Below are 51,676 nucleotides of genomic sequence, written 5' to 3' on the forward strand. Positions count from 1 at the left end.
GTGCGAAGGTGGCGGAATTGGTAGACGCGCTAGCTTCAGGTGTTAGTGCCCCCCGGGTGTGAGGGTTCGAGTCCCTCTCTTCGCACCATGCTTCTATCAGACAGCATGTAAATCCAGACTGATAACCCGATGTGCGAAGGTGGCGGAATTGGTAGACGCGCTAGCTTCAGGTGTTAGTGCCCCCCGGGTGTGAGGGTTCGAGTCCCTCTCTTCGCACCATGCTTCTGGCATGTAAAACGCAGAAAATGCGCTCCAATCGCATTTAAAAACCAGCTGGAGAAAATCAGTGTGCGAAGGTGGCGGAATTGGTAGACGCGCTAGCTTCAGGTGTTAGTGTCCCACGGATGTGAGGGTTCGAGTCCCTCTCTTCGCACCATTCATTATGCAAAAGGCCCATCACGAAAGTGACGGGCCTTTTGTTTTTAACCCTTGTTATGACTATGCTTTTGACGACTCACCGCCCATCGTCATGCCAAGGAATGCATATGATACTGGATACCGACATTCACAACTTCTACGAACATCTGGTGCTCAAGGAGATTGAGAAGCAGGGGCTCAGCCAGACGCTGAGCGCCAACCAGATGGCCGATCTCTGCTGCCTGACCCTGAACCAGCTCCCCTCCCACTATATTCGCCACGACGTCGACATGATCTACTTCCTGACCGATGCCAAGCGCAACGAGATGGAGAAGAACGTCATCACCTCCCTCAAACAGGCGCTGGAAAAGGTGCAGAGCGCACCGGCCACCTCGTCATAACCAGGGCTGCTGCCAGACAAGGGCCGCCACTCCGGTCATGCCGGCCACCGGCAGCAGGATCAGCGCTGGCCTCAGCCTGGGTTCGAACATGACCCAGGCGGCCAGCAAGAAGCCCAGACTCCATACCCCGTACTCCCTCTCCTGACCCCAGATCAGGATGGCCAGCAGCCCGATCAGCAGCATGGCCCTCACTATCCATCTCATGACACACTCCCCTCCAACAGATGATAACAATTATCATTTGTATTTTAGGAGTATGCAATCGGACTTTCCTATCGGAGTCGAATGTCCCATCGGGGCAGACAGAGCACTCAAAAACGGGTTATGAGATCAACTAAATTGTAAGTTTTTCAATCAAAATTGCATTTTTGCCAAATCAGTTGGGATTTGTCCCCCCTGGTTTGTGGTAGATTGCGGCCTCTTTTTGGGTGGGCCCCTCGGGATACGTGTATCCACAGGACGAGAGGGACCGACCGTGGCGAGCAAGAGTTTAGGAAGTATCTATGCAAAACCAACACAACCACATCCGATTGCCGGGCATGTCGCAGGTGTGTGCCTGTCTGGCCATTTTCCTGGCCCTGGCCTTCTCCTTCACCAGCGTGCTCGACCTGCCAATCCAGTTGGCACTGTTCATCGCCTGGTTCGTCATCATGGGGCTCGGCATCAAGCTCGGCCATGATTACAAATCCCTCGAGCAGGCGGCCGTCGACGGTGTCGCCAAGGGGATGGGGGCCATCCTGATCCTGGTCTCCGTCGGTGCCCTGGTCGGCACCTGGATTGCCGGCGGCATCGTCCCCAGCATCATCTACTTCGGCCTCAAGGTGATTCACCCGTCCATCTTCCTGCTGGCGACCCTGATCATCTGCTCCCTCACCTCGCTGGCCACCGGCACCTCCTGGGGCTCGGCCGCCACCGCCGGCATCGCCATGATGGGCATAGGCCACAGCCTCGGCGTACCCGCGCCGCTGGTAGCCGGTGCCGTGCTCTCCGGTGTCTACTTCGGTGACAAGCTCTCTCCGCTCTCCGACTCCGTGGTGCTGGCCTCGACCATGTCCAACGTCGACGTGATGGAGCACATCAAGGGGATGCTGCCCATCAGCCTGTTCTCCTATGTCATCACCGCCGCCCTGTTCACCGTGGTCGGCATGCAGTACTCCGGCAACGTCAGCCTGGAGCAGGTCAACCTGGTGATGGAGGCGCTCGACAAGCAGTTCAACATCACCCCGCTGGCCATAGTGCCCGTGGTGCTGGTGCTGGGCCTGTTGGCCAACCGCAAGCCCGCCTTCCCGGTGATCAGCTTCGGCGCCCTGCTGGGCCTTGTCTGGGCCATCCTGTTCCAGGACATGGATCCGGTGAAGGCGATGCACTCCGCCTACAGCCCGTTCGCCATCACCTCCGGCGTCGACTTCATCGACAACATCCTGGGCCGTGGCGGCATGGAGTCCATGCTGGGCTCGGTGGCCGTCATCATCTTCGGTCTGGGCTTTGGCGGCCTGCTGGAGAAGGTCGGCATCCTGGAAGTGATTGCCAGCGCCTTCGAGAAGCGCATCAAGGGTGCCGGCAGCCTGACGACCCACACCATAGGCACCGCCTTCCTGGCCAACGTGTTCGGCTCGGCCATGTATGTGTCGCTGATCCTGACCCCCAAGATCATGGCCAAGAACTACGACCGGCTGGGGCTGGCACGCAAGAACCTCTCCCGCAACGCCGAGTTCGGCGGCACCCTCACCTGCGGCATGGTGCCCTGGAGCGACAACGGTATCTTCATGGCCGGGGTACTGGGAGTGGCCACCCTCGACTACCTGCCCTACATGTGGCTCAGCTTCACCTGCATCATTGTGACCATCACCCTCGCCTATCTGGGCAAGGCGGTGAACCGGATCCCGGTGATCGAGGCGGCCAGCTCCCGCTAACCGCCGGAAAAACCATGACAAAGGCGCCAGCACGGCGCCTTTTGTCTGGGCGCGATTCGAGGTTAAGCTGGCACTCACCTTGATCGCACGCGGCAGGAAGCCCAGATGAACTTCACCTTTCGCCAGATCCGCTATTTCGTGGCGGTGGCCGACAGCTTCTCGGTCAGCCGCGCCGCTGCCGAGCTGCACATCTCCCAGTCGGCAGTCACCAGCGCCATCCGCGAGCTGGAGAGCGAGCTCGGCGCCCCCCTGTTCGATCGCAACCCGCGCGGGGTCAGCCTAACCACTCAGGGCCACCAGTTTCTGCTCCATGCCCGTCGCATCCTCGGCGCCATGACCGAGGCGAGCCACTCCCTCAAGGCGGTGGCCCAGCAGGATCAGGGGCGGCTCACTATCGGCGTAACGACCCTGGTGGCTGGCTACTACCTGTCGGAGGCGCTCGGCCGCTTTCGCCGCGCCTTCCCGGCGGTGCAGATCGAGGTGAAGGAGGACGAGCAGCCCTATCTCGAGCACCAGATCGTCAACGGCGAGGTGGATGTGGGGATCCTGATGACCAACCGCACCATCCGCCAGGAGGCGTTCGATACCGAGCTGCTGACCCGCTCGCCGCTGCGGGTCTGGCTCGCCGCCAACCACCCGCTCTGCGCCGAGTCGACCCTCTCTCTCAAGGCGCTCGGCGAAGAGCCCATGATCTCGCTGACCGCCGACCAGCTGGACCAGATCATCGGTGGCGGCCTGCGCCGCTACGGCATAGCGCCGCGCATCGTGCTGCGGACCGCCTCGGTAGAAGCGGTGCGCAGCCTGGTGGCCAGCCAGCTCGGGCTCGCCCTGCTGCCGGACTTTGCCTACCGCCCCTGGTCGCTGGAGCAGGAGCGGGTCGAGGCCCGCGCCATCAAGGAGCCCATTCCCGCCATCGACATCGGCCTGGTGTGGCGACGTGGTTCACGGCTGGAGTGGACCGCCCGCGAGTTCATTGACATAGTGCGGGATCAGAGCCGGCTGCGGACTCGGCAGACACTCCCTCGCTAGCCCTATCTTGCCGGGCGACCACTAAAATTCAGATTCATCTGCACTCGATATCTATTTAGCAGATACCTCTGGCGTTAAAAATTGAAATTCTCATTGCTCAGCGCTTCTCCTACGCTCATGACTGGTTAACAGGATGTTAATTGTCAGCGTGGCATAACCACTGTGCCCGCCCCAGCAAGGAGAGCAAGATGAAACTGACCCCCCTCACCCTGGCCCTGATCCCCGCCCTGCTGGCAGGCCAGACCCAGGCTGCCCCCACCACCCTCGGCAAGGGTGAAGGCCAGCTCAACATCGTGGCCTGGGCCGGCTACGTGGAGCGCGGCGAGACCGACAAGAACTACGACTGGGTCACCGGCTTCGAGAAAGAGACCGGCTGCAAGGTCAACGTCAAGACGGCCGCCACCTCGGACGAGATGGTGGCACTGATGAACGAGGGGGGCTTCGATCTGGTGACCGCCTCCGGTGACGCCAGCCTGCGCCTCATCGCCGGTGGCAAGGTCCAGCCGCTCAACCTGGCGCTCATCCCGAGCTACGGCAAGATAGACCCCCGCCTGCAGAATGCCCCCTGGCACACGGTGGATGGCAAGCACTACGGCGTGCCCTACCAGTGGGGCGGCAACATCTTGATGTACAACACCAAGGTGTTCCCCAAGGCGCCTGACTCCTGGAGCGTGGTGTTCGAGGAGCAGACCCTGCCGGACGGCAAGTCCAACAAGGGACGGGTGCAGGCGTTCGACGGCCCCATCCACATCGCCGATGCGGCCCTCTATCTGATGAGCCACCAGCCGGCGCTCGGCATCAAGGATCCTTACGAGCTCAACGAAGATCAGTACAAGGCTGCCCTCGACCTGCTGCGCCAGCAGCGTCAGCTGGTGGGGCGCTACTGGCACGACGCCTTCGTCCAGATCGACGACTTCAAGAACGAGGGAGTGGTGGCCTCCGGTTCCTGGCCGTTCCAGGCCAATACCCTGATCGCCGACAAGCAACCCATCGCCACCACAGTGCCCAAGGAAGGGGTCACCGGCTGGGCCGACACCAGCATGGTGCACAGCGACGCCAAGAACCTCACTTGTGCCTATAAGTGGCTGGAGCACTCCCTCAACAACAAGCTGCAGGGGGATCTCGCCTCCTGGTTCGGCTCCGTGCCCGTGGTGCCGGCCGCCTGCGAGGGCAACGCCCTGCTGGGCCCGGAGGGATGCAAGACCAATGGCATCGACAACTTCGATCGGGTGCGCTTCTGGCGAACTCCCGTCTCCCAGTGCAAGAGCCAGGGAACCTGCGTGCCGTATTACCGCTGGGTCTCGGACTATATCGCCATTCTGGGTGGTCGCTGAAGTTGCCTGAGTAAATGTCGATATGGGGCCGGACAGGAGTCCGGCCCGCTTCCCACACAGACAAGGACGTCCCATGAACGCCGTACAATTTGACCGGGTCAGCCGCCACTATGGCGAGGTGAAGGCGGTCGACGACATCTCCTTCCAGATCCCGGCCGGCGAGTTTTTCACCCTGCTGGGGCCGAGCGGTTCCGGCAAGACCACCTGCCTGCGGATGATCGCGGGCTTCGAATACCCGAGCGAGGGGAAGATCCGGCTGTTCGGCGAGCCCTGCTCCACCGTCCCCCCCTACGATCGCAACCTCAATACCGTGTTTCAGGACTACGCCCTGTTTCCCAACATGGATGTGCGCGACAACATCGGCTACGGCCTGATGCTCAAGGGCGTCGCCAAGGCGGAGCGTTACCTCAAGGTGGACGAAATGCTGGAGCTGGTGCGCCTGCCCGGCGTCGGCAACCGCAAGCCCGGCCAGCTCTCCGGCGGCCAGCGCCAGCGCATCGCCATCGCCCGGGCGCTGATCAACCAGCCGCGCATCCTCTTGCTGGATGAGCCGCTGGGGGCGCTCGACCTCAAGCTGCGCGAGCAGATGCAGCTCGAGCTCAAAGCCTTGCAGCGCCAGCTCGGCATCACCTTTATCTTCGTCACCCACGATCAGCAGGAGGCGCTCTCCATGAGCGACCGCATCTGCATCTTCAATCAGGGCAAGATCGAGCAGATCGCCGCGCCTGATACCATCTACGACGCCCCCGCCACCCCCTTCGTCGCCCGCTTCGTCGGCACCGTCAACCTGTTCGAGGGAGAGCAGGCCCGCCGCCTGTGTGGCGATGAGCGCCAGATGATGGTGCGCCCGGAGCGGATCCGGCTCGCCGAGGCCGGCACGCCGGGGTGGTCCGGGGAGGTGCGCGAGGTGGAGTATCTCGGCCCCTTCGTGCGCTACCGGGTCGATCTCGGCGAACAGCTCGAGCTCATCGTCAACCACCCCAACGAGGGCCAGGTCCGTCTGCCCCGTGGCACCCGGGTCAGCCTCAGCTGGCCGGAGCAGGCGATCCATCGCTTGCACACCGCCCACCAGGGAGCTCAACCATGAGCGCCCCCCACAGTGCGAGCCTTGCCATGAGCCACGCTACCGACTCCGTTCGCGTCAGGCCGCTGCGGCGCCTCTCCACCCTGCTCTACGGTCGCTCCGGCCTGCTGCTGGCCATCCTGCTGGGGCCGCCCCTGCTCTGGCTCGGCATCATCTACGTCGGCTCCCTGCTGATGCTGCTCTCCAACGCCTTCTTCGGGCTGGATGAGTTCAGCGGCCAGATCCGCCACGAGCTGGGGCTGCAGAACTTCGTCGCCCTGCTGCGAGCAGAAAACCTGGACGTGATCCTGCGCACCGTCGGCATGTCGCTGCTGGTGACCCTGGCCTGCGCCCTGCTCGGTTTCCCCGTCGCCTACTACATGGCGCGCTACACCAGCGGCAAGACCCGGGCCCTGTTCTACGTCGGCATCATGCTGCCGCTCTGGTCCAGCTATCTGGTGCGGGTCTACGCCTGGAAGCTGATCCTGGCCAAGGAGGGGGTCATCAGCTGGCTGGCCGACACCCTGGGGCTGGATTGGCTGCTGGACGCCATTCTCTCCCTGCCGGTGATCGGCGGGCCGTCGCTCTCCTTCTCCCGCATCGGCACCTTCATCGTGTTCGTCTACGTCTGGCTGCCCTTCATGATCCTGCCCATCCAGGCGGCGGTGGAGCGGATCCCGCGCTCCTTGCTTGAGGCGAGCGGCGATCTCGGCGCCACCCCGGCCCAGACCTTTCGAACCCTGATCCTGCCGCTGGCCCTGCCCGGCGTGGTGGCGGGCTCCATCTTCACCTTCTCCCTGACGCTCGGGGACTACATCATCCCCGGCATCATAGGCAACTCCACCATGTACATCGGTCAGGTGGTCTACATGCAGCAGGGCACGGCGGGCAACCTGCCCTTCGCCGCCGCCTTCTCGCTGGTGCCGATCCTTATCATCGCCATCTACCTGACCATCGCGAAACGCTTGGGGGCCTTCGATGCGCTCTAATCAACCCATGAAACGGGACCATGGCAGCCAGCCCTCCGGCCTGCTCAAGTACGCGGCCATCGGCGGCTTGCTGTTCCTGCACTTTCCGATCCTGTTCATCTTCCTCTACGCCTTCACCAGCGAGAGCAAGAGCTACCAGTTCCCGCCCCCCGGGCTCACCCTCAAGTGGTTCGAGGTGACCCTCAACCGCCCCGACGTGTGGCGCGCCATCCAGCTGTCGCTGGAGGTGGCCGGGCTCGCTACCCTGGTGGCCATGGTGCTCGGCACCCTAGCGGCGGGGGCCATCGCCCGCAGCCGTTTCTTCGGCCAGGAGGTGGTGTCACTCTTGCTGGTGCTGCCCATCGCCCTGCCCGGCATCGTCACCGGCATCGCGCTGCGCTCCGCCTATGGGGTGATGGAGATCCCCTTCAGCTTCTGGACCATCGTCATCGGTCACGCCACCTTCTGCGTGGTGGTGGTTTACAACAATGCCCTGGCGCGCTTTCGCCGTACCAACCAGAGCCTCATCGAGGCGTCGATGGATCTCGGCGCCGACGGCTTCCAGACTTTGCGCTACGTGATCCTGCCCAACCTCGCCACCGCGCTGCTGGCGGGAGGCATGCTGGCATTTGCGCTCAGCTTTGACGAGGTGATCGTCACCACCTTCACCGCCGGCCAGCAGACCACGCTGCCGATCTGGATGTATCAGGAGCTGATCCGGCCACGGGACAGGCCGGTCACCAACGTGGTGGCACTCATCATAGTGGCCTTCACCACCATTCCCATTCTGCTTGCCTACTACCTCACCCGCGACGGCCAGGACGTCGCCGGCAGTGGCAAATAACGACTCAACGCGTGCGCAAGGATGCAACCATGAAACTCTCTACCCAACTCTTGATCGACGGTCAGTTCGTCACCGGTGACGGCCCGGCCGAGCCCATCCTCAACCCGGCTACCGGGGAGCTTCTCGCCTCGGTGCCCGAAGCCTCGTTCGAGCAGGTGAACCGGGCGGTGAACGGCGCCCAACGCGCCTTCGCCCAGTGGAGCCGCACCACGCCAGCCCAGCGCAGTACCCTGCTGCTGCGCCTGGCCGATGCCATCGAACGCCACGCCGAGGAGTTTGCGGCGCTGGAATCCCTCAACTGCGGCAAGCCCTATCTGGCGGTGCTCAATGACGAGCTGCCGGCGGTGGTGGACTGCTTCCGCTTCTTCGCCGGGGCAGCCCGCTGCCTGCAGGGGCCGCTGGCGGGGGAGTATATCGAGGGGCACACCAGCATGATCCGCCGCGACCCCATCGGCGTCGTGGGCAGTATTGCCCCCTGGAACTATCCGCTGATGATGGCGGCCTGGAAGATGGCCCCGGTGCTCGCCGCCGGCAATACGGTGGTGCTCAAACCCTCCGAGCAGACCCCTCTCACCGCCCTGCGCCTAGCGGAGCTCGCCAGCGAGCTCTTCCCCCGTGGCGTCATCAACATCGTCTGCGGCCGGGGCGAGAGCGTCGGGGCGCCGCTGGTGGAACACCCGCTGGTGCGCATGGTGTCGCTGACCGGTGACATCGCCACCGGCCAGAAGATCCTGCAGAGCGCCGCCCGTACCATGAAACGCACCCACCTGGAGCTGGGGGGCAAGGCGCCGGTCATCATCTTCGATGATGCGGACCTGGAGGCCGTGGTGGCGGGCATCCGCACCTTCGGCTTCTACAACGCCGGCCAGGATTGCACCGCCGCCTGCCGCATCTATGCCCAGGGCAAGATCTACGACAAGTTTGTCGCCGCCATGACGGATGCGGTGGCCTCCATCAAGGTCGGTGGTCCGCGCGAGGAGGGGGTGGAGATGGGGCCGCTCATCTCGGACCGGCAGCGCAACCGGGTGGCGAGCTTCGTGGAGCGAGCCCAGAGCAGCGGCCACGTGGAGGTGACGGCGGGTGGCAAGATCCATCCCGGCAACGGCTTCTTCTTCGAGCCGACCCTGATCGCCCATGCCCGTCAGGAGGATGAAATTGTGCGCCGGGAGGTATTCGGCCCCGTGGTGTCGGTGACTCGCTTCAACGACGCCGAGCAGGTGGTGCAGTGGGCCAACGACTCGGACTACGGCCTCGCCAGCTCGGTCTGGACCCGGGATCTGGGCCTTGCCAGCAAGGTGGCCAGCCACCTGCAGTACGGCTGCACCTGGATCAACACCCACTTCATGCTCACCTCCGAGATGCCCCACGGCGGCATGAAGATGTCCGGCTACGGCAAGGATCTCTCCCTCTACGCCCTGGAGGACTACACGGTGCCGCGGCATATCATGGTGAAGTTGTAGAGGCGTATCAGGAGGCGCTCGACCGAGCGCCTGGCCTGTGGCAAGCATGAGCCCTCCCTGGCCGGGAGGGCTCATTCGTCTTGGAAATACACCGGGTAAGGAAGATGCGGCAGTAATGGGGGCACGCTATTGACTCCCCTGACCCTCGCCGAGGCGAGGTGTGCGACCAACCACCGAGACGCCCCCCGGTTGGGGATTGTCCCTTCCCTTATCCCAGGCCCCATAATGGCCGCTCATTGGAGGAGGCCTGCATGTTTATCCTTGAGACCGAACGCCTGAGGCTGCGCGATATGCGCCTCGACGACGAGGCGGCCTTCGTGGCCACCACCCAAGACGAACACTATCAGCGCTGCTATAGCGAGGAGGATGGTCTCTTCATCATGGTGACAAGGCGTCCGCAACTCGGGCTGCGAGCCGCTCGTCCCATACCCCGTACGGTCAGGGCGATAAGCTGGCCTGACCCCCACAGTGATGACCCACACAGGAAGATGATATGTTGAGCAACCGACACCCTGGCCTTCACGCGTTGAGGTCATCAGCGAGCCGACCCGTGCGCTGGCTGCTGTGGTCCAGCCTTGTGATGCTCTGCTGCCTCGCCGGCGAGGCCCAGAGCAAGACGCCGGCCAATCTCGGCACCCCGCAAGACTACGCCCTTATCTACAACGGCCCAATCTCCGATCCGGACAGCAACGAGGCGATCGCCGCCGTGGTCAAGCAGGCCGGGCTCCCCGTGGTCTATCTCGACAACCTGGACGATCTCCCGGCCAAGTTGGCGGGCGCCCGTCTGTTTATCATCGGTGGCACCGAAGATGACGTAGAGCCCCTGGTTCATCGGTTCACCCCGGCCATCGCCGGGGCGCTCAAACGCTACCTGCGCCAGGGCGGGCGCTATCTGGGGATCTGCGGCGGTGCCTTTGTCGCCTCGCTGGGCTGGGCCGACGAGGGCAACCATGTGAAGGCGCTCGGCCTGGTGCCTGCCGAGTCAGACGACTATGACGGGGACTTCTCCCCCAAGATCTATGACATTCGCTGGCTCGGGGAGGTGCGCCGCATGTACTACCAGGCCGGCCCTACCTTCGCCCTGCAGCCAGGCACCGAACCGGTGCGTGAACTTGCCTACTTCGACGATGGCCGGATCGCCGCATTGATGAGCGCCTACGGCAGGGGCAAGGTGGCCGTCTCAGGGCCCCATCCGGAAGCCCCCGCCAGCTGGAAAGCCAACGCGCAGGATGGCGATACCATGGAGTCCAATATCCACCTGGCCGTGCAACTAGTGCAGGAACTCCTCTCCGATCGCCCCGTCCTGACACCTCGCTAGCGCCGGCATCAGTTCGCCAGATCCCAGGGACACACCTTGGCCAGCCCCTCCTTGCCACTGCTGGCCAGCGCCTGCTGCACCATCCGCTTGTAGCGATTCTTGATGTGCGCAGGCAGGGCCGGCACCAGCAGGCGTTCGTCAAATTCAGGCAGGGCCTGCGGCGGCAACACGGCCTGCTCCTCCGAGGTCAGCGGGGGGCGGGCCGATCCATTGCTGCCGGAAACCGTCGGTGTGCCCATCAACATGCGGCTCTGCAGGGGTTCGCTCAACAGGAAGTCGATCAGCAGGTAGGCCGCCTTGAGCCTGGCCGGATCATCCCCGACATCCCGCGCAATCGAGAGGGCATCAAGGGCATAGATGGCCCCCTCCCTTACCATGGCGATGCGCCACTGCTGACCGTTTTGCCGATTGCACTCCACCAGCTCCAGCCCCCAGGTGGTGGCCAGGCGCTGATGGCGCAGATCCTCGCACCGATTGGCCTGATTGAACCAGAAGCCCCGGCTCGCCTTGAGCCGCCGGGTCAGTTGCCCTTCAACCTCGTTCTGCAACGGGCTATCGGCCAGCATTTCACCGCTGGCAAAGAGGGCGGGTGACTTGCCAAGGGAGAGCAGCACGGAGAAGAGCAAGGGCTCAAACTGATCGCAGAAAACCGCAAATTGCCCCTGCCGCGTCGGCTCGGCCAACGCCTGCCAGCTGGTGGGCGGGGTGTTTTCCTGCTTGCTGTCGTAAGCCAGACTGAACATGGCATAGGAGAAGGGCACGGAATAGTTGCGCTCCCCCAACTTGTCATACTCGGTATTCTTGAGGGCCGGCCTCACCTCCTGGTAATGGCGCAAGCGGCCAAAGTCGATGGGCAACAGCAGCTTGAAGAGGGGTTGATGATGCGCCTTGTAGAAGTAGCTGGTCGGCATCACCACGTCGGCACTGCGGGTACGCAGAGCACGATAGACGCTGTCAAAGTCGGTGAGCAGCGGCTCGATCCGGGTCACCGTCACCTCCACCCCCTCGCGCTTGGCATACTCGGCAAATTGCTGTTCATATCCGGCGGGCAGATACCCCCACTCCAGCAGCCTGAGCTGCACCGGAGCAGCCAGGGCCGACCCCATACAACAGCAGGCCAACAAGACGAGACTACGCATCATCACCACTCCCACAACAGGTTCTTCAGGGAGTATAGGCTTCTGTGGAACGGGGAAACGGCAGGCGGCAGGCTGCTGTCAGCGGATGGATGTCGCCAAGCAGCCCCGCGCAATGCATTGAACCGGCAGAGGGTACGCAACCAACGGTATGGTCGGGCAGGGAAATCAAAGGCGGTCTATCGGAAGAGAGGATCTGTCGCGCTTCGCGGCGCGAGAGTGCGGCGCAAGAGTGCGCTGCGAGCTGGCCGCGCCGAGGATCTGCCGTATGGCGATCAACGGCCGGCTTGCACCTTTGAGCTCGGTAGCCAGAGCTGGAGCATATTCTTGCCAACGACGACAGGGAGGCCTCGGCCTCCCTGTCTTGTCTCGCGTGGGTATCCGGTTGCCCGGGGATCCCTTAGCGCTGACGCCCGCTGCCGATACCGAACGGAATGCGGTAGTCGCTGCTCTGCTCACCCAGGCTCACGGTCAGGTTGCCCTGAGTGCGGCTCGGGATCTGCACCTGCTGGCTGCCCATCAGGTTGGCGTGCACGGAGGCAACCACATCACCAGACTCGTCACGCACTTCCAGCATGGGGTTGGCCTTGCCTTCGACGGCAGCGGTGGCGTGCCAGTTCACAAACAGCACACCCGGGGCGGCGTTGAAGTCAGCCGGAACGGAAGCCTGGGCAAAACCTGCGGTCATCAGGCCTGCAACGGCCAGCATCTTGATTACGTTTTTCATGTTCATTCACTCTCTTGGTTTCTATGTCATTGCCTGGGCCGACGGCCCCGAATCAATGCATCCATGCAAGAGGTTATTCAAATAGTGTGTAGTTCTTTCACCAACATCAGACCTCCTATTTGAAGGTCTCACAGCCTTGAACGACCAGTTATTTGGCCGCTTGGCGTTCCTGCCTAAGCGTTGAGTGAATATTAAACATCCAGGCTCGCCATTGTTAGCGAGATAAACTGGCCTAGATGTTCAAAAAATCTGAAGTGGCTGTACATCCCGGGTTCAGCCAATGACGGACAAGAAAAAGGGCAGGATAACCTGCCCTTGATGTTGGAAAGTGCGCGCTGGCCGGTACCACTAGCCACCAGCCAGCTCTGCTGCCGTCATGGGCCGCAGCACCTTGCAGGGGTTGCCGGCCGCCACCACGCCCGCCGGCACATCCTTGGTCACCACGGAGCCCGCGCCAATGACGCTGTTGTCCCCTATGGTGACGCCGGGGCAGATGACGACGCTGCCACCGATCCAGACGTTGTGGCCGATCCGCACCGGCTTGCCGAACTCCACCCCCTTGATGCGCGGCGCCACCGCCACCGGGTGAGCGGCCGTGTAGATCTGCACACCGGGCGCCAGCAGCACGTTGTCGCCGATGTGCACCTCGCACACGTCGAGGATGGTGCAGCCCACGTTGGCGTAGAAGTTCTCGCCCACGAAGATGTTGGCCCCGTAGTCGCAAAAGAAGGGCGGGTTGATGGCGCACTCCTTGCCACGGCCGCCCAGCAGTTCATGGAGCAGGGCATCGCGCGCCGGTTTCTCCTGCCAGCTGGTGTTGAAGGTGTGATAGAGCCTGCGGCAGCGCTCGCGCGCTGCTTTGAGCTCGGGGTCGCCCGCATCATAGGGCTCCCCCGCCACCATCTTCTGCCACTCGGGGCCGCGCACCGCTGCCTTCATCATCACCTCGCTCATCGCCTACTCCACCAGCCAGATCAGGGATTCATAAGGGCGCAGCATACAGGATTGCGGCCGGGCCGGGCTATCCGGGTAGTTGCCAAGCAGCAGGCGCCCCTTGCCGGTGGCCAGCTCCTCCGGCAGTGCGAAGGTGGCCGGCTCGCCGTAGAAGTTGCTCACCACCAGCAGGGTCTGACCGTCGGCGCGGCGGGCATAGGCCCAGATCTGCGAATGCCCCGCCAGCAGCTCCTGATAATCCCCGTGAGTGAAGATGGGATGACTCTTGCGCAGGCGGATCAAATCCCGGTAGTGCCAGAACACCGAGTCGGTGTCGGCCAGCGCCGCCTCGGCATTGATCTCGGGATAGTTGGCGGCGGGCTTGAGCCAGGGGGTGCCGGCCGTGAAACCGGCGTTGGCCGCAGCGCTCCACTGCATGGGCGTGCGGGAGTTGTCGCGGGACTTGGCGCCGAGAATGGCCAGGATCTCGGCCTCACCCATCCCCTCGGCATGCTTGATGGCGAAGATGTTGCGGCTCTCCACGTCCTGATAGTCATCGAGGCGCTGATAGCCGGGGTTGGTCATGCCAATCTCCTCCCCCTGATAGATGTAGGGGGTGCCCTGCAAGCCGTGCAGTGTGCTGGCCAGCATCTTGGCCGCTACCACCCTATGTTCGCCCTCGTCACCGAAGCGGGAGACGATGCGCGGCTGGTCGTGGTTGCACCAGAACAGGGCCGACCACCCCTTGCCGTGCATGCCGCTCTGCCAGTGGTTGAAGATGCGCTTGAGTTCGAGGAAGTCGAACGGCGCCTTGGTCCACTTGTCGCCATTGGGGTAGTCCACCTTGAGGTGGTGGAAGTTGAACACCATGGAGAGCTCTGAGCCATCCAGCGCGCCATAGCGCTGGCAGTGCTCCAGGCTGGTGGAGGACATCTCCCCCACCGTCATGGCGCCCACCGGGGCGAACACGTCGCGGCTCACGTCCTGCAAAAATTCGTGGATGCGCGGCCCGTCGGTGTAGAAGCGGCGGCCATCGCCACTGTCGTCGTTCGGGAAGCGCTGATCCTTGGAGATGAGGTTGATGACGTCGAGGCGGAAACCGTCCACTCCCTTCTTCGCCCAGAAGTGGATGATGCTTTTGACCTCGGCGCGCACGGCCGGGTTCTCCCAGTTGAGATCCGCCTGTTCGCGGGCAAAAAGATGCAGGTAGTACTGGCCGGTGGCCTTATCCAGCTCCCAGGCGCTGCCGCCAAACTTGGATTGCCAGTTGTTGGGCACGCCACCCTCCACCGGGTCTTTCCAGATGTAGTAGTCGCGGTAGGGGCTGTTTTTGTCCTCCAGCGCCGACTTGAACCAGGCGTGCTCGGTGGAGGTGTGGTTGACGACGATGTCCATCACGATGCGAATGTCGCGCGCGTGGGCGGCGGCCAAGAGCGCCTCGAAATCGGCCATGGTGCCGTAGGCGGGATCAATATTCAGGTAGTCGGCGATGTCATAGCCGTTGTCCACCTGCGGCGAGACGTACACCGGAGTCAGCCAGAGGGCGTCGACGCCGAGGGTCTTGAGATAGTCGAGGCGGGCCATGATCCCCTTGAGATCGCCAGTGCCGCGCGCGCCACTGTCCTGAAAGCTCTTGGGGTAGATCTGGTAAATCACGGCGCTTTGCCACCAGGGTGTTTGGCTCATGGGTCTTGCTCTTGTCTCGAATGAAAAAGGGAGAGGGCGACCCCTGCGGGTCGCCCTGATGCGTGGAGTCAGGCGCTGGCCTGAGCCAGCTTGCCGGCCGCCTGCTGGCGCTGGTAAACCAGCAGAGTCAGCACGATAGGCACGACGATGGCCACCAGCATGGCGACGGCATAGACGGCCCAGTATTGCGGCTGGATGGAGAGGATGCCCGGCAGGCCCCCTACCCCGATGCCGTTGGCCATCACTCCGGCGAAGCCGCAGATGAGGGCCGCAAGGCTGGAACCCACCATGGCGCACAGCATGGGGAACTTGTACTTGAGGTTGATGCCGTACATGGCCGGCTCGGTCACCCCCAGATAGGCGGAGATGGCGGCAGGTACCGAGATCTCCCGCTCGTTCTCCTTGCGGCTGATCAGGATGATGCCAACCACCGCAGACGCCTGGGCGATATTGGAGAGGGCGATCAGCGGCCAAATCGGGGTGCCGCCCATGCTCTGCATCAGCTGCAGATCCACCGCGTTGGTGGTGTGGTGGATACCGGTGATGACCAGGGGCGCGTAGAGGAAGCCGAACAGGGCGGCACCGATGGGAGCAAACGAACCTGTCATGGCAGCCTTGGCGGCAAAGCCGACGCCGTCACCCAGCCAGCGCCCGAACGGGCCGATAAAGGCGTGGGCCACGATCACTGCCAGCAGCAGGGAGATGAAGGGAACTATGACCAGGTAGAGGTAGGCCGGGATGATCCGCTTGAGATTGGTCTCCACCCAGGCAAGGAAGACACCCGCCAGCAGGGCCGGGATGACCTGCGCCTGATAACCCACCTTCTGGATCACGAACAGACCAAAGTCCCACACCTCGGGGGTCTGCTGGCCGATGCCGTAGGCATTCATCAGCTGGGGCGACACCAGCGTGATACCGAGCACGATACCCAGGATCTCGGAGCCGCCCATCTTCTTCACCGCCGACCAGCAGACGCCCACCGGCAGGAAGTGGAAGATGGCCTCACCCAGCAGCCAGAGGAAGGCGTGCACCTGAGCCCAGAACTGGCTGATCTCGGTGAGGGTGTGGGTGCCATCGTCGAACATCTTGATGTCGCCGATGACGTTGCGAAAGCCCAGGATCAGACCGCCGGTGATGATGGCCGGCAGCAGGGGCACGAAGATCTCCGCCAGGTGGGAGATGCCCCGCTCCAGCGGATTCATGTTCTGGCGCGCCGCCTGCTTGGCGGCCTCCTTGCTGCCGCCGCTGACGCCGATCTCTTCGGTCAGCGCCTTGTACCACTGCTCCACCTCGTTGCCGATGACCACCTGGAACTGGCCGCCCTGGGTGAAGCTTCCCTTCACCGCCGGTATGGTTTCGATGGCCTTGCTGTCGGCTTTGGCCGGATCGTTGAGGACGAAGCGCAACCGGGTCAGGCAGTGGCTGACGGTTGCGATGTTCTCCTTGCCACCGATCTTGTCGATGAGCGTGGCCAGATGTTGTGCGTTGATCTTGGACATGAGCCTTCCCTCTGTGACTCCATTGATATTGGTCTGCGTCGCCCTTTTGGGCCAGTCTGTGGGCCCGAGCGTTTTTGGTATCGTTCCCATTTAGCATGCCGCCAATTGGTCCCGATCAAAATGGGAACGTTCCCAATTCGTGGCAGAGGTCACAAAAAGCGCATTTTTTGTGCGGTGCTAGGTGATGGCGTTCACAAAGAGTGGCAGGGAGCTATGGTCGCCAGCGGGCGCTGATCCTGCTCGATCTGGCCGAGCAGCTGGCGCGCGGCCTGCTCCCCCGCCCCCTTGTAGCCGAGATCCAGGCTGAGGGCGTTGGGGAAGAGAAAGGTGAGCATGGGGTTGTTGCCAAGGCCGGTCACCAGCACCTCGCTGCGCCCCTGCTCCTGCAGGTACTTGGCGGCACCTATGGCCAGGGTGTCGCTGGCGCAGACCAGGGCGCCAGTGGTCGGGGTGAGCAACTCAGCCGCCAGCCGGTAGCCGCTCTGCAAGCTGAGATCGCCGAGGGCGCTGCGCGCCGTCAGCCCCTGTTCGGCGCAGTAGCCGAGGTAGGCATCGAGTCGGCGCTGGCCGGTGGTGAGGTCGGCGGTGTCCACCCCCAGGTAGGCGATGTCGCGGATGCCGCTGTTAGCGAGCTGGTCCAGCATGGTGCGCACCGCACCGGCATCGTCGAAACAGACCGAGGAGAAACCGGGATGGTCGCGGGCCACCAACACCAGCTTCTCCCTGAGCGGCGCCATGGCGGCATAGTCCAGATCGTTGAAGGCGAACAGAATGATGCCATCCACCCCGCGCCGCTCCAGCACCGCCAGATGCTCCTGCACCTTGGCGGGGGAGAACTTGCTCTCCATCAGCACGGCGTCGTAACCGCGCCGGTAGAGGGTCTCCAGCATGCCGCGCACCGCCTGGTTTTCCGAGCTGGAGTCTAGCCGCGAGACGATGATCCCCACCACCTGCTGGCTCTGGCTGCGCATGGCCCGCGCCGACTTGCTCGGCACGAAGCCGTGCTCGGCGATGATCTGCTCCACTCGCTCGCGGGTCGCCTGCTTCACCTTGGGATCCTGGTTGAGCACCCGGGAGACGGTCGACTTGCCGACACCACTGAGTCGGGCGATATCGAGGATGGTCAGTTTTTTGTCCATGAAGTGGCTCACAGGGGCTCGGCGGTGGAATTGCCCACATTGTTGTGATTAACCCCTGTGAATACAAGCCCATGGCGTTAGAATGCCCTTTTGGCGCCGGCGCATGCCGTGCCACCCGCCATCGCACAGGACGCGCATCATGGATCTGTTGGCCAGTCTGCACTTCTCCCTCTCCATCACGGGCCCCATCTGCGTGGTGCTGCTGCTCGGCATCTGGCTCAAGCAGCTGGGCCTGCTGCCGGACAGCTTCGTCGAGTCCGCTTCCCGCCTGGTGTTCCAGGTCACCCTGCCGGCCCTGCTGTTCCTCAGCATGGTGCGCACCGATTTCTCCACCATGCCGAGCCCCTGGCTCATCGTCTACGGCCTGCTCGGCACCCTCACCGGCTTTCTGGTGCTGGAGCTGCTGGCAGCCCGCTTCATCCCGGAGCGGCGCCAGCGCGGCATCTTCGTGCAAGGGAGCTTTCGCGGCAACATGGGGATCATGGGGCTGGCCTATGTGCAGAATGCCTACGGCGCCGAGGGGATCGGCGCCGCCGCCCTGCTGGTGGGCTCGGTCACCGTGCTCTACAACGTGCTTGCGGTGATCACCCTGACCCGCAGCCTGGGGGGCAGCAAGGGGATCAAGCCGATCCTCAGGGGGATCGCCAAAAACCCGTTGATCATCGCCATCCTGGCGGCCCTGCCGTTCGGCCTGCTCGGCATCGAGCTGCCCCAGCTGGTGATCACCACGGGCAACTACTTCGCCAACATGACCCTGCCGCTGGCGCTGCTCTGCACCGGCGCCAGCCTCAACCTCAAGGCCCTGCGCGGCGGCGCCCTGCTGACCGGCTGGGCCACCGCCAACCGGCTGCTGTGCATCCCGGTGCTGCTGGTGATGGGCGCCTGGGCGCTGGGTTTCAGCCCGCAGGCCCTCGGCATCCTGTTTCTCATCAGCTCCACCCCCACCGCCGCCGCCAGCTATGTGATGACCCGCGCCATGGGGGGCGACAGCGCCCTGGCGGCCAACATCATCGCCACCACCACCCTTGGCTCGCTCGTCACCACCAGCCTGGGGGCCACCCTGATGAACTACCTGGGGCTGATGGGCTAGCCAGCAGCAAACCTGCTGGCCCTCACCCCTTCATCACCCCCTTGACCTTGCCGCGGGCGGCAGCTTTACGCTGACTCTCAATCAACAGAGGAGATATCCCATGACCATCGAACTCACCGTCTCCGGCATGTCCTGCGGTGGCTGCGCCGCCAGCCTGCAAAAGGCCCTGCTGGCCCAGCCTGCCGTCAGCAGCGCCAGCGTCGACTTTGCCAGCAGCAAGGCCATCATCGAGAGCGAACTGAGCAAGGCCGAGCTGATCGCCCTGATCGAAACCAAAGGCTTCTCGGCGAGTTAAATTATCTCTATATAGGTATAAAACAGGTTAAAGTTCTGTACCCAGCTGTTTTTTGGTGAGAGTCATCACAAACCCCTGCAACAGAAAGCGCAAACTTGCTGCAATTTTTATCACCCAGAAGGAATTGCAGCATGACTCTCCCGATCCGCAAGACCCTGCTCGCCGCCGTCCTCGGCCTGACCCTCTCCCCGATGGCCATGGCCCTGCCCAACGTCCATATCCTGGCCACCGGCGGCACCATTGCCGGGGCGGGGCAGTCCGCTACCCAGTCCAACTACGAGGCCGGCAAGGTGGCCATCGAGACGCTGATCGCCGCCGTGCCAGAGATGAAGAACGTGGCCGACGTGCAGGGTGAGCAGGTGGTGAAGATCGGCTCCCAGGACATGAACGACGAGGTGTGGCTCAAGCTCGCCAAGCGGGTCAACGAGCTGCTGGCCAGGGATGACGTGGATGGCATCGTCATCACCCACGGCACCGACACCATGGAAGAGACCGCCTATTTCCTCAATCTGACCGTCAAGAGCGACAAGCCGGTGGTGCTGGTCGGCGCCATGCGCCCCTCCACCGCCATGAGCGCCGACGGCCCGATGAACCTCTACAACGCCGTGGTCACCGCCTCCGACCCCGCCTCCAAGGGGCGTGGCGTCATGGTGGCGATGAACGACACCGTGCTCGATGCCCGCGACGTCACCAAGACCAACACCACCGGGGTACAGACCTTCGCCTCCCCTAACTTCGGCCCGCTCGGCTACATCCACAACGGCAAGATCGACTATCAGCGCAGCCCGGCCCGTCTGCACACCAGCAAGACCCCGTTTGACGTGAGCAAGCTCGACAAGCTGCCCCAGGTCGGCATCGTCTACAGCTACGCCAACGCTTCTGATCTGCCGGCCAAGGCCCTGGTGGATGCCAAGTTCGATGGCATCGTCAGCGCCGGGGTGGGCAACGGCAACCTCTACCACACCCTGTTCGACACCCTGGCCAAGGCGAGCAAGGACGGCATCCGGGTAGTGCGCTCGGCACGCGTGCCGACCGGCTCCACCACCCTGGATGCCGAGATCGATGACGCCAAGTACGGCTTCGTCGCCGCCGAGACCCTCAACCCGCAGAAGGCGCGGGTGCTGCTGATGCTTGCCCTGACCCAGAGCAAGGATCCGGCCCAGATCCAGCGCTGGTTCCAGCAGTTCTGATCTCCCTGCCGGCCTCGGCCGGCAGAGGGAATGAATAAAAAAGGGCGGGATACCATCCCGCCCTTGTTCGTGGCACATCAGCCCATGACCAGCCAGCCGCAGAAGCCAAGATAGATCAGCCCCACCCAGGCGAGCCTGCCCGCCGTCATCCGCTCCCGACTGAACCCCCACCACAACAGCACGACCGCCAGCAGCGTCACCAGCGAGGAGACCATCATGGTGCTGTCCAGCAGCCAAGGGGTGAACAGCAGGCAGAACGCCTTGGGAATGGTGCCCTGGATCATCATGGCCCCCGAGATGTTGGCCAGCGCCAGCCGGTGCTTGCCCTGTCGCACCCAGATCAGCACGTTCATCAGCTCGGGCATCTCGGTCGCCACCGGGCTCAGCAACAGGGCCGCCAGCACCGGCGAGAGACCGAACAGCTCGCCCATGCTCTCCAGCTGGTGAACGAACAGCTGGGCCGCCAGCGCCACCACCACCAGCGCCACCAGGGTTTGCAGCAGCACCTTGCCTAGCGCCGGGATCTCGGCGCCCGGATCCAGCTTGAGGGGCTCTGGCAGCTCGACCTCGTGGCTGTCGGTCTGTTTCAGCTCGCGCCGCACATAGACCAGATACACCAGCACGAACAGCGGAGCCAGCCAGGTTTTACCGGTGAAGGCCACCATGCCGAGGGCCACCGCCACCAGGAAGATGCCGACGAACCAGGCCTGATCACGGCCTATCTCACGCTGCACCTCGCCATCGATGGCCCTGTGCTCCCGGCTCATGCACAACAGCAGGGTCACGCCGACGGCGGCATAACCTATGGTGGCCAACACCAGCGGGCCGCCGAGGGCGGCACCTATGCCTATCTGCTGCTGAGCGGGGGCATCCCCCATCAGCAAGGCGGTCAGGGTGACGATGCATTCGGGCAGGGCCGTGCCGAGGGCCGCCAGCAGGGAGCCAGTTGCGCTCTGGGATAACTTGAAGTGGTGGCCGGTCCATTCGATGCCATTGACGAAATATTCGCAGGCCAGATAGATGGTGACGGCAGAGAGCAGAAATAACAGCAGGGTGATCAGCATGATGAGTAACCGCCAGGCGAGCAGAACAACCAATGGACCCGATATGGCTCGCCCGGCTGGCTTGCATATCGAGGCCAAAGGTCTTGCAGAGCGATGGATGCCATCGCCGCCCATGCCATGGATCTGAGGATCCAAGAATGTTGACATGAGCCCTGCCCGGATCACGGGCGGGTTGCTACTCCCCTATGACAGTGCGGGCTTTTTACCAAGTTGACCGCCACCCCACAAGGCAAACTAATGATCATTGACTCAACAAGTTGTAAGGGAATGTAACCGTCCACCCATCGGCTTTTCCATCCGGATCCACTCCAATGCCGGTGAGTTCCTCGCCTTGGCACACCGTTTGCTATGAGATGACTACTGTCCACACTGATTTGGGAAGGGTGAACGATGAAACGGTGGATCCAACATTTCTATCAACTGAACCGCCTCAACTGGCTGATGGTCTGGCTGCTGCTCTGCTGCAGCATCATTCTGCTGTTTCCGGCCGGTTTGATGCAGGGGGCCGTCAGCCAGTGGGCCGCCACACACGCCGCCTGGCTCGGGGTCGGCATGCTGATCGCCATCTCCTACTTCTGCAGTCAGGGCTTCCTGATCGCCTGGGAGTGGGCCTGTGACGAATGGCAGTCGCGCCGTCAGCAGGATCAGCTGGCCCAGATGATCTCCTTCCTCGACTTCAACGAGAAGGCGGTGCTGCGCGAGTTCGTGCTGCAACGCAAAAGCGTCATAAACTTGCCGATCACCGAGCCCGCCGTCAAAAACCTGATGGATGCCGGTGTGCTCACCTACGCCTATGGCAAGCCGGCCCGGGAGAAAGAGGACGAGAACCAGATCCGCGCCCTGATGATCGCCCTGCCCGCCCGCCCGCTGCTCACCTACAAGGTGCTGGGGCTGTCGCGCGGCAAGATGAGTGACGAGCAGGTGGAGCAGATCATGAACGCCAGACCCAAGTTCGCGCAGAAAAGCTTCCAGCGCTGATCGTCGTTCCCGCCAATAAAAAGAGCCGGCCCCATGGCCGGCTCTGTCGTTTCTGCCCCGTTACTGGGTTCTCGCCTTGAGATAGCCGGCGTAGTCCGGGATCTGCACGCTGAATGCCTGGCGCATGTGGGGGCTGTCCATGATGAAATCGGCGGTCGCCTCGTTGGTGGCGACCGGGATGTTCCAGACTGCCGCGAGGCGCAGCAAGGCCTTCACGTCCGGATCGTGGGGCACCGCATTGAGGGGATCCCAGAAGAAGATCAGCACGTCGATCTTACCCTCGGCTATCAGGGCGCCAAGCTGCTGGTCGCCCCCCATGGGGCCGGAGAAGAGACAGGTGATGGGCAGCTGTGCCTGCTTGCCGAGCATGGTACCTGTGGTGCCGGTGGCGTAGAGGTGGTGGAGCTTGAGCTCCTCCTTGCGCCGCATCACCCAGTTCAGCAGGGGGGTCTTCATGTTGTCGTGAGCCACCAGCGCCACTCGCTTGTGGGGCGCCATCTCACGGGCGATCTGTTCCATGGACATCATCCGTAGCAGTGTTGTTTGAATAGAGCCGTATCCTAATCGAAAGCGGCGCCCGTTGCCTTGCCGGGCGCCGTAACTGTGATCACTTCGACTGTTCAATCCACTGCTTGTTCTTCTGCTCCAGCACCGAGATGGGCAACATGCCGTATTCCAGCACATGGTGGTGGAACGCCTTGAGATCAAAGCCTCCGCCCAGTGCCTGCTCGGCCGACTCCCGCATCCGGATCAGCGCCAGCTGGCCCGCCTTGTAGGAGGTCGCCTGGCCGGTGTAGGCCATGTAGCGGGGCACCTCGGAGCTGATGTCCCCGTCCCCCAGTGCCGAGTTCTCCTTCATGTAGCTGACGGCCTGGTCGTGGTTCCAGCCATACCAGTGGATGCCGGTATCCACCACCAGCCGCATAGCCCTCAGCATCTCCTCGTTGAGGCGACCGAAGTACTGCAGCTGGTTGTTGAAGGCGGACGATCCCTCGACCTTCACGTCCCCCACCGCCGGATCGTAGAGACCGCGCCCCTGATAGAGCCCCATGTCGTGATCCGCCAGGTATTCGGTGTAGAGCGCCCAGCCCTCCGCATAGGCGGTGTAGGAGGCGTTCGCCACGTACTGCGGGAAGTCGGGATCCTTGGCGGCCAGCTCCTGGGCGATGGTGATCTGGAAGTGGTGGCCTGGCGCCGCCTCGTGGGCCAGCAGGGTGCTGATGTTCCAGCTCTGCAGGCCATAGGGGTAGTAGGTGTTGAGGAAGAAGCGCCCCTTGCGGCCGGTCTGCGGGTTGCCGTCCTGATACCAGGCCACCCCGCCGTATGGCGCGTCCTTATAGGAGACGGGCACCACCTCGTAATCCAGCTTGGGAATGGTGCGCTCGGCATCGAAGAAGTCCGGCAGCACCAGCGCCGCCTTGCTCTTGAAGGCGTTGTACTCCTGCAGTGCCCGCTCGTGCTCGGCCAGCGCCTGCTGCTGCGGCCCGCTCAAGGTCGCACCAGCGGCGTTGCCGGGGTTGAGGCCGGCCGACCAGACCGCCAGCGGGTTCTGATAGAAGAAGGCCGGTTCGTTCAGGTAGCGGAAGAAGGCGTAGATCTGGCCGCTCTGCTTGCTCTGGCTCACGTCGTCGCTGTCGCACTTGCCGACGGTATGGCACACCTTGACCATGGCGCCGAAGATCCGCGCCACCTCGCTCAACCCCAGCTCATGCACCTGCTCCGGCGTCATGTCGGTGGTGGTGTGCTTCTTCAGCAGCCAGCGATACCAGTCACGCCCGTTGGTCATGCCGCAGAAACCGTCGTCGCACTCGCCGCTGCCAAGGCGCACCGCATAGGCACCGCCGTGCCGGTAATCCAGATAGTCCCGCAGCGCCAGATAGTGGCCGTTGATGCTGTCCAGCACCCCCTTGTACTCGCTGCGCAGCGCCTCGTCCGCCTCTCCCGGCAGCTGCTGCCAGCCGAGGTAGGAACCGGCGATCGCCTCGCCCTCCAGCTTGCTGTCGAGCTGGGCCAGCAGCCGGTCCACCAGCTCGTCTGGCAGGGTGTTGCCCTGGGCGCTGCCCAGTTCGAACTGGTGCTTCACCTCGGCAAGGTAGCCGTCATAGGCCTTGAGCCAGCTGAGGTGCTCCTGATACCAGGCCAGTGGTGCGGTTGTGGCCCTCGCCTTGCTGGCCACAACCGGTGCCGCTGCCGGGCGATCGATGTCGCGCCGCCAAGCGGCATCCCCCGGCGCAACCCGATCGGCCGAACTCTGCTCGAAGTAGTCGAAGCCGGGCTCGACGGTGCGGGCAGCTTTGCCGCTGGCCGGTGCGGCCCCCACCTCATCGGCCAGGTCCACCACCCGGTTGCTGAAGTGGTGGATCGGGATCTGGGACTGGGGCAGATCGTAACCGGTCAGGTTGATCTGCAGATCCCAGCGGATCATGTCGTAGAACAACCGGTCCCGTTCGCTCAGCACGCTCGCGTCCAGGGCATCCAGCCGCTTGAGCAGGGCGCTGTCGAGGGTCTTGCGCTTGGCGATGCTGGCGGCATCGATGGCAAAACCGTAGGGGTCGAGCGCCTGGCTCTCGCGCAGGGCCTCGTCCATGGTCTGCATCAGGTAGGTCTTGGTGGCGGCGGGATCCGCCGGCGCGTTGGAGCTGTTGTCATTGCAGGCAGTAAGCGAGAGTGCGATGGCACAAGCCAGCGCCAGTTTGTTGGGCAAGAAGTGCATGGTGTAGTCCTTTAACCGTTGTTATTGTTTGCCCCCGAAAAGGGGTTCCAATAGTGCACCTCTCTCGCTCGCTTTTTTGCGACATGATTAACAAAAATAAGCTTACTTTTCATGATGATAAGGCCCATGAAAAGCTATGCAGACGGACATTAAAAAACCCGCCTGAGCGGGTTTTTTAATCGTTTTTTCATGCCATAACTATTCAGGACGAGCCGTGATGCAGCTGGGACTGCTGATAGTTCTCCAGCCCGATGCGATCGATGAGATCGAGCTGGGTCTCCAGCCAGTCCACGTGCTCCTCTTCATCTTCCAGAATATCCTGGAACAGGTCGCGGCTGATGTAGTCCTGCACCGACTCGGCATAGGCGATGGCCACCTTCAGATCCGGGATGGCATCCATCTCCAGCGACAGGTCACAGCGCAGCATCTCCTCCACCGTCTCGCCGATGCGCAGCTTGCCCAGATCCTGCAAGTTGGGCAGCCCTTCCAGAAACAGCACCCGCTTGACCAGCTCGTCGGCGTGTTTCATCTCATCGATGGACTCGTGATACTCCTTGTGCCCGAGCGCCTTGAGGCCCCAGTCATCATAGATGCGGGCATGCAGAAAATATTGGTTGATGGCTATCAGCTCATTGGCCAGCACCTTGTTGAGGTGGGCAATGATCTTGGGATCTCCTTTCATCGACAGTGCTCCTTGGTTCGTGCCTGAGGCTTAGATCCTTAGAGCTTAGTCCAGAAAGATGACAACAAGAGGTCCGGCGAACTTGCTCGCCAGCGGGAAGGAATTTAAAAAACAGGTCGGTTTTTACCGACATTGCGACCTTGTTCAGGCCACCTCGTAGTAGAGCGGCACCTGTTCCAGCTCGGCCTTGTCGAGTTCGGCGGCGATGATCTCCATGGTCATGCGCACGCATTTGCCGCACTGGGCGCCGACGTCGAGCGACTGCTTGAGCTGGCGAAACTCGGTCTTGCCTGCCTGTACCGCCTTGCGGATCTGGGAATCTGTGATGCCGCGGCACAAACAGACGTACATAGTGTTTACCTCATGCTGGATTGCCATGAAATCTAAATGAGAATGGTTCGTAGTGCAAATAACGATTGGTAATAAGATCCCCCGCTTGCCAGCCATCAACCCCTTGGTGACAATGCTCTGTCACTGAGGGAAACATCATGCTCAAGAAACTGTTCACTGCCCTGTTTGGCGGCCAGCCCGCTCCGGTCGCCGAAGTCACCCCCACCGAGTACGCCGGCTACCTCATCTATCCCGAGCCCATGGCCGAAGGGGGTCAGTATCGGCTGGCTGGCCGCATCACCAAGGAGCTGGACGGCGTGCTGCAGACCCACCGCTTCATCCGCTCCGATCTGTTTGCCAACCCCGCCGATGCGGAGCGCTTCATGGTGCAGAAGGCGCACACCTTCATCGGCCAGATGGGGGATCGCATGTTTGAGCCCCGCAAACCGGCCGACAGCACCGCCTCATGATGCCGGCGGCACTCGACGAGCTGCGCCAGGCGCTGGCCCGCGCCGGTGAACGGCGGCTGATCTGGCTGGAAGGTGACGAGGCCGATTGCATCTCCCGAGCCGAGGCGCTGCTAAGCGGCGTCAGCTACTGGCTGGGAGATGGCCCGAGCGAGCACCACCCGCAACCGGCGGCCAAGGCGCTGCAGCGACTCGGTCAGGAGTGCGACACGCTTGTGTTCAATGCGTTCAGCGGTTTTCACCCCGATGCGTTCGGGGCGCTGGCGGGCACCTTGCGGGCGGGAGGCCTGCTGCTGCTGCTGACCCCGCCGCGAGCACAATGGCCTGCCTGGCCGGATCCGGACCGGGTTCGGCTGGTGGCACAACCGGAAGACATGGTGTTGGCGGGCCACGGCTTTCTCGCCCGGCTGGTGCGGCAGCTTGCGGGCGACCCTGCCCTCGAGCTAGCCCCTCCTGCTACGACAACCCCGTGGCAGCCGGTTGGGCCGGCGCGGCCATTGAGCTGCGATCAGGCCCGCGCCCTGCCCGCCATCCACAAGGTGTTGCACGGTCACCGCCGCCGCCCGCTGGTGTTGAGCGCGGATCGGGGCCGCGGCAAGAGCAGCCTGCTGGGGCTGGCCGCCGCCGAGCTGCTGCGCCAGCAACCCGATCTGCAAATCGTGGTGACGGCCCCCTCCCAGGCCACGGTCACCACCCTGTTTGCCCGCGCAGCTCGTGTCCTTGAAGACGTACCACAACTGCTGGCAGGGCTCAGCTACTGTTCGCCGGATCGGCTGGTGCACGAGCCGTTGCAGCCCGACCTGCTGCTGGTGGACGAAGCCGCCGCCATTCCCACCCCGCTGCTGGAGGCCATGCTGGCCCGGCACGGTCGCATCGTCTTCGCCACCACGGAGCACGGCTACGAGGGCACCGGGCGCGGTTTTCACCTGCGCTTCAAGCGGGTACTTGATCGCGAGACACCCGGCTGGCAGGAGATCCACCTGGCCGAGCCGATCCGCTGGAGCAGCCGGGATCCGCTGGAGCCGCTGGTGTTCCGACTGCTCGGCCTCAACGCCGAGGTCGAGACGCCGCCAGCGCCCACCCAGCCTGGCTGGCGCCGGCTCGAGCAGGATGCACTGGCTGCCGACGAGGGGCTGCTCCATCGGGTGTTCGGCCTGCTGGTGCTGGCCCACTACCAGACCACGCCGAGCGATCTGCGCTACCTGCTGGAGAGCCCCGCCCTCGACATCCACCTGCTGGAGCAGGGTCCGCATCTGCTCGGGGTGGCGCTGGTGGCCCGGGAAGGAGAGATAGATCCTGAGCTGGCCGAGGCGATCTGGGCCGGGCGCCGGCGCCCGCGCGGCCATCTGCTGCCCCAGTCGCTGCTGGCGCACGCCGGCTTCAAGACCGCAGGTACGCGCAGCTACGCCCGGGTGATGCGCATCGCCATCCACCCGACTCTCCATCGCCACGGGCTGGGGTCGCTCCTGCTAACCCGCCTCGAACAACATTATCAGGCGACAGGGCTCGACTATCTGGGCTCCGCCTTCTCGGCCAGCGCCGATCTGCTGCCCTTCTGGCGCAAGGCCGGGCTCAGGGTACTGCGCATCGGCCTGCAGCGGGATGCCGCCAGCGGCAGCCACGCCGCCCTGCTGCTCAAGGCGCTGAAACCGGCCCGCGCCGCCGAGCTGGCCGACTGGCACCAGCGCTTCGTGCGTCAGCTGCCCACCCTGCTGGCGGGTGAGCTGAAAACCCTTGAATCCGAGCTGGTGTGGCAGTGCCTGCAGGATGCGGAGGCCAGCTCGAGCGGGCTCGATGAGTTTGATCAGGATGAGCTGGCCTGCTTTGCCCACCACCACAAGCCGTTCGAGCTGTGCCAACCCAGCCTGCAACGCTGGCTGGCGGGCAACCTGACACAACTGGCACAGCTTGACCCCGCCGAGCGGCAACTGCTGATCGCCACCATCTGGCAATATGCCGACTGGGGAACATTGGCGGCCAGGCTGCAACTGGCGGGCAAGCCGGCGGTCATCAAGGCGCTGCGCGGCCTGCTGGCCCGGCTGTTGCCGCCCGCTACCACTCGATAGGTTCGCCTCGCCAGTCGAGGTAGCTCAGTTCGCCATCCGGCGTCAGCCGCGCCATCAGCGTCACCAGATGCGCGGCAGCCTGCTGCGGGCTGTGCAGGCTGCCGGCGGCCAGGTTGCCGTGAAACGGCCGCGAGAGCGGGGTGTCCACCGTGCCCGGATGAAACGCCAGCAGCTTGACGCCGGGCGCCCGTCTGGCGAGCTCGATGGCGGCGCACTTGAGCAGCATGTTGAGGGCTGCCTTGGCGGCGCGATAGCCATACCAGCCCCCGGTGCGGTTGTCGCCAATGCTGCCGACCCGGGCACTGAGCACCGCCAGGGTACAGGGGCCAGACCCCAGCAGGGGTAGCAGCCGGCTGATCCAGCGCAGCGGCAGCAGGGCGTTGGTCTGGTAGAGCTGGGTCATGGCCTCGAGGTTGAGCGCCTCGAGCCGCTTCTCCGGCCGGATGCTTCCCTGCTGCAGCAGGCCGTTGCAGATCACCAGCCAGCGCGGCCTCGGCGCCAGCTCACCGATGCGGGCCACCGCCTCTGCCAGCTGTTCATCACTGTAATCGCAGCGCAGCCAGTGCAGCTTGCTGCTGTCGAGCCCCGCCGGTTGCGGCTGGCGGCTGATGGCGATAACGGAGGCAGCACCCGCCGCCAGCCAGTGCGCCACCAGGGCGCTCCCCAGCCCACCGCCGGCACCGATCACCACGACACTCTCTTCCATGACTCCCCCCTTGCGGCGAGTGTGATGGCCTTCTCCATCGCCCCGCGCTTTTCCTGATAGGCTGATACGCGCCTTCCAGCCTGCGGGATCAAGCGGTTATGGAGGCGATCTTGTGTGGATCCCGTCGTCAGCGGCGGATCCATTCCTATACTGAGGGAAAACCGCAGCGGCTGCTGCCAGCGCAACCAGAAGCACGAGAGTGACCATGATGGCCAAAGACGGGGAAGAGCGTAAATCCATTCTGACCGAGAGCGGCACCAACGAGCTCGAGATCATCGAATTCCACCTCAAGAAGCAGCTGCCCGATGGCCGCGAGAAAATAGCCTACTACGGCATCAACGTCGCCAAGGTGCGCGAGGTGATCCGGGTGCCGGAGACCACCGACTACCCCAACGCCCAGCGTCACATGGTGGGGGTTTTCTCCCTGCGCGAGCGGCTGATCCCGCTGGTGGATCTGGCCGGTTGGCTTGGTATCAAAACCAACCCGGACAACAGCAACAAGGTGGTCATCGTCACCGATTTCAACAAGATGGCGAACGGCTTCCTCATCGACAGCGTCAGCAGGATCCACCGGGTCTCCTGGGAGGATGTGGAGTCCCCCAGCCAGTTCCTGGAGGCGGGCGAGAATGACTGCGTGGTGGCGGTGGTCAGGCGCGACGGCAACCTCATCATGATCCTCGACTTCGAGAAGATCATCGCCGACATCAACCCCGAGCTGAGCATGGAGAAGTACGATGTGACCCAGGATCGCAAGGTCATCATCGACGATCGCATGATGGCCATGCGCCAGGCCAAAACCATCCTGGTGGTGGACGACTCCGCCTTCATCCGCAAGATGATCGAGACCACCCTGCGCACCGCGGGCTACAACGTGGTGACCGCCAAGGACGGGGGCGACGGGCTGGAGATGTTGATGGAGTTCGATCGCCTGTCCCAGGAGGAGAAGATCCCGGTGGCCGAGTTCGTCAGCGGCATCATCACCGACGTGGAGATGCCCCGCATGGACGGCATGCACCTGCTCAAGCGGCTGCGCGACACCCCCGCCTTCAAGACCATTCCCATCGTCATGTTCTCGTCGCTGATGAGCGATGACAACCGCCAAAAGGCACTGCAGCTGGGGGCCAACGACACCATCACCAAACCGGAGCTGGGCCGCATGGTCGGCATGATGGACAACTTCCTGCTCGGCATCCCCATTCCCAAACCGGGCAACCTGTGAGGCCGCCAGTCGGCCATACAAGCAAAAGGGCGCCTCGGCGCCCTTTTGCTGCTTGATGGATCAGCCCAGCCAGAGGTAGAGCTGGTGAGCCGCCACCCCGGCGCACAAGCCGCCGATGGTGTGGGCCACGATGGCGCGGGAGGTGAGATGACGATAGCCGAGTGCATCCAGCATGGCGGTGTGGGTGCTCAGGAAGCCGCTCCAACACATGCCCATGGCGGTGAACACCGCCACCTCGTTGCCGGTGATCCAGCCCTTGCCGATGAAGGGAGGCACCAGCGACATGGCGGCCCCGACCGCCCCCAGCGAGGTGACCGGGAAGGCTACCAGCTCGGCGTGGGTGAAGCCGAACAGCAGCTCGAACAGCCAGCCCACCTTGGCCGCCAGCACCGGCAGCAGCGCCACCCCCTGGAAGGCTTCGCCGGTATACCCCTTCTCACCAGGGCCGAAGGTCAGCAGCATCACGAAGGTGCTGATGATGAGTACCCCGGGGATCACCGCCATCCCCAGTTCCACCCCGGACTTGCCGCCGTCCAGCAGGGCGTTGAGCACCCGCAGCCAGGTAGGCGCCGCCTCCCGGCGCAGGCCGGGTTTGGCCCCCACGCTCGCCACCTCGTCGGAAATCGGGATCTCCCCCACCAGCGGGCGGATCATCCGCTGCATCAGACGGGTCGATACCACGGAGCCGATGAGGGCGCCGAGCAGGCCGATCAGAGCCGCGCTGGCGGTGGACTCGCCCCCCGGCAGCTGCAGGGTGGCCATGAAGGTCACCACGATCAGCCCCATGCCGAAGGCGGTGCCGAAGTTGGTGAGCGACACCAGCTGCCAGGGGGTGAAACCCTTGCGAAAGCGGCTGTCCCTGGCGAGGCTGATCACCGCCGGGTTGTCGGAGAAGAAGGTCATCAGGGCCGCCAGTGCGGTGCGGCCCGGCAGCCGGAACACCGGCTTCATCAGCGGCGCCAGCAGCACCTCCAGCAGGCGGATCACCCCGAACTCGCTGAGCAGCTGGCTGAGCGCGCCAGACAGCACGGTAATGCCCATGATGAAGAGCACGGTATTGAGCAGAAGCTGGTGGGCGGTGTTGAACAGGGTGTTGACCAGGGCGGAGAGGCCCATCTGGCTGCCGAGGTAGCCAAACAGGCTGCCAAGGATGGCCAGCACCAATACCGGCTCCAGCCAGCGGCGAAGGGAGGCCGTCCCCTGGTGAGAATCTTTAACTGCTTGATTTTCCATACCAATCCTGAAATCTGTCGCTGTGTGGTGAGTATTGTTGTTATGGCACCCATAAAGCAGGAGCCCTTGTCTTGCGACAAGGGCTCCTTGCATTGATTCTTCTTCCGGACTCGAGCTGTGCCATGCGGGCTGACTGCCCACCACGCTGGCGACTGAACCGGGGAGGAGAAAACGGGTGGCCGGACGATCCTGTCCAGTCTGCCCGTCTCGCGCCAGCGCACCGGCACCACGGCCTGCCCGGCGACGAAACGGGGCGGCAGTATAGCAACTGGGGCCGGTCGGCGAAACAAGGGGACAACCGGAGCGGATTGCCGCCCAGCGCCTGCGCGGGTAAGCTTCCCCATCTGCAATCGACTCCGTCATTCACCATCCGGCAGCAACATGGGCAGCACCATGAACGACCTCGCGACCTATATCAGGGCCATCCATCGCCAGGCAGGACCGGCGATACTCGTCCGCCAGCAGAGCGAACAACACAGCGAGCAGGACGAGAGCGGCACCCTGACCCACCACCGGCAGACCCATTATTGGTTTGCCAACGGCGTGGTCATCTGCCACCAGCTGGAGCTGGACGAAGAGCCCTCCCCACAAGTCTGCCCGGAGTGCTGGATCAGCTACCGGGTGGTCGCCAGCCCCATCCCCATCACCCCTGTGCGCAAGCTGTTCCACAACCCCTGCCAGGAGGCCTTCTGGCTCAAGATGCAGCAGATCACGCCGGCCGGCTGACCTGCTCGACCAGTGACCGGTGCGCCGTCAATACTGCTTGGTCTTGGAGGCAAACCCCGCCAGGAACAGCCCGGTCAGGAACATGCCGCAGAAGGCCTCGATGGCCGACAGCAGCTGCAGCGGGGAGGAGGTCTGGGAGATGTCGCCATAGCCCAGGGTCACGAAAGTGACGATGCTGAAATAGAGCGAGCGCCCAAGATGGTCATGGGTGACCGATCCCGGCGCCAGATAATAGGTCAGGGTCGCCAGCAGGATCACCCCCATCGACAGCAGCAGGCTGCGGATCGGCCGCTCGCCGAAGCCCCAGGTGATGAAGCTGATGAACTTGGCGGCGCATTTCAGGTAGCACAGCAGGGTGAGCCAGCCTTTCTTGAGCCAGCCGCTGCGCAGCCAGCACTCCTTGAACAGCTCCCTGGGGCTCGCCAGCGACTTCATCTCGTGCAACTTCTCCTTGTAGTAGCACTCGCCGGCATCGACGGTATCGCCCACGCTGGAGAAGAGCCGCTTGGCATTGCGATAGAGCTTGCTGGCCTCGCTGTGATCGACCCGACCATTCTCGTTGTAGGCCACCTGCACCTTGTCCAGGTTGGTGTGCTCCATGGTGGCGTCGAAGTTCTTGGCCCGCACGTTGAAGTTTTTCAGCACCGCCCGGGAGGAGTGAAAACGGATCTCCTCGCACTCTATGGTGAAGTCCTGAAACACCCCGTCCTCCAGCGCCAGCTCCCGCTTCTTGGCCCATGCTCTGTGGTCCCACAGCAGGGAGTCGAACAGATCGAGCCCGATCACCCCGCCGTTGACCCTCACCCCCTTGGCCGAGCAGTGCCACAGATAGACCTTGGAGTTGTTGACGGCGCCATCCAGCGAGAGCTCGTCCAGGCAGGTGAAGTCGAGCAGCCGGCCGGAGATGATGGGGCTTTTCAGCTCGACGCCGCCGATGTTGAGCAGCCGGTGCCTGCCCAGCACCTGGGCCTCCCCCTTGTTGTTCTCGGAGACCGATAGCAGGCTCTGCACTCGCTTCACCTCGTCCTTGCCGTGTTTGCCGGCCAGCCACATGCAGTAGGGTTCAAAGCGCGTCTCGGCGCGGATCAGCCCGCTCTTGCGCAGGGACTCCAGCGCGCTCGAGGCTGTCTCATAGAGTCTGATCTTGTCGTCGCTCATGTAGAGGCACAGGCTCAGCACGCAGCGGGAGCTGATGAAGCGGGCGATGCCGATCTGGAAGATCACCTGCTTGTCGATCTTCTGCTCCGTCATCCAGTCGTCGAAATGGGGCAGCGACGCCACCAGCAGATCCCAGATCAGGGGGTAGTCGTTGGCCCGGCGCCACTCGTTGAACTGTTCGGGGGAAAGCTGCCAAAGCTCTGTTGCATTCATGCATGACCTCACTCAAGAAAGCGGTCCCGTTCTCCTGCGCCCACCGATGCGGCAGAGGTCGCCAGGGCAAGATGGGCAGAATAGGGACTCATCACGCCATCATACTAGGCGGGCGGGGGAAGTCACTGGCGGGAACGATACGGCAGGAGCGCTGCGACAACTTGCCGTCGAGCTGAAGAGATCTTGCTCAATGGGGCACCGGAGGCCGGAAAACGGGCAAAGAAAAAGCCCAGCATTGCTGCTGGGCTTTTGAATTGGCTCCTCCTGCTGGGCTCGAACCAGCGACCTGCGGATTAACAGTCCGTCGCTCTACCGACTGAGCTAAGGAGGAATTATAAGTGGTGCCCAGAGACGGAATCGAACCGCCGACACGGGGATTTTCAATCCCCTGCTCTACCGACTGAGCTATCTGGGCAAATGGTGCCGGCTACCGGAATCGAACTGGTGACCTACTGATTACAAGTCAGTTGCTCTACCTACTGAGCTAAGCCGGCACACTTTAAACCATTGTGCATGAACAAGTTTTTCTTTCACGACACCAAAATTTGGTGCCCAGAGACGGAATCGAACCGCCGACACGGGGATTTTCAATCCCCTGCTCTACCGACTGAGCTATCTGGGCGTGGGCGCTATTAAACGGATTTTAAGGCAGGTGGTCAACGGGAAATTTCACTTTTTGTCTCGTTCGTCTCTTTTTTGCTCAGGATCATCCATTTCCAGCACTTCTTCCTGCTCGGCGCGGTTCTGGCGGCCCCAGACTCTGGGCTCCTCCCCTTTCAGCAGGCGGGCGATGTTCTCGTGATGGCGGATCAGAATGAGACAGGAGAGCAGCGACACCGGCAGCGTGTATTCCGGCTTGAGCAGGTAGGTAAAGAGCGGGGTCAGCAACACGGTAATGATGGAGGCCAGCGACGAATAGCCGCTCACCAGCAGCACCAGCAGCCAGGTGCCGATCACCGCGCCCCCCATGGTGAAGCCGATGGGCATCATGGTGCCGAGCGCCGTGGCTACCCCCTTGCCGCCACGAAAGTGGAAGAAGATGGGGTACATGTGGCCGAGACAGGCTGCCACCCCGATAAAGCCGAGGTAGACGGGTTTGATCTGCAGATACCAGGCGAGATAGACGGGAGCCGTGCCCTTGAGCACATCGAGCAACAGCACCACCACGGCCGCCAGCCGACCACCGAGGCGCAGCACATTGGTGGCCCCCGGGTTGTGGGAGCCGTGATCACGGGGATCCGGCAGACCCGTGATGCGGGAAACCAGCACAGCACTGGACAGCGAGCCGCCCAGGTAGGCCAGAATAATCATCAAAATCGTCAGGGCCGTCATCTTGGTCGTTTTTACCACGATATGAATGGGGTATGATGCGGGCCACATTCTCTGGCGCCTGCGTGGGGTTGCCCACCGCGTGTCGCCCAAACCGGCCGCCGGCACTCATCCGCTGGCCAGGCCTGCATCCCTGCGCTGTCATCACAGCCCATCAAGAGTAAAGAAGAAGTACTGTCATGGACAAGGTGTTTATTCGCGGACTCGAGGTTTTGACCACTATCGGTGTATACGAGTGGGAGAAAGGCATTCGCCAGAAGCTCTGTTTCGACCTCGAGATGGGGTTCGACAACCGCCCCGCCGCCGCAACCGACGATATCAATCTGGCACTGGATTACGCCACCCTCTCTCGCAAGATCTGTGATCACATCGCCAGCAAGGTGGTGGAGCTGGTCGAAACCATGGCCGAACAGGTCGCCATGCTGGTGCTGGCCGACGAACGGGTGCAGTGGGTCAAGGTCACCCTGACCAAGCCGGGTGCCGTCCCCAATGCCGCCGGTGTCGGCGTCGAGATCCTGCGTCACCGCACCCCGGCCGCGAGCGCCAACTGATGACCCGCATCTATATCAGCCTGGGTTCCAGCCAGATGACAGGGAGCACCGCATGACTCGTGTCTATATCAGCCTGGGATCCAACATCGAGCGGGAACGCCATATTCGCGCCGGCCTCGATGCGCTGCAGGCCGAGTTTGGCGAACTGCAGGTCTCCCGGGTGTTCGAGAGCGAGGCGGTGGGCTTCAACGGCCGCCCCTTCTACAACCTGGTGGTGGGTGCCGACACCGAGCTGCCGCTGGCGACCCTGTGCCAACGGCTGCGCGCCATGGAGTTCGCCCACGGCCGCGAGCCGGACGCCAAGAAGTTCGCCCCGCGCACCCTGGATCTCGATCTGCTGCTCTACGGCGAGCTGGTCTGCGAGACGCCGCTGGTGCTGCCGCGCGGCGAGATCCTCAGCAACGCCTTCGTGCTCTGGCCACTGGCCGAGCTGGCGCCCAAGTTCTGCCACCCCGTCGATGGCCGCACCATCGGCGAGCTGTGGGCGTGCTACGACAAGGCCTCCCAACGGCTCTGCCCCATCCCCTTTCACTGGGAAGCGGGCGCATTGCAGCACCACTGAACAACAAGGGCACCCACGGGTGCCCTTGTTGTTGATGGACAGAGCTGATAACGGATAAGAAACCGTGATTGGGCCTGTGCCACGGCAAGTGGCAGGATGGCCGCCATCACAGGAGGACCCCATGCCACTCGATACCATTCACGACTTCAACTGCCGGCTGCTGGCCAAACTGCCCCATCAGCGTTTCGAGCACGAGCCCATCCTCGACTACGCCACCGATGAAAAGGTGAGAGCCCGCCTCGGCTGGCAGGCCGAGTTCAGCAAGACCCTGTTTCTCAAGTTCAAGGATGGCCGCTTTGCGCTGCTGCTGACCCACAGGGACGGCCGGCTCGACAACAAGGCGGTCAAGGCGGCGCTCGGCGCCAAGCCCTCCATCTGCACCGCCGACGAGATGCAGGCCGAAATCGGCTGCCTGCCGGGCGCGGTCTGCCCCTTCCTGCCCCGCGCCGACATCCCGCTGCTGGTGGATCCCGTGCTCATGACCCACCACGCCTTTACCTGGACCCCGGGCCACCCCGAGCAGACCTTCCTGCTGGAAACCGTCCACCTGGCCGGGCTGCTGGCCCAGCTGCCCTGCCAGGTGAGCTACCTGCCGGCCCCCTGAGCCCGCAGCTCAGCGCTTGTCCCGCGCCAGCTGGGCGAAGATCAGCGCCGCCAGCATCGACATCAGGCCGATGCAGAGGTAGGTGAGGTGAAAGCCTCCCAGCCACTGGCCATCCGCCGCCGCCGAGCCGGCAGAGAAGAGCCCCAGCAGGCTGGCGGCGATGGCCACCCCCAGGCTCATGGAGAGCTGCATCACCACCGACAGCAGGCCGTTGCCGCTGCTGGCGAACTCCGGGCTGAGATCCTGCAGGGTCAGGGTGTTCATGGCGGAGAACTGCAGCGAGTTGATGGCGCCGAACACCATCAGCCAGCCCAGCAGCACCCAGTAGGGGAGCTGGTTGTCGATGAGGGAGAAGCTGGCGATCATCACCCCGAGCGCCAGGGTGTTGCCGATCAGGATGCGGCGATAACCGATGCGCGGAATGAGCTTGTTCACCAGCGTCTTGGTCAGCATGGCCCCCAGCACGGTGGGGATCATGGTCATCCCCGCCTTGCTCGGCGAGAAGCCAAGCCCCAGTTGCAGAAACAGCGGGGTGAGAAACGGCATGGCGCCGCTGCCGAGGCGGGCGAACAGGTTGCCCCAGATGCCGATGGCAAAGGTGCTGGTCTTGAACAGCCCCAGCCCGAACAGCGGCTCCTCGGCATTGGCGGCGTAGAGCCAGTAACTCGCCATGGCGGCCAGCCCGAACAGCAGGGCAAACAGCGCCCAGCCGGTGGAGATGCTGTGCTCCCCCAGCCCCTGCAGGCCCACCGACACCAGCACCATGCCGGCGCTGAACATCACGAATCCCTGCCAGTCGAACTTGGCCGTGCTCTGGCGCAGATCCGGCATGAAGTACCAGCTGGCGATAAAGCCGAGCAACCCCACCGGCAGGTTGATGAGAAACACCCAGTGCCAGCTCGCCACTTCCACCAGCCAGCCACCCAGTGCCGGGCCGATGAGCGGCCCCACCAGGCCGGGGATGGTGACGAACGACATCACCCGCAGCAGCTCGTGCTTGCTGTAGACCCGCAGTACCGCCAGCCTGCCGACCGGCATCAGCAGGGCACCACCGATCCCCTGCAGTACCCGGGCGGCCACCAGCACCGGCAGGGAGTTGGCGGCCGCGCAGGCCAGAGAGCCCAGGGTAAACAGCAGGATGGCGGCCAGATAGATGCGCCGGGTGCCGAATCTGTCCGCCAGCCAGCCGGAGGCGGGAATGAGCAGCGCCACCGTCAGCATGTAGGCGATGATCACCGACTGCATCTGCAGCGGGCTCTCACCCAGGGTCTCGGCCATGCTGGGCAGGGCGGTGTTGAGGATGGTGCCATCCAGCGTCTGCATGAAGAAACCGACCGCCGTGAGCGGCGGCAGCCATTTGCGCTGGGCAGGGGTCACCATGTGTGTGCTATCGGGCATCTACAGCCACCTCCTCTTCAGACAAAAAAAGACCCGCACAAGCGCGGGTCATCTCATTACATCAGGCATCAGGCTGGCCGAGCATGGCTCTGAGCTGCTCTTCCAGGCTGGGCTCGGGCGCCTTGAGGGTATCAAGGAACAACCGCTCTATGCCCGCCTTGTCCTGACTCTTCACGATGAACACCAGCCGGGACTGGGCCTTGCCTTCCGGCCACTCCCCCAGCGCCTGCAGCGGATAGAGCTGGCCGTGGACGCCGTGGATCACCACCGGCTGGCTCTCCCCTTCCAGCTGCAATATGCCCTTGAGCCGCAGCAGCGCATCGCCGTATTGCGCCTGCACCGCGTCGATGGCGGCCAGCAGGCGGGAGGGCTTGAGCGGCTCGCCGATGCGCAGGGAGAAACTCTCTATATTGCCATGCTCGAAGTGGGTCGGCGCAGCCGTGCCCACCTTGGCGGCGAACGGCTTCATCTTCGGCTGCATCGGTGAGGCCAGCCCCTGCCTGGGGGCTTCGGTACGCAGCCAGGCCAGCAGCTGGCGCACGTCGCGCCCGGCCGCCTCGTTGTAGGCCCCCAGCTTCTCCAGCACGGCGGGCGAGAGCACCCCGTTGCTGACCCGCTCGACGGGGGCCGCCGGGTTAAGGGTCGCCAGCTGGGCTTCGACCCGTGCCAGCGTCTCCTCATCCACCAGATCGCCCTTGCTCACCACCAGCAGATCCGCCAGCGCCACCTGTTTCACCGCTTCATACTGAGCCGCCAGCTGCTGCTCGATATGGCCGGCATCCACCACGGTGACGGTGCCGTCGAAGCGGTAACGCTGGGCGATAAAGCCCTCCTCCCTCAACGTGAACAGCACGGGGGCCGGATCGGCGAGGCCTGTGGTCTCGATAATGAGTCGTTTAAAAGGCTTAATTTTCCGCTGAATGGCCTTCATAAACAGCCCCTGCAGCGCCTCCACCAGGGAGCCCTGCACCGAGCAGCAGATGCAACCGGAATCGAGCAGCACCACCTGCTCGTCCACCTGCTGTACCAGGTGGTGATCCAGCCCCACCGAGCCGAACTCGTTGATCAGTACAGCGCACTCGCCAAGCTCGGGCTGCTTGACCCAGTGGTTGAGCAGGGTGGTCTTGCCGCTGCCGAGAAAGCCGGTCAGCAGGGTCACGGGGATGCGGGTATCTTGCATATCGGTCATGTCGGATCCTTACCGGTTGGCAAACAAGTCGGCGAGCCAGCGGTTTTCAAAGCGGCCGTGGGGGTCGAGCTCGCCCTTGAGGGCCAGGAAGTCGTGCCAGCGCGGCAGCAGGGCCGGGAAGTCGTAGAGATCCATCGCCAGGTGCTTGCCAAAGTGCGGGATGCCGCCAAGCGGTACCAGCAGTTGCTGCAGCTCGCGCATCTGCTCCATGGAGCCGTTGACGAAGGTGCCGTCCGCCGCCAGATAGACCAGGAACCCGATCCAGCACACCGACTGATCATAGGCGGCGCTGAGCCAGGCTTCGGAGGGGCCGGTGCAGCGCAGGATAAAGGGGTAGTGCAGCACGCCCGGGTTGGCCTGCTGCCAGGCCTGCAGGGTCTCCAGCGCCTCGTTCATTCGATGCAGCGGCACCGCCACTTCGCAATTGATCTGGGGCGCCGGGATCCCCTTGCAGAGGATCTGGTAGACGTTGCCCACCAGATCGGAGGCATCCTTGAAGCGGCGCACCGTCTCGAAGTGCTCGCCGGCCAGCGCCTCATCCTTGGTGTCCTTGGCCATCTTCTGCAGAGTCGCATCTATGGTGGCATTCATGCGGGCGTCGATGTCGCCCTCCAGCAGCAGCGGCTCGCTGCCACCGGCGCGGTAGCGGGCCACCTCCTCATCGGAGGCGGGATCCACCAGCCAGATGTGGCTCTCGCCGGTCCAGGCGAACCACCAGCTTTTCACGAAGGCGTGCTCGCGGTTGAGCCGCTCGTTGTGTTCCAGCAGGAAGGGGTAGTCGGTGGTGAACTTGGTGCAGCGCATGATGCGGTTGGGCACGGTCTGCAGGGTGACGTCGAGCAGGATGCCGAGCATGCCCATCCCCATCACGAAGGCACCGAAGCGGGGGTCGGTGCGATCCACCCGGATGATGTCGCCACTGGCCAACATCACGGTCAGGGCCGCCACCGCATCACAGAGGGCGGACTGGTGCAGCCCCTGGCCGTGGGTGCCGGTGCTGAGCGCACCGCCCAGGGTCTGGATGCCGATGACGCCGGGGGAAGCCGGCAGCATACGCTCCATGGCGATGAGATCGGCGTAGACGGTGTCGAGCGGGGTGCCCGCCTGATAGGTGACGGTGTCGGCGGTCTGCGCCAACTGGCCACGCAGGTGGTGCAAGTCCACCAGCAGCGCCTGGCTGCCCTCGGCATAGACGCTGTGGATGGGTTCGAAGGAGAGGCCGGAGCCGATGAGGCGCAGCTTGCGCTCGGGGTTTTCCCGCAGCAGTTGCTGCAGTTCGTCGCGATTCTTCGGACGCCACACCTGCTCCAGTGCGCCGAGGGGATTGGTCCTGGACCAGTTGAACAGCACCTCCCGCTGACCTATCGCCTTGATGCTGTGAAATGCCTGGAACCTGACCGTCATACCGCCCCTCATCTTTATTGACGTCAAAATGAGCGCCAATTCTACCGAAAAGCGGACCACAAGGCATGAAAAACAAGCCCCTACAGTCGGGGGTGGATAGGGGAGAGCGCCTCTCCCCTCGCCTCAGCGTGTCTGCTGGGTCAGTGCCAGCAGCATGCCGAATCCCACCAGCAGCCCCCCAAACACCCGATCGATCCAGTGGCGCACCGCCAGCAGCCGACCCCGTACCGAGTCGGTGGAGAAGAAGATCGCCACCGCGCTGAACCAGACGGCGTGGGCCAGCACGATGAAGGCACCGTAACCGAGCTGGACCGCCAGCGGTGTCTGCGGCTGCACCACCTGCATGAACAGGCTGACGATGAAGATGGTGGTCTTGGGGTTGAGCACATTGGTCAGGAAACCGGTGCGCAGCGCCCCCAGGCTGGAGAGGGCGGGCTGCTCGACCAACATCTCGTCGGTTGCCGGTTTGGCCCGCAGCATCTTGATGCCGAGGAAGATGAGGTAGGCGGCCCCCGCCAGCTTGATGAGGTTGAACAGCCAGAGCGACTGCTGGATCAACAGCCCCACCCCGAGCAGGGTGTAGGTGACGTGCACGCAGACCCCGGCGCCGATGCCGAGCGCCGTCAGCACACCGCTGCGGCGCGAGAGCAGCAGGCTGTTGCGCGACACCATGGCGAAGTCGGGCCCGGGGCTGATGACGGCAAAGAAGGTAATGGCCACTACGGCTAACAGTTCGGTCATGAAAATAGTCCTGATCAGATGGAATATCGGCTATTTTATTTGTCCATGATGCCAATAACGAACGATAACTTCTGACATGAACGGTGAGAATAACTCACAGAAAAGCCTGTCGCTGCCCCCCCTGACCGCGCTGCGCTGTTTCGAGGTGGCGGCCCGCACCGAACACTTCAGCCGCGCCGCCGACGAGCTGCACCTCACCCACGGCGCCGTCAGCCGGGCGGTACGGCTGCTGGAGGAGGATCTGGGGGTCATGCTGTTCGAGCGGCGCCAGCGCCGGGTCTTTCTGACCGAGGCGGGCGAACGGCTCTATCAGGCAGTCAGGGAGGGGCTGGGCGGCATCCGCCAGACGGCGCAGGCACTGCGCCAGCAGGGACGACCATCCTCGCTGGTCATCTCCTGCGAGCCGACCCTGCTGATGCGCTGGCTGATCCCGCGCTGGCCCGCCTTCCAGGCCCTGCACCCCGAGCTGGACGTGCATCTGATGGCCGGTGGCGGCGCCCTCAACTTCGGTAGCGGCATCGATCTCGCCATCCGGCGCAACGACTTCCAGTGGCCCGCCGAGCTCTACGGCCAGCCGCTGTTCGAGGAGCTGACCGGGCCTGTCTGCCAGCCGGGCAAGGTGGCGCACTTCTTCGAGACGGGGGCAAACGGTCCGGCCCTGCGCCCTGGCGCCCCCCGCCTGCACACCAAGACCCGGCCGGGGGCCTGGCAGGAGTGGTTGCAGCACGCCGGCCAGTCCGCCGGCGAGGAGGCACCGGGGCAGACCTTCGAGCACTTCTACTTCAGCCTGCAGGCGGCGGTTGCCGGGCTGGGAGTCGCCATCGGCCCCTACCGGCAGGTGTGCGACGACATAGAAGCCGGCCTGCTGGTGGCGCCGCTCGGCTTCATTGCGGATGGCACCGGCTATCACCTGCTCGCCCCCGCGCCTCCCGCTCCCGGCAGTGCCCACGCCAAGCTCGCGGAGTGGCTGCACGCCCTCACCTGACGACTCAGGCCGAGAGCGCCTGCCGTGCGGGATCGGCGCAGGAGTGGCGCAGCACCTCCTGAAATTCGCGCAGCGGCAGCGGGCGGCCAAACAGATAGCCCTGCAGGTAGTCGACCCCCTTGCCCCTCAGGTAGTCGGCCTGCCGGCGCGTCTCCACCCCCTCGGCCACCAGCGCGAGGCCGAGCCGGGTTCCCAGATCGATCACGTTGTCGACTATGTGCTCGGAGAGGGATTCGGTGCCGATCCTGCCGATAAATGACTTGTCTATCTTGAGATAGTCCACATGGAACTGCTGCAGGTAGTGCAGGCTGGAGTGGCCGGTACCAAAGTCGTCGATGGCCAGCCTGACCCCCATCTCGTCGAGCCGGCGAAACAGCGCCAGCGTCTTGGGATCCGCCACCAGCAACTCCCGCTCGGTCAGCTCCAGCACCAGCACCACCTGGCCAGGCGCGAAGTGATCGAGGAAGCGCCGGCACCCGGCAAGCAGCGTCATGTCGCGGCAGTGGACGGCACTGATGTTGAAGCTGATGTGAAAGCCGTGGGGCACCAGCTCTCGCGCCATGCTCAGCTCGCGGGCCACCTCCTCCATCAGCAGGGTGGTCATCGGCACGATCAAGCCGCTCGCCTCCGCCTGGGGGATGAAGAGATCGGGGCGGATCAGCCCGGCCGTCGGGTGCTGCCAGCGCATCAACACTTCGCCTCCCATCACCCGACCACTCCCCGCCTCCACCAGCGGTTGCAGATAGGGTACGAACTCCCGGTTGCGCAGGGCACGGGCCAGCTCGATCCCGGGGGAACGGGGTCGCCCCAGCAACCACCAGATGAGCAGGGCAAAGCCGAAGCAGATCCCCAGCAGCAGCAGGATGGCCCAGGGGCGGGTCTGCCAGAGAGAGCGCCAGAGCGAAGGGAGATCGTGCCCGGCATAGATGGAGAGCGGGTAGCGGGCAGAGCGGATCTCATGGCCGGCCAGCATGGAGGGCGCCTGCGGCTCTTCACTCAGCACGCCCCGCTCATCCAGCCACTGCTTGCCTACGTGCAGCAGCAGGGTGCAGGGGTGGCCACTCAGCACCAGCATGAAGCGCAGGTAGTCGCCGTCTATGGTGCTGAAGATGGCGCCCTTGCCCTCGCTGTCGCGCAGCGCCAGCAGGGGGTGATCGGCCCGCACCTGATTGCCGGCCATCAACCGCAGCCGGCCACCGCTGTAGTGCTCGAGCCGATCCGGCCACTGGATAGCACCAAACAGCGAGTTGCAGTAGATCCCCTGCTCCCCCACCAGGTTGACGGTGCGCACGAAGGGCACCAGCGCCACCTGCTGGCGCAGGGTGAACAGGGCCTGCTCGCACGGTTTGTCAACGAAGGGACGCAAGGCCTGGTTGGCCTCCTCTGCGTGGGTCAGCATGGTCTCCATCAGGGTGACCGCCTGCCGGGCCGAGCGTTGCGACTGGCGATCCAGCGTCTGCAGATGACCGTGGTAGATGGTCCACAGCCCGAGCGAAAAGGGCAGCATGAACAGCAGCAAGGTGCATCCGAACCTTAGCCAGGTGCGGGAGAAATCCAGGTTGAGCGGCGACATCGACATGGCGGGACCATACAGCAAACATGGCAGCCCACCTTAACAGCCGATGCTGAATCAGGCCCTAACATGCGCAAAGATTGACCAACTGCTGACAGCGAGACAAACAAAAGCCCCGGCATGAGCCGGGGCTTTTTATTGGACTGTCTGCGCCATGATGGCGCCGGCCCTTATACCGCTTGCTGCAGGATCACCGCATCGGCCTTCTTGGTGTAGGAGGCGATCTCGTTGAAGTTGAGGTAGCGATAGGTGTCGGCGGCAGTGGCATCCAGCGACTTGGCATACTGCAGGTACTCCGCCACGGTCGGGATCTTGCCGAGGATGGCGGCAACCGCAGCCAGTTCGGCAGAAGCCAGATAGACGTTGGCCCCCTTGCCCAGACGGTTCGGGAAGTTGCGGGTGGAGGTAGAGACCACGGAGGCCCCTTCCGCTACCCGCGCCTGGTTGCCCATGCAGAGGGAACAGCCGGGTATTTCGATGCGGGCACCGACGCGGCCGAAGATGCCGTAGTAGCCCTCTTCGGTCAGCTGATCCTTGTCCATCTTGGTGGGCGGGGCGATCCACATGCGGGTCGGCAGTTCGCCCTGGTACTTCTCGAGCAGTTTGCCGGCGGCGCGGAAGTGGCCGATGTTGGTCATGCAGGAACCGATGAACACCTCGTCGATCTGGTCGCCGGCCACGCTGCTCAGCAGGCGGGCATCGTCCGGATCGTTCGGCGCACACAGGATGGGCTCCTTGATGGTGGCCAGATCGATCTCGATGATCTCGGCGTACTCGGCGTCCTTGTCCGCTTCCATCAGCACCGGGTTGGCCAGCCACTCTTCCATCCCCTTGATGCGGCGGGTAATGGTGCGCACGTCGCCGTAGCCTTCGGAGAGCATCCATTTCAGCATCACGATGTTGGACTTCAGATACTCGATGATCGGCTCTTTATCCAGCTTGATGGTGCAACCGGCGGCGGAGCGCTCGGCGCTGGCATCCGCCAGCTCGAACGCCTGCTCCACCTTCAGGGTCGGCAGACCTTCGATCTCGAGGATGCGGCCGGAGAAGATGTTCTTCTTGCCTGCTTTCTCGACGGTCAGCAGCCCTTTCTGGATGGCGGCGTAGGGGATGGCATGGACCAGGTCACGCAGGGTGATGCCCGGTTGCAGTTCGCCCTTGAAGCGCACCAGCACGGATTCCGGCATGTCCAGCGGCATCACGCCGGTGGCGGCGGCGAAGGCCACCAGACCGGAGCCCGCCGGGAAGGAGATGCCGATGGGGAAACGGGTGTGAGAGTCACCACCGGTACCCACGGTATCCGGCAGCAGCATGCGGTTCAGCCAGGAGTGGATGACGCCGTCACCCGGACGCAAGCTCACGCCGCCGCGGTTCATGATGAAGTCCGGCAGGGTGTGGTGGGTCTGCACGTCGATGGGCTTGGGATAGGCCGCGGTGTGGCAGAAGGACTGCATGGTCAGGTCGGCGGAGAAGCCGAGACAGGCCAGGTCTTTCAGCTCGTCGCGGGTCATCGGGCCCGTGGTGTCCTGGGAACCGACCGTGGTCATCTTGGGCTCGCAGTAGGTGCCGGGGCGGATGCCCTTCACGCCGCACGCCTTGCCCACCATCTTCTGGGCCAGGGTGAAGCCCTTACCGGTGTCGGCGACAGGCTGCGGACGACGGAACACGGTGGAGAACGGCAGACCCAGCGCCTCGCGGGCCTTGTCGGTCAGGCCACGGCCGATGATCAGCGGAATACGGCCACCGGCGCGCACTTCGTCGATCAGCACGTCGGTCTTCAGTTCAAACTGGGCCAGCACCTGGTCGGTGCCATGCTTGCAGATCTTGCCCTGGTACGGGTAGATATCGATCACATCGCCCATTTCCAGCTTGGAAACGTCCACCTCGATGGGCAGGGCGCCGGCATCTTCCATGGTGTTGAAGAAGATGGGGGCAATCTTGCCACCCAGGCAAACGCCGCCGGCGCGCTTGTTCGGCACGAACGGAATGTCGTCGCCCATGAACCAGAGCACGGAGTTGGTGGCGGATTTACGGGAAGAGCCGGTACCGACCACGTCACCCACGTAAGCCAGCGGGAAACCTTTCTCTTTCAGGGCATCGATGGTCTTGATGGGGCCGATGACGCCATCCTTGTCCGGGGTGATGCCGGGACGGGCGTTCTTCAGCATGGCCAGGGCGTGCAGCGGAATGTCCGGGCGGGACCAGGCGTCCGGCGCCGGTGACAGATCGTCGGTGTTGGTTTCGCCGGTCACCTTGAACACGGTGACGGTGATCTTCTCGGCCAATTCGGGGCGGGAGAGGAACCACTCGGCGTCGGCCCAGGATTGCATCACCTGCTTGGCGTGGGCATTGCCGGCCTTGGCCTTCTCTTCCACGTCGTGGAAGGAGTCGAACATCAGCAGGGTGTGGGAGAGGCCCTTGGCGGCAAGAGGAGCCAGGGTCGCGTCGTCCAGCAGGTCGATCAACGGCTGAATGTTGTAACCACCCTGCATGGTACCGAGCAGCTCGACGGCTTCGGCAGCGGTGAGGATGGGAGAGTGGGCTTCGCCCTTGGCGACGGCGGTGAGGAAACCGGCTTTGACATAGGCCGCTTCATCAACGCCTGGGGGAATACGGGAGGACAACAGCTCTTTCAGAAAGTCTTGTTCACCGGCGGGCGGGTTCTTGAGCAGTTCAACCAGGGCGGCGACCTGCTCTGCGTCCAGAGGTTTGGCAACCACGCCTTCGGCGGCACGTTCTGCGACGTGTTTACGGTATGTTTCAAGCACGACTAATTCCTCTTTGGTCTTTTTTTGGGGTTCGCCCACGCTCGCGGCGATCGTCCTTGCGGGACACCCGTAGGGTGCCCCCCACTATATAAGTTTTAACGACTAATTAAAATCCAAAGCCTGTACAGATATTCATCAAAACGACATAACCATCTAAACTTGCTGATGTTTTACAAGTGGATAAATGGCACACCAGAAATAAGTTAACAAAAAGGCATCATTTTCCCGTTATTCGAACGTGCTGCCCAATTGCAGATAGAACATGTCGTTGCCCCCCTCCGCCATGCCGTAGCCGAGGAAGATGGGGCCGAGGAAGCTCTCCACCCCGACGTAGACGGAGCCGGCGGTGAAAGAGCTCTCCACGCTGATATCCCTGCCGCTGTTCCACACCCCACCCTGCTCGATGGAGCCCCCCAGATAGAGTGGGGCCCGCAGCGCGCCGAAGTCGTTGTCAGCCACCCGGTAGATGTAGCGCAGCCCGCCAAACAGGCTGTAGCGGCCGCTCAGCTGGTAGCGCTGGAAGCCGGACATGCGGAACAGTCCGCCCAGATCCTGCACGAACAGCGGGTACTCCTCCTGGGAGGTGGAGCCCCCTCCCTCCAGCAGCAGGTTGAGGCTGTGTCTGTCCCAGGACCAGGGCTTGATCATCGCCAGGTGGTAGTTGACCCCCTCGTAGCGATCATTGATGTCACTGCTGTCATCCAGCCGGACGGCGGAGTAACCCCCCTTGATGTCCCAGTAGGCGCCCTGATAGGGGAAGTAGCGGCTGTCGAGGGTGTCGTGCTCGAAACGGACATAGGGGCCCCAGGAGGAGGCATCCACCTTGGCATCCGCCACGTTGCGAATGTCTATATCCCCCATTTTTCCCTCCAGCCCGAGCGAGAGACGGCTCCAGGGCTGACGATTCCAGCCCACCGCCAGATCGACGCTGGTGAAGCTGTATTCGGAATCGACATAGCTCACCCCATCGGCCGCCCGCGTCTCCTCGGGCATGAAGATGCGGCGCTGGGTCTTGTCATAGGCCAGGCTCGCCTCGCCGAAGAAAGTCTGGGAGGGCTCCAGCGGGGTGTAGAAGTCGGTCTTGAAGTGCTTGGCGGTACCGAGCGATGCCTCGGTCAGCCACTCGCCCCCCCAGTCGTTGACGTTGGTGAGGGTGTAGGACATGCCCACGTTGTAGTTGGAGCTGCTCTCGAAGTCATCGGAGAAGCCGAACTGGAAGTTGAGGTAGCCCGGCCCCCAGTTCTTCTCGCTGGCGTCGACCACCAGCACGTTCTCGCCACCCCGCTCCACCACCTCGTAGGTAATGCGATCGAACGACTCCAGCGCATAGAGCCGGCGAATGCCCGCCTCCAGGCTCTCGTTGGTCTGGATCTTGTCGGGGCGCACTTTCAGCATGGCGCGCACCGTCTCGTCGGAAAGACGGGACTTGTTGATGATCTCCACCTTGTCGATGTAGTAGGCGGGCTGGCCGCTGCGCTCGGCACGCCGGCTCAACTTCTGGTTGCGATAGGCGGCATAGGCGGCCGGCGAGAGGGAGAGCTTGTCGAGCCGGGCCGAGGCGCGGTTGGCCACCTCCTCCCCGAGCTTGATCCCCTCCGGCATCAGGGCGAAGTCGGCAATGCCCATGTTGCCGAACTCGGGCGTCAGCAGAATGTCGTCTGGCCCCATCAACGCCTTCTGTTTCTCGGTGCCGACCTGGGTCATGTAGGTGGTGAGCTGGTCGATCATGGCGAGCCCCGATTTCAGAGACTCGCGGGTGCGCAGCCTGGCGCTGATGTCCACCGCGATCACCACGTCGGCCCCCATCGCCTTGGCCACGTCCACCGGCATGTTGTTGACGGTACCGCCATCGGCCAGGATGTGCCCCTCCCACTCCACCGGTTTGAGGGCGCCGGGAATGGACATGGAGGCCTGCATCGCCTTGGCCAGGCTGCCGTGGTCCAGCACGAAGGGGGTCACCGTCTCCATGTCGGTGGCCATGGCGCGGTAGGGAATGGGCAGATCGTTGAAGCTCTTCTGTACCGGCAGGTTGGAGGTGGCGTGGCGCAGCAGGCTGGCCATGGACTGGCCCTGGAAGAAGCCGTCGGGGAACTGGACCGAGTCGCCGTTGATGCCGATGTCGGTGCGCAGCTGGTACTGTTCGCTCTGCTGCTTCTTGCGCAGGGAGAGTTCGTCGCGCCCTACCTTGTCCTGATAGCCCTTGTTCCAGTCGATGGCCAGGGTGGTGCGCTCCACCTCTTCGGCGCTGAGCCCCATGGCGTACATGCCCGCCACGTAGGAGCCCATGCTGGTGCCCACTATGATGTCGACCGGGATGCGCTTCTGCTCCAGCACCTTGAGGATGCCGATGTGGGCCGACCCTTTGGCGCCGCCGCCGCTGAGTACCAGGGCAATTTTGGGCCGTTCGGGCTGGGCCGCCGCCATCAGCGGCAGACAGGCCAGCAAAATCAGGAACAGTGGGTTCCATCCTCGACGAAAGATGCGCATATGATTTTCCATTGAATCCAGGGCGAGCCAGCTAGGCAGTGAAGCCTACTATAAGGTGCGCAAAGCGAACCGCAACAGTTGGCAGGGGTTATCGATGCGCATTCCGACGCAGGCGGGTACGGCCCAGCCAGGCAGCGATGTGAGCGCAAACGTAATCCATCAATAAAGTGGGCCGGCCTATCAAGGGTGGCGCCGGGCTGCCGCTAATATGTGCTCAATCCCGCGTTCATCCATCCGAGTCACTCTTATGCTTGCAAGCCTGACACTCAAACAGAAAATCCTGGCCACGGTCACCCTCGCCGTGGTGCTCTCCTGCCTGCTGGTAGGCTACTTCAGCCAGCGCTCGGCCCAGCAACTGATCGAAACCCGCATGTTCGAGCAGGAGCTGCCCAACCTGACCCAGCGCATCGGCAAGGAGATCGAGAAGGATCTCACCTCGGTCGCCGGTGCCGCCAGGCAACTGGCCAACGATCGCTTCGTGCTGGACTGGGTCGAGCGCGGCATGCCCAAGGAGCAGGAGTCCATCCTCATCAACCAGCTCAAGGACATGACGAGCCAGTATGGTCTGGTCACCGCCTCCTTCGCCGATCGCCAGAGCGCCGCCTACTACAACCAGGACGGCTTCCTGCGCAACCTCACCCCGGAGCAGGACGCCTGGTTCTACGGCTACACCAAGAGCCAGCAAGACCTGATGCTCAGCATCTTTCGCGAGAGCAACGGCGAGGTGAAGCTGTTCGTCAACTTCCAGCAACTCAATGGCCGCGGCCTCGCCGGTCTCGCCAAGTCACTCGACAGCATGGTCAGCATGCTCGCCAACTTCCGCATCGGTGACAGCGGCTTCGTCTTCATGACCGATGGCAGCGGCAAGGTGAAGCTGCACCCCGACGCCAGCCGCATCGACCGGGACAGCCTGACCCAGCTGGCAAGCGGCAGCGGCGATCTGTTGGCCAAGCAACCCTTTGCCGCCACCCACGCCGAGGTGGATGGTCAGCCGGTGGTGCTGGCCAGCAGCTACATCCCCCTGCTCGACTGGTACCTGGTGGCCCAGGTGCCAGAAGCGGAGATCTATGCCGAACTGGATCGGGCACGCCTGCACATCCTGCTGGTGAGCCTGGCCATCGCCGCCGGCATGGGCCTGCTCGGTATGCTGCTGGCCGGCTCGGTGAGCCGCCCGCTCAACCAGCTGGCCCGCCTGTTCCGCGAACTCGGCAGCGGTGACGGCGACCTGACCCAGCGCCTCAAGGTGGAAGGGCGGGATGAACTGGCCCAGGTGGCCACCGGATTCAACAACTTCGTCGCCAAGATCCACGGCTCCATCGAGCAGGTGGCCGACAACTCCCGCCAGCTCGCCGCCACCGCCAACGAGGTGGCCGCCAAGGCCCAGCTAACCCAGCACAACTGCACCGCCCAGCGGGATCGCACCGTGCAGGTGGCCACCGCCATCCACGAGATGGGGGCTACCGTGAGTGAAATCGCCGGCAATGCCTCGCTGGCGGCAGACGTGGCCAAGCAGGCCAACGAGCAGGCCGACGCCGGCGCCGTGGTGGTGGCCCAGGCCCGCCACGGCATCGTCGGCCTCTCCGGCGAGATTGAAGGGGTGGCCGGGGTCATCGAGTCGCTGGCCAGCCAGACCGACTCCATCGGCAGCATCCTCGACACCATCCGCAGCATCTCGGAGCAGACCAACCTGCTGGCGCTCAACGCCGCCATCGAGGCCGCCCGTGCCGGCGAGCAGGGCCGCGGCTTCGCGGTGGTGGCCGACGAGGTGCGCAACCTCGCCAGTCGCTCCGCCGCCTCCACCGCCGAGATCCAGGGCATGATCAACCGGCTGCAGGAGCAGAGCGCCCGCGCGGTCAGCGCCATGACCCAGGGCCGCAACCAGAGCCTGGAAGTGGTCACCCAGGCCGATGCCGCCAACGGCGCCCTCGGCCAGATCACCGCCCACATCACCCAGATCAGCGACATGAACATCCAGGTCGCCACCGCCACCGAGGAGCAGTCCAGTGTGGTGGGCGAGATCAACCGCAACGTGGAAGACATCAACCAGCTCACCATGGAGACCGCCGACATCGCCCACCAGCTCACCGAGTCGAGCCGCAGCCTGCAGCACCTCTCCGGCGAGCTGGACAAGCTGGTCGGCAACTTCCG

General features: G+C 63.5%; 45 protein-coding genes, 7 tRNA genes, 1 pseudogene and 1 riboswitch. Of the genes and pseudogenes, 26 read left to right on the forward strand and 27 right to left on the reverse strand.

Annotated features, from left to right (window positions below; all coding sequences use genetic code 11):
- Window positions 1-2: 2 nt before the first annotated feature.
- From AB5Y81_RS18775 to AB5Y81_RS18790, 4 genes are all read left to right on the forward strand, one after another.
- A tRNA-Leu gene (locus AB5Y81_RS18775) sits at window positions 3-88 on the forward strand.
- Between the two features lie 45 nt (window positions 89-133).
- A tRNA-Leu gene (locus AB5Y81_RS18780) sits at window positions 134-219 on the forward strand.
- A gap of 71 nt (window positions 220-290) precedes the next feature.
- Window positions 291-376: transfer RNA gene (locus tag AB5Y81_RS18785), tRNA-Leu, on the forward strand.
- 109 nt (window positions 377-485) lie between these two features.
- Window positions 486-758 (forward strand): late competence development ComFB family protein, encoded by a 273-nt coding sequence (locus AB5Y81_RS18790; RefSeq protein ID WP_005305474.1) that lies wholly within the window; start codon window positions 486-488, stop codon window positions 756-758.
- On the opposite strand, the gene AB5Y81_RS18795 is transcribed toward AB5Y81_RS18790, so the two are convergent.
- Window positions 753-962 (reverse strand): hypothetical protein, encoded by a 210-nt coding sequence (locus AB5Y81_RS18795; RefSeq protein WP_017766456.1) that lies wholly within the window; start codon window positions 960-962, stop codon window positions 753-755. The genes AB5Y81_RS18790 and AB5Y81_RS18795 overlap by 6 nt on opposite strands.
- 299 nt (window positions 963-1,261) lie before the next feature.
- Between AB5Y81_RS18795 and nhaC the strand changes: the two genes are divergently transcribed.
- The 9 genes and pseudogenes from nhaC to AB5Y81_RS18840 all read left to right on the forward strand — a co-directional run bounded on the left by nhaC (window position 1,262) and on the right by AB5Y81_RS18840 (window position 10,687).
- Entirely contained in the window at window positions 1,262-2,671 is a 1,410-nt protein-coding gene (gene nhaC, locus AB5Y81_RS18800) for a Na+/H+ antiporter NhaC (RefSeq protein ID WP_279485231.1), read from the forward strand.
- A gap of 105 nt (window positions 2,672-2,776) precedes the next feature.
- The gene (locus AB5Y81_RS18805; RefSeq protein ID WP_279485230.1) at window positions 2,777-3,700 is read left to right on the forward strand and encodes a LysR family transcriptional regulator; all 924 of its coding nucleotides are present in this window, start codon (window positions 2,777-2,779) and stop codon (window positions 3,698-3,700) included.
- Between the two features lie 188 nt (window positions 3,701-3,888).
- Window positions 3,889-5,034: an ABC transporter substrate-binding protein gene (locus AB5Y81_RS18810; protein ID WP_279485229.1), complete on the forward strand. Its 1,146-nt coding sequence runs from the start codon at window positions 3,889-3,891 to the stop codon at window positions 5,032-5,034.
- 73 nt (window positions 5,035-5,107) lie between these two features.
- Complete coding sequence (locus AB5Y81_RS18815) at window positions 5,108-6,121, forward strand: ABC transporter ATP-binding protein (protein ID WP_279485228.1); 1,014 nt, start codon at window positions 5,108-5,110, stop codon at window positions 6,119-6,121.
- A complete protein-coding gene (locus AB5Y81_RS18820; RefSeq protein ID WP_043171458.1) occupies window positions 6,118-7,086 on the forward strand; it encodes an ABC transporter permease in 969 nt (322 codons plus the stop codon). Before AB5Y81_RS18815 ends, AB5Y81_RS18820 begins: the two co-directional genes overlap by 4 nt.
- Window positions 7,087-7,093: 7 nt before the next feature.
- Window positions 7,094-7,909: an ABC transporter permease gene (locus AB5Y81_RS18825; protein WP_010636002.1), complete on the forward strand. Its 816-nt coding sequence runs from the start codon at window positions 7,094-7,096 to the stop codon at window positions 7,907-7,909.
- A 29-nt stretch (window positions 7,910-7,938) separates the two neighbouring features.
- Window positions 7,939-9,369, forward strand: coding sequence for a gamma-aminobutyraldehyde dehydrogenase (locus tag AB5Y81_RS18830; protein ID WP_216988937.1), 1,431 nt, complete (start codon window positions 7,939-7,941; stop codon window positions 9,367-9,369).
- A gap of 251 nt (window positions 9,370-9,620) precedes the next feature.
- Window positions 9,621-9,740, forward strand: a pseudogene (locus AB5Y81_RS18835) (GNAT family N-acetyltransferase); the annotation flags it as partial.
- A gap of 179 nt (window positions 9,741-9,919) precedes the next feature.
- On the forward strand, window positions 9,920-10,687 hold the full coding sequence (locus tag AB5Y81_RS18840; protein WP_279485227.1) for a BPL-N domain-containing protein: 768 nt from the start codon (window positions 9,920-9,922) through the stop codon (window positions 10,685-10,687).
- A gap of 8 nt (window positions 10,688-10,695) precedes the next feature.
- Here AB5Y81_RS18840 and AB5Y81_RS18845 read toward each other — a convergent pair whose 3' ends face one another.
- The 6 genes from AB5Y81_RS18845 to treR form a co-directional block, all read right to left on the reverse strand.
- A complete protein-coding gene (locus AB5Y81_RS18845) occupies window positions 10,696-11,793 on the reverse strand; it encodes a PotD/PotF family extracellular solute-binding protein (RefSeq protein ID WP_279485525.1) in 1,098 nt (365 codons plus the stop codon).
- A 430-nt stretch (window positions 11,794-12,223) separates the two neighbouring features.
- Window positions 12,224-12,556, reverse strand: a complete 333-nt coding sequence (locus AB5Y81_RS18850; RefSeq protein WP_010635997.1) for a hypothetical protein — start codon at window positions 12,554-12,556, stop codon at window positions 12,224-12,226.
- 342 nt (window positions 12,557-12,898) lie between these two features.
- Window positions 12,899-13,504, reverse strand: a complete 606-nt coding sequence (locus tag AB5Y81_RS18855) for a sugar O-acetyltransferase (protein WP_268009731.1) — start codon at window positions 13,502-13,504, stop codon at window positions 12,899-12,901.
- Window positions 13,505-13,507: 3 nt separating this feature from the next.
- Window positions 13,508-15,169: an alpha,alpha-phosphotrehalase gene (treC, locus tag AB5Y81_RS18860; RefSeq protein ID WP_279485226.1), complete on the reverse strand. Its 1,662-nt coding sequence runs from the start codon at window positions 15,167-15,169 to the stop codon at window positions 13,508-13,510.
- A gap of 68 nt (window positions 15,170-15,237) precedes the next feature.
- Window positions 15,238-16,668: a PTS trehalose transporter subunit IIBC gene (gene treB / locus AB5Y81_RS18865; protein WP_005305515.1), complete on the reverse strand. Its 1,431-nt coding sequence runs from the start codon at window positions 16,666-16,668 to the stop codon at window positions 15,238-15,240.
- 191 nt (window positions 16,669-16,859) lie between these two features.
- The gene (treR, locus tag AB5Y81_RS18870; RefSeq protein ID WP_005305518.1) at window positions 16,860-17,807 is read right to left on the reverse strand and encodes a trehalose operon repressor TreR; all 948 of its coding nucleotides are present in this window, start codon (window positions 17,805-17,807) and stop codon (window positions 16,860-16,862) included.
- 139 nt (window positions 17,808-17,946) lie between these two features.
- On the opposite strand from treR, the gene AB5Y81_RS18875 reads away from it, so the two are divergent.
- The 3 genes from AB5Y81_RS18875 (at window position 17,947) to ansB (ending at window position 20,382) form a co-directional block, all read left to right on the forward strand.
- On the forward strand, window positions 17,947-18,897 hold the full coding sequence (locus AB5Y81_RS18875) for an AEC family transporter (protein WP_010635992.1): 951 nt from the start codon (window positions 17,947-17,949) through the stop codon (window positions 18,895-18,897).
- Between the two features lie 100 nt (window positions 18,898-18,997).
- Entirely contained in the window at window positions 18,998-19,192 is a 195-nt protein-coding gene (locus AB5Y81_RS18880) for a heavy-metal-associated domain-containing protein (protein WP_005305523.1), read from the forward strand.
- A 131-nt stretch (window positions 19,193-19,323) separates the two neighbouring features.
- A complete protein-coding gene (gene ansB, locus AB5Y81_RS18885; RefSeq protein ID WP_126880594.1) occupies window positions 19,324-20,382 on the forward strand; it encodes an L-asparaginase 2 in 1,059 nt (352 codons plus the stop codon).
- A 77-nt stretch (window positions 20,383-20,459) separates the two neighbouring features.
- Here the strand turns inward: ansB and AB5Y81_RS18890 are convergent, their stop codons facing one another.
- Complete coding sequence (locus tag AB5Y81_RS18890) at window positions 20,460-21,446, reverse strand: sodium:calcium antiporter (protein ID WP_041204774.1); 987 nt, start codon at window positions 21,444-21,446, stop codon at window positions 20,460-20,462.
- An 89-nt stretch (window positions 21,447-21,535) separates the two neighbouring features.
- Window positions 21,536-21,642: riboswitch (yybP-ykoY riboswitch) on the reverse strand.
- 194 nt (window positions 21,643-21,836) lie between these two features.
- Between AB5Y81_RS18890 and AB5Y81_RS18895 the strand changes: the two genes are divergently transcribed.
- Complete coding sequence (locus AB5Y81_RS18895; RefSeq protein WP_005305531.1) at window positions 21,837-22,424, forward strand: superinfection exclusion B family protein; 588 nt, start codon at window positions 21,837-21,839, stop codon at window positions 22,422-22,424.
- Between the two features lie 60 nt (window positions 22,425-22,484).
- Here AB5Y81_RS18895 and AB5Y81_RS18900 read toward each other — a convergent pair whose 3' ends face one another.
- The 4 genes from AB5Y81_RS18900 to AB5Y81_RS18915 form a co-directional block, all read right to left on the reverse strand.
- Complete coding sequence (locus AB5Y81_RS18900; RefSeq protein WP_005305534.1) at window positions 22,485-22,943, reverse strand: methylglyoxal synthase; 459 nt, start codon at window positions 22,941-22,943, stop codon at window positions 22,485-22,487.
- Between the two features lie 88 nt (window positions 22,944-23,031).
- The gene (locus AB5Y81_RS18905; protein WP_279485225.1) at window positions 23,032-25,137 is read right to left on the reverse strand and encodes a DUF885 domain-containing protein; all 2,106 of its coding nucleotides are present in this window, start codon (window positions 25,135-25,137) and stop codon (window positions 23,032-23,034) included.
- Between the two features lie 202 nt (window positions 25,138-25,339).
- On the reverse strand, window positions 25,340-25,819 hold the full coding sequence (gene bfr, locus AB5Y81_RS18910) for a bacterioferritin (protein WP_005314068.1): 480 nt from the start codon (window positions 25,817-25,819) through the stop codon (window positions 25,340-25,342).
- A 144-nt stretch (window positions 25,820-25,963) separates the two neighbouring features.
- Entirely contained in the window at window positions 25,964-26,170 is a 207-nt protein-coding gene (locus tag AB5Y81_RS18915) for a bacterioferritin-associated ferredoxin (RefSeq protein ID WP_017779074.1), read from the reverse strand.
- 137 nt (window positions 26,171-26,307) lie between these two features.
- On the opposite strand from AB5Y81_RS18915, the gene AB5Y81_RS18920 reads away from it, so the two are divergent.
- A complete protein-coding gene (locus tag AB5Y81_RS18920) occupies window positions 26,308-26,619 on the forward strand; it encodes an HlyU family transcriptional regulator (RefSeq protein ID WP_017779073.1) in 312 nt (103 codons plus the stop codon).
- The gene (locus AB5Y81_RS18925) at window positions 26,616-28,682 is read left to right on the forward strand and encodes a tRNA(Met) cytidine acetyltransferase TmcA (protein ID WP_279485224.1); all 2,067 of its coding nucleotides are present in this window, start codon (window positions 26,616-26,618) and stop codon (window positions 28,680-28,682) included. Before AB5Y81_RS18920 ends, AB5Y81_RS18925 begins: the two co-directional genes overlap by 4 nt.
- Here AB5Y81_RS18925 and AB5Y81_RS18930 read toward each other — a convergent pair.
- Window positions 28,669-29,388 carry an SDR family NAD(P)-dependent oxidoreductase gene (locus tag AB5Y81_RS18930; RefSeq protein ID WP_201990177.1) on the reverse strand — a complete coding sequence of 240 codons (720 nt, stop codon included), beginning with the start codon at window positions 29,386-29,388 and terminating at the stop codon, window positions 28,669-28,671. The genes AB5Y81_RS18925 and AB5Y81_RS18930 overlap by 14 nt on opposite strands.
- Before the next feature lie 205 nt (window positions 29,389-29,593).
- Between AB5Y81_RS18930 and AB5Y81_RS18935 the strand changes: the two genes are divergently transcribed.
- A complete protein-coding gene (locus AB5Y81_RS18935; RefSeq protein ID WP_005305558.1) occupies window positions 29,594-30,607 on the forward strand; it encodes a chemotaxis protein CheV in 1,014 nt (337 codons plus the stop codon).
- Window positions 30,608-30,667: 60 nt separating this feature from the next.
- On the opposite strand, the gene AB5Y81_RS18940 is transcribed toward AB5Y81_RS18935, so the two are convergent.
- A complete protein-coding gene (locus AB5Y81_RS18940) occupies window positions 30,668-31,840 on the reverse strand; it encodes a nucleoside recognition domain-containing protein (protein WP_026141005.1) in 1,173 nt (390 codons plus the stop codon).
- 381 nt (window positions 31,841-32,221) lie between these two features.
- On the opposite strand from AB5Y81_RS18940, the gene AB5Y81_RS18945 reads away from it, so the two are divergent.
- Window positions 32,222-32,566 (forward strand): hypothetical protein, encoded by a 345-nt coding sequence (locus AB5Y81_RS18945; protein WP_267996196.1) that lies wholly within the window; start codon window positions 32,222-32,224, stop codon window positions 32,564-32,566.
- A 27-nt stretch (window positions 32,567-32,593) separates the two neighbouring features.
- On the opposite strand, the gene AB5Y81_RS18950 is transcribed toward AB5Y81_RS18945, so the two are convergent.
- From AB5Y81_RS18950 to plsY, 6 genes are all read right to left on the reverse strand, one after another.
- Window positions 32,594-33,937 carry a potassium channel family protein gene (locus AB5Y81_RS18950; RefSeq protein WP_010635979.1) on the reverse strand — a complete coding sequence of 448 codons (1,344 nt, stop codon included), beginning with the start codon at window positions 33,935-33,937 and terminating at the stop codon, window positions 32,594-32,596.
- A gap of 255 nt (window positions 33,938-34,192) precedes the next feature.
- Window positions 34,193-34,268: transfer RNA gene (locus AB5Y81_RS18955), tRNA-Asn, on the reverse strand.
- 8 nt (window positions 34,269-34,276) lie between these two features.
- Window positions 34,277-34,352, reverse strand: a tRNA-Phe gene (locus tag AB5Y81_RS18960).
- A gap of 3 nt (window positions 34,353-34,355) precedes the next feature.
- Window positions 34,356-34,431 (reverse strand) — tRNA-Thr (locus tag AB5Y81_RS18965).
- A gap of 52 nt (window positions 34,432-34,483) precedes the next feature.
- Window positions 34,484-34,559: transfer RNA gene (locus AB5Y81_RS18970), tRNA-Phe, on the reverse strand.
- Window positions 34,560-34,606: 47 nt separating this feature from the next.
- Complete coding sequence (plsY, locus tag AB5Y81_RS18975) at window positions 34,607-35,269, reverse strand: glycerol-3-phosphate 1-O-acyltransferase PlsY (protein ID WP_016352149.1); 663 nt, start codon at window positions 35,267-35,269, stop codon at window positions 34,607-34,609.
- A gap of 176 nt (window positions 35,270-35,445) precedes the next feature.
- Between plsY and folB the strand changes: the two genes are divergently transcribed.
- From folB to AB5Y81_RS18990, 3 genes are all read left to right on the forward strand, one after another.
- Entirely contained in the window at window positions 35,446-35,817 is a 372-nt protein-coding gene (folB, locus tag AB5Y81_RS18980) for a dihydroneopterin aldolase (RefSeq protein WP_279485223.1), read from the forward strand.
- Between the two features lie 52 nt (window positions 35,818-35,869).
- A complete protein-coding gene (gene folK / locus AB5Y81_RS18985) occupies window positions 35,870-36,379 on the forward strand; it encodes a 2-amino-4-hydroxy-6-hydroxymethyldihydropteridine diphosphokinase (protein ID WP_017779068.1) in 510 nt (169 codons plus the stop codon).
- A gap of 121 nt (window positions 36,380-36,500) precedes the next feature.
- Entirely contained in the window at window positions 36,501-36,983 is a 483-nt protein-coding gene (locus AB5Y81_RS18990) for a YbaK/EbsC family protein (RefSeq protein ID WP_017779067.1), read from the forward strand.
- Between the two features lie 9 nt (window positions 36,984-36,992).
- On the opposite strand, the gene mdtD is transcribed toward AB5Y81_RS18990, so the two are convergent.
- The 4 genes from mdtD to AB5Y81_RS19010 form a co-directional block, all read right to left on the reverse strand.
- Window positions 36,993-38,381, reverse strand: a complete 1,389-nt coding sequence (gene mdtD, locus AB5Y81_RS18995) for a multidrug transporter subunit MdtD (RefSeq protein ID WP_017779066.1) — start codon at window positions 38,379-38,381, stop codon at window positions 36,993-36,995.
- Between the two features lie 61 nt (window positions 38,382-38,442).
- Entirely contained in the window at window positions 38,443-39,570 is a 1,128-nt protein-coding gene (locus tag AB5Y81_RS19000) for a GTP-binding protein (protein ID WP_017779065.1), read from the reverse strand.
- 9 nt (window positions 39,571-39,579) lie between these two features.
- The gene (locus AB5Y81_RS19005; protein ID WP_017779064.1) at window positions 39,580-40,974 is read right to left on the reverse strand and encodes a D-arabinono-1,4-lactone oxidase; all 1,395 of its coding nucleotides are present in this window, start codon (window positions 40,972-40,974) and stop codon (window positions 39,580-39,582) included.
- Between the two features lie 123 nt (window positions 40,975-41,097).
- A complete protein-coding gene (locus tag AB5Y81_RS19010; RefSeq protein WP_017779063.1) occupies window positions 41,098-41,715 on the reverse strand; it encodes a LysE family translocator in 618 nt (205 codons plus the stop codon).
- Window positions 41,716-41,791: 76 nt separating this feature from the next.
- Between AB5Y81_RS19010 and AB5Y81_RS19015 the strand changes: the two genes are divergently transcribed.
- Window positions 41,792-42,700, forward strand: a complete 909-nt coding sequence (locus AB5Y81_RS19015) for a LysR family transcriptional regulator (RefSeq protein ID WP_279485222.1) — start codon at window positions 41,792-41,794, stop codon at window positions 42,698-42,700.
- 4 nt (window positions 42,701-42,704) lie between these two features.
- Here the strand turns inward: AB5Y81_RS19015 and AB5Y81_RS19020 are convergent, their stop codons facing one another.
- The 3 genes from AB5Y81_RS19020 to AB5Y81_RS19030 all read right to left on the reverse strand — a co-directional run bounded on the left by AB5Y81_RS19020 (window position 42,705) and on the right by AB5Y81_RS19030 (window position 49,528).
- The gene (locus AB5Y81_RS19020; protein WP_017779061.1) at window positions 42,705-44,279 is read right to left on the reverse strand and encodes an EAL domain-containing protein; all 1,575 of its coding nucleotides are present in this window, start codon (window positions 44,277-44,279) and stop codon (window positions 42,705-42,707) included.
- 164 nt (window positions 44,280-44,443) lie between these two features.
- Window positions 44,444-47,041 carry a bifunctional aconitate hydratase 2/2-methylisocitrate dehydratase gene (gene acnB / locus AB5Y81_RS19025; RefSeq protein ID WP_005305603.1) on the reverse strand — a complete coding sequence of 866 codons (2,598 nt, stop codon included), beginning with the start codon at window positions 47,039-47,041 and terminating at the stop codon, window positions 44,444-44,446.
- A 228-nt stretch (window positions 47,042-47,269) separates the two neighbouring features.
- Window positions 47,270-49,528, reverse strand: a complete 2,259-nt coding sequence (locus AB5Y81_RS19030; RefSeq protein WP_010635968.1) for a patatin-like phospholipase family protein — start codon at window positions 49,526-49,528, stop codon at window positions 47,270-47,272.
- Between the two features lie 247 nt (window positions 49,529-49,775).
- Here AB5Y81_RS19030 and AB5Y81_RS19035 point away from each other — a divergent pair.
- The coding region (locus tag AB5Y81_RS19035; RefSeq protein ID WP_368146765.1) for a methyl-accepting chemotaxis protein at window positions 49,776-51,676 on the forward strand (1,901 nt) is incomplete at its 3' end.

Source organism: Aeromonas sp. s2 (assembly GCF_040907935.1).
Classification (GTDB): Bacteria; Pseudomonadota; Gammaproteobacteria; order Enterobacterales; family Aeromonadaceae; genus Aeromonas; species Aeromonas dhakensis.

Bases quoted from the DNA above. Each gene is read 5' to 3' on its own strand.
- AB5Y81_RS18790 (WP_005305474.1), top strand. From the start codon at position 486: ATGATACTGGATACCGACATTCACAACTTCTACGAACATCTGGTGCTC.
- AB5Y81_RS18795 (WP_017766456.1), bottom strand. From the start codon at position 962: ATGAGATGGATAGTGAGGGCCATGCTGCTGATCGGGCTGCTGGCCATC.
- nhaC (WP_279485231.1), top strand. From the start codon at position 1,262: ATGCAAAACCAACACAACCACATCCGATTGCCGGGCATGTCGCAGGTG.
- AB5Y81_RS18805 (WP_279485230.1), top strand. From the start codon at position 2,777: ATGAACTTCACCTTTCGCCAGATCCGCTATTTCGTGGCGGTGGCCGAC.
- AB5Y81_RS18810 (WP_279485229.1), top strand. From the start codon at position 3,889: ATGAAACTGACCCCCCTCACCCTGGCCCTGATCCCCGCCCTGCTGGCA.
- AB5Y81_RS18815 (WP_279485228.1), top strand. From the start codon at position 5,108: ATGAACGCCGTACAATTTGACCGGGTCAGCCGCCACTATGGCGAGGTG.
- AB5Y81_RS18820 (WP_043171458.1), top strand. From the start codon at position 6,118: ATGAGCGCCCCCCACAGTGCGAGCCTTGCCATGAGCCACGCTACCGAC.
- AB5Y81_RS18825 (WP_010636002.1), top strand. From the start codon at position 7,094: ATGAAACGGGACCATGGCAGCCAGCCCTCCGGCCTGCTCAAGTACGCG.
- AB5Y81_RS18830 (WP_216988937.1), top strand. From the start codon at position 7,939: ATGAAACTCTCTACCCAACTCTTGATCGACGGTCAGTTCGTCACCGGT.
- AB5Y81_RS18845 (WP_279485525.1), bottom strand. From the start codon at position 11,793: ATGGGGTCGGCCCTGGCTGCTCCGGTGCAGCTCAGGCTGCTGGAGTGG.
- AB5Y81_RS18850 (WP_010635997.1), bottom strand. From the start codon at position 12,556: ATGAACATGAAAAACGTAATCAAGATGCTGGCCGTTGCAGGCCTGATG.
- AB5Y81_RS18855 (WP_268009731.1), bottom strand. From the start codon at position 13,504: ATGAGCGAGGTGATGATGAAGGCAGCGGTGCGCGGCCCCGAGTGGCAG.
- treC (WP_279485226.1), bottom strand. From the start codon at position 15,169: ATGAGCCAAACACCCTGGTGGCAAAGCGCCGTGATTTACCAGATCTAC.
- treB (WP_005305515.1), bottom strand. From the start codon at position 16,668: ATGTCCAAGATCAACGCACAACATCTGGCCACGCTCATCGACAAGATC.
- treR (WP_005305518.1), bottom strand. From the start codon at position 17,807: ATGGACAAAAAACTGACCATCCTCGATATCGCCCGACTCAGTGGTGTC.
- AB5Y81_RS18875 (WP_010635992.1), top strand. From the start codon at position 17,947: ATGGATCTGTTGGCCAGTCTGCACTTCTCCCTCTCCATCACGGGCCCC.
- AB5Y81_RS18880 (WP_005305523.1), top strand. From the start codon at position 18,998: ATGACCATCGAACTCACCGTCTCCGGCATGTCCTGCGGTGGCTGCGCC.
- ansB (WP_126880594.1), top strand. From the start codon at position 19,324: ATGACTCTCCCGATCCGCAAGACCCTGCTCGCCGCCGTCCTCGGCCTG.
- AB5Y81_RS18890 (WP_041204774.1), bottom strand. From the start codon at position 21,446: ATGCTGATCACCCTGCTGTTATTTCTGCTCTCTGCCGTCACCATCTAT.
- AB5Y81_RS18895 (WP_005305531.1), top strand. From the start codon at position 21,837: ATGAAACGGTGGATCCAACATTTCTATCAACTGAACCGCCTCAACTGG.
- AB5Y81_RS18900 (WP_005305534.1), bottom strand. From the start codon at position 22,943: ATGGAACAGATCGCCCGTGAGATGGCGCCCCACAAGCGAGTGGCGCTG.
- AB5Y81_RS18905 (WP_279485225.1), bottom strand. From the start codon at position 25,137: ATGCACTTCTTGCCCAACAAACTGGCGCTGGCTTGTGCCATCGCACTC.
- bfr (WP_005314068.1), bottom strand. From the start codon at position 25,819: ATGAAAGGAGATCCCAAGATCATTGCCCACCTCAACAAGGTGCTGGCC.
- AB5Y81_RS18915 (WP_017779074.1), bottom strand. From the start codon at position 26,170: ATGTACGTCTGTTTGTGCCGCGGCATCACAGATTCCCAGATCCGCAAG.
- AB5Y81_RS18920 (WP_017779073.1), top strand. From the start codon at position 26,308: ATGCTCAAGAAACTGTTCACTGCCCTGTTTGGCGGCCAGCCCGCTCCG.
- AB5Y81_RS18925 (WP_279485224.1), top strand. From the start codon at position 26,616: ATGATGCCGGCGGCACTCGACGAGCTGCGCCAGGCGCTGGCCCGCGCC.
- AB5Y81_RS18930 (WP_201990177.1), bottom strand. From the start codon at position 29,388: ATGGAAGAGAGTGTCGTGGTGATCGGTGCCGGCGGTGGGCTGGGGAGC.
- AB5Y81_RS18935 (WP_005305558.1), top strand. From the start codon at position 29,594: ATGATGGCCAAAGACGGGGAAGAGCGTAAATCCATTCTGACCGAGAGC.
- AB5Y81_RS18940 (WP_026141005.1), bottom strand. From the start codon at position 31,840: ATGGAAAATCAAGCAGTTAAAGATTCTCACCAGGGGACGGCCTCCCTT.
- AB5Y81_RS18945 (WP_267996196.1), top strand. From the start codon at position 32,222: ATGGGCAGCACCATGAACGACCTCGCGACCTATATCAGGGCCATCCAT.
- AB5Y81_RS18950 (WP_010635979.1), bottom strand. From the start codon at position 33,937: ATGAATGCAACAGAGCTTTGGCAGCTTTCCCCCGAACAGTTCAACGAG.
- plsY (WP_016352149.1), bottom strand. From the start codon at position 35,269: ATGACGGCCCTGACGATTTTGATGATTATTCTGGCCTACCTGGGCGGC.
- folB (WP_279485223.1), top strand. From the start codon at position 35,446: ATGGACAAGGTGTTTATTCGCGGACTCGAGGTTTTGACCACTATCGGT.
- folK (WP_017779068.1), top strand. From the start codon at position 35,870: ATGACTCGTGTCTATATCAGCCTGGGATCCAACATCGAGCGGGAACGC.
- AB5Y81_RS18990 (WP_017779067.1), top strand. From the start codon at position 36,501: ATGCCACTCGATACCATTCACGACTTCAACTGCCGGCTGCTGGCCAAA.
- mdtD (WP_017779066.1), bottom strand. From the start codon at position 38,381: ATGCCCGATAGCACACACATGGTGACCCCTGCCCAGCGCAAATGGCTG.
- AB5Y81_RS19000 (WP_017779065.1), bottom strand. From the start codon at position 39,570: ATGACCGATATGCAAGATACCCGCATCCCCGTGACCCTGCTGACCGGC.
- AB5Y81_RS19005 (WP_017779064.1), bottom strand. From the start codon at position 40,974: ATGACGGTCAGGTTCCAGGCATTTCACAGCATCAAGGCGATAGGTCAG.
- AB5Y81_RS19010 (WP_017779063.1), bottom strand. From the start codon at position 41,715: ATGACCGAACTGTTAGCCGTAGTGGCCATTACCTTCTTTGCCGTCATC.
- AB5Y81_RS19015 (WP_279485222.1), top strand. From the start codon at position 41,792: ATGAACGGTGAGAATAACTCACAGAAAAGCCTGTCGCTGCCCCCCCTG.
- AB5Y81_RS19020 (WP_017779061.1), bottom strand. From the start codon at position 44,279: ATGTCGATGTCGCCGCTCAACCTGGATTTCTCCCGCACCTGGCTAAGG.
- AB5Y81_RS19030 (WP_010635968.1), bottom strand. From the start codon at position 49,528: ATGCGCATCTTTCGTCGAGGATGGAACCCACTGTTCCTGATTTTGCTG.